Raw genomic sequence first — 57671 nt, forward strand, 5'->3', positions numbered from 1 at the left:
TTCTTAGGTTTTTTTCTTCATTTGAGCGAGGACTATTTTATTGTTCTCAAATCACATGGGCTCCGCCCAAACCCCCAACCTTAGTATGACTAGTTCTTAGGTTTTTTTCTTCATTTGAGCGAGGACTATTTTATTGTTCTCAAATCACATGGGCTCCGCCCAAACCCCCAGATGTTTACATTGTTAATTTTCCATTTGGGGTGTTTCTGATTTGAAGAATTCTTGTTTCGTAGCCAGTATTAGCGTTTATATATACTATGAAATCATCACCTTTATAGCTTCCAGAAAATTCGTAGCATAGAACTTCTTTATTTGTTTCCGTAGGAACTATTGCCATTCTCACGCTCTTGATACTCAGTCTCTTACCAACTCTTTCTCTCGCTTTTGCCTCTGTGATTTGTGGTTTTGGAATAGTTCTATTGTAATTTGATCTAAGATACTTATCAGCTTCAAGTCCAACTACATTTCCATCATCCATCGACACTTTTAATTTTATCATATCAGGATATATAAGCATATTGTCACTACTATTTACATAGCTTATAACAGCTACGTTATTATAATTAAGCACATAGGTTGAAAACATGTTTTTGTAACCTATTCTATTTAAGTATTTTCTTCCTATTTGGGAAGCAGTGTTTATATCCATTGTTGGCTTTCCAGCTACCCTGTTATCAATAATAGATAACATCCTTCCACCATTCTGACTAACTTCACAGGTTATCTTTTCCGTACTTTTATTTCTTCCAGACATATACACATCAAACATGTATGTAGGTATTATTCCATTTCCATCACTTTTTACTTCTATTCTTTTAATTCTTTTAGCACCAATTGCTTCTTTAACAACATTTTCAGCCTGAGCCCTAGATACTTTGTTTTGAGAAAGTATTTTTGGTTTAATATTCATGTTATTATCTGAAAAAGGTCCATCGTAAACTAACGCAGGATATTGTGTAGCTTGCTTTTGTATCCCTTTAAACTCATCTGATACACTTGGAGTACTTGTTGATGCTAGAACTCCACTAGCCTTTTGTCTAATTTCTCCCCATCTTACTCTTCCATTGTTTATATCATTTTGAACTGACTTAAGCTGATTTTCAAGGTTGTATGCTTGAAGCTTAAGACTTTCAACTTGAGCAACTTCACTGTTATTAAGTTCACCACCTCTTGAAATTTTATTTCCTAGAACATAAGAAAAATCTCCAAGCTGCGATAAAAATTTACTAGTAGCCGAAAGTTTATCCTGCGATACTGGAATAGAGTGAAGCTTATCATTTGCTACATTAGAATATCTAAATATTTCATCACAAACTACTATATCCTGCTCCTTGGAACCAAGTACAGGCACCTTAGCTAAGTTATTTCCAATATTCTCTACAGAATTTATAAGTTGATACATATTTTTATTATATTCCGCTTGAAGATAATTTCTATAATCCATTCTTTCAAGTGTCATTAAAATTGCAAACGTAGTTGAAAAGACAACTATAATTGCTGTAGCTGCTGTGTATAAAATTCTTTTTGTACTGTCCTTCATATCAATTCACTCCTATAAATTAATATAGACATACTACCTAAAATTGACTAGACATTCTAATAATTTCGATTTGAATTTCTTAGGTAATACATCTTATAATAGTTATAGTTTTCATTTTTATTGAAATAATATACCTATATAAGTTAAAATAATTAGGAAAAGTGTTTATAATTTATGTCATATTATATATAATTGAAGTACAGCAACATAAGTATGGATAAAAATTAAATTTTATTTATCCAAAGACTAATAATATTTAAAGGGTGAATTTTATCATGAAAGTTTTAATTCTTTCTGTTTCAGCTGGTGGTGGTCATAAGCACGCTGCATTTGCCTTAAAAAATTACATAATGCAGTACGAACCAGACTCGGAAGTTAACATATTAGATACTATAAAATATATAAATCCATTTTTAGATAAAGTAATTATAGGTGGTTATCTAAAAACCATAAAAGTTTCTCCTTCCCTATTTGGAAAACTTTACAAATATACGGAGAAGGATGATAACTTAGCATCATTAAGTAATAAATTAAACGAATTCATGGCATATAAACTGCTTCCACGAATTCAAGATTTTAATCCAGATATAATTGTTTGTACCCATCCATTTCCTATGGAGATGGTTTCCATATTAAAATCCAAGGAAGTACTAGAAAAGCCTATGGTATGTATGCTTACAGATTACGCTCCTCATAGCTTCTGGATACGTCCCAAAGTTGATTCTTATATAGTTTCAAATTCAGATATGGTAGAAGAAATGGTTAAAAGAGGAGTAAAGAGAGAATGTATACACGATATCGGTATACCTGTTGATCCTAATTTTATGAAAAAATTTGATAGAAGTGCTACTCTCAAAGAACTTGGCTTAGATCCAAATAAAAAAACTATAATGATAATGGGCGGAAGCCTTGGAATGGGAAAAATAAGTGCAATTTATGAGCAGCTTTCCATGTCCGATATAGATATACAGCTTATAGCAATTACTGGTAATAACAGAAAACTTTATTGTAAATTAGTAGAATTGAAAGAAAATGCAAAAATAAAAACACGAATACTGGGATATACAAAAGACGTAAATAAGTATATGCAAGCCTGTGATTTACTTCTTACAAAACCAGGTGGTTTAACCATAACAGAAGCTTTGTTTTGTTGTATTCCAATAGCTTTGTTTTCTCCTATACCGGGACAAGAAGAAAAAAACGAAAGTTTTTTGCTTAAACATAATCTTGCCGTAAGTCTTGGAGACGGTTCTAACTGTACAGAAATAATAAAAAATCTTATATCCTACCCCTCAATACTAGAAGCAATGAAAAGCAATTGTGCTAAATTTTCCAAACCTTCAAGTGGCAAGGATATATATAACCTACTTTCATCTATAATACATGAAAAAAAAAATGAAGAAACGACTTGCAGTGCAGATTTAAAGTTTAATTAATATCTGCACCTATTTTTTTAGCTATTGACTTTATTTCTTCAAGTATTTTAAACTTAACTTTTATGTTGCTATCTTTCTTTGAGTTATTAACTGTATCAAATTCCTTTTTAGTGAGAACGCTTTTCATCTCATCAAGTGTTTTATCCTCTTCTACCTGTCCTTTTGTAATGTCGGTAAAACAAAGTGGAGGAAACATAACACACCACCAGTTATGACCTTCTGCTTTTCCAATAAGCACTCTATAAGCTTCATATTTCCCCTCTGGCAGTACAACATCTCCATAACTTTTAACCGGAAATTTAACTTGAGCCAGTTCTGTTTTAACACCATAGTTGTAATGATTCTCTCTTATAACTTCTTGTGCAATATTCTTAATATTAGCATCGTTATTAATAAGAATCCTCCTTGCCTCACCAATGCTTTTACAAGTTTTAAGTTTAGTTTCCATATATCCTATAACCTTGTCTTTAACTTTAATTTTTAATTCTTGATCTTTGTCAGAATCACTATTAGCAAGAACATGGAATCTTATTATTTTTTTTGCAATATCATTTTGAATGTCATTATATTTTTCAGCAGTCCCAGCTGAAACCTCAATGCTTGTACCAAAATATTCACTTAAAATGCAAAACGATAATACAAAACTCAAAAACATAAAAAATACTTTTTTCATTTTATTTTCCTCCAAATCAATATAAAATTCAAAATCATATATCCATACTTGTAAATATGTATACTTTTATTCTTGTCCAATTTATACAGTTTTATACACCAATATTATAAAAAATCAAATTATGTTAATAATATAATATTGAATGGAGGTTTTATAATGAAAAGGTTTTTGATACTTAATCCTGGCAAATGTTACATTCATATAATTATTCTATTAGGAAAAATCAAAGCCACTGTATGCAGTATTAAGCTCTTAAAACCATTATTTTTTAATAAATCCGAAGATGAAAAAAACAGTATTTTAGCTTCTGCTTTTTCAATTACGCTTTTTGAAATATCTACACTTTTACAAATTATAAAGTCCAAAAAGTTACAGCTACCTTACATATTATTATCATTTGCTATGCTGCTATTTCCAATATCTTTCTTTACATTATCTAGAGTTTATGAATTTATACTTCTTAGAAATCCAGATTTCATTTTATATCCATTTAAAAAAGGTGATACGATTAATTTATTGTCAAAAAAATTTTTTCCAGAATGTAACCCAGAAAAGGTTTGTAAAATTATAACATCAAAAAATAACTTATTAAAGCCACCCTCAGCAGGTGACTTAATATTGATTCCCATAAAAAAAGAAGGAAAGACTTTAAAAAACCTTTCCTTTGTCAACATATTCCTTAAACAATCTTAAAACATATTGTTCCATGTCATTAAAATTTTTATAAGTTGAATAATCATTTATTTTTATAAACTCATGAGCAAATATATTAGAATACGGATTAAGCTTTCTCATTCTTTTTAAGTGCTCATTTTTAACTCTAAAGGTACCTATATTTATATCTCTTATCTTGCTTCCATTTATAACCTTAAAAATATCGCAAACAAACTTTTTATATATTTCCTTAAAGTTATCTATCTTCATTATAGGCTCAATAGAAAGTCTAACTTGAACTCCTTTTTCAATAGCTAACTTTACATCCTCAAGCCTTTCACTTAAACTTGGAACTTTTAATTCATATTTTTCTATAACTTCATTCGGCAATATAGTCCAAGCAAATATAACATTGTTTGGTATATATAAATCTTTTACAGCTTTAAAATTTGTGCTTTTAGTTCTAACTTCTATAAGTAAATTTTTATTTTTTATCGCTGCCTCTATCCACCTTTTAACGAATCCAGTTATCTTTTCAAAGGCTAACAAATCCGAATCATAAGATACGCATAAATAAATCTTTTTATTCGTACTTTCTTGCATAGCCCTAGTTATAAAATCCTCTATATTTACAAATATAACTATATTTCCAGATTGATATAGTCCTCTAAGATAACAATACTGGCAGCCATACATGCAATTAAGAATACTTGATGAATAGTAAAAATTTTCTTCTCCAAAATCCTCGCACATATCAGAACCTTTATATATAAAATTATTATGCTCAACCGCAAGTATTAAGTTTTGAGTCTTTTTTTGAATATTGTAATCTTGCTTTGCTCTATTAAATACATCTTTATAATTTTCCACATAAACTACAGTGCTATTTTTAAATTTACTCAATATATCCCTTGCAGCCTTAAATTTAATTGCAGATTTCTCAACATATATATGAGAAAATGAATTTAAATAACTAGCTTTCCCACATGGCTGATATGAGTTCATTAAAACATCTTCGTGACTCACTTTTCACTTTCACCCTTATCTTTAAAAATTTTTCAAATTCAAACTTATTAAAAGCTCCTCTAAGTTTTAGTGCAATATAAGCCTTTTTAAATTGTATATTTTGACTTTCAGTAAGCTTCAAATTTTCATTTATGGTTGACATTATAAACTTATCCTTTTCAGTAAAAAATTCATCCTTTGAAATTGATTCAGTATAATAATCTATATAAACTTTTACTTTTTCTAAGTTTTGTCCAACAATCTTTTTTATGTAATCTCCATCTATTGATTTATTGTTAGAAGTATCAGACACTACTTTTATGACAGCTATTTGATGATGATACATAAATTTTAAGGCACTTTTAAAAAAAGCACTTCCCTCCATATCACATAAATCAGGTATTTGTCCATGTGAAACTACTCTTGAATGCGTTTCTAGATATGCTTCCTTAAATGGATGCTTTATTAATATATCTGGATAATATTCTTCGCCACTATCGACATCCTTTATTTTATTTATAAAAAACGCTTCCCCTTCCTCTCTTGAGTCACTTCCGCATATACCTATATTAATAAATAAATCATTATTTTGGGGCTTATTCTGCGATAAAATATATCCAACTGCACAAGCGGCATTAATTTTGCCAGTACCACTAATTATAAGCTTTACATTATCACCATCAAATTCCTGAAAACTCGATATATATGAATTCTTCTTAAGATGAAAATAAGAAATTATCTCTTCTGCTTCTTTATACAAACCACACAAAAAATATACCATTTTAAATCGTCCTCGTAATAAATGTTTCCGAATAATTTTCTTTCATGCTTTCAAAACATTTTTGAGCACTTAAACTATCTTCAAAAAAGCCAAACACAGATGGTCCACTTCCACTCATCATAGCCCCTAAAGCACCTAATCTAAGCATATCCTTCTTTATTTTATCAATAATACCATATTTGCTTATAGTAACAGCTTCAAGCACATTTGCCATCTCTGTACTTACTAATTTAAGGTCATCATTTTTTACTGCATTCAATATCTTCTCTGTTTTTGGTTTTTTAACATTATTAAGATTATCATATTCATTATAAACCCATTTAGTAGATACACCGAATTTAGGTTTAACAACAACCAATATCTTGTTTTGAAATTTTCTTATGGGCATTATAACCTCTCCAATTCCTTTGCAAAACGCAGTACCACCATTTATACAGAACGGAACATCAGCACCTATTTTAGCCCCAAGTTTTTCAAGTTCTTTATCACTTACATTTACATTAAATATTTTTCTCATGGCCTTTAATACAGCTGCTCCATCGGCACTTCCTCCTCCAAGTCCAGCTGATGTAGGTATATTTTTATAAATATTAATGCTAACTCCTTCGCTTATTCCATATGTATTCATAAAAAGTTCAGCAGCTTTATAAGCTATATTTTTGTTGTTAGTAGGTATGTAACTTTTATTTGATTTCATTTTAATACCTTTTTCTATTTTATCTACGTCTATAAGATCATACAAATCTATACTTTGCATTATCATTTCAAGAAGATGATATCCATTTTCCTTTATCCCTACAATATCAAGTAATATGTTTATCTTTGCATAAGCTTTTATTCTCATTCTAAATTCCTCCTTGTGTAATGCCGCTGCAAACTTTTTTAAAACAACAACTATAAATTAATTTTTATTTTCCTTTAGTACATTATACCATTTTATACATTGCCGTAAATAATATTCATATAAATACAAAACAATTATAAAATAAAAAATGCGAAATAATAGTACTTGAAATAGTAATAAGTACTGTTATTTCGCGCTTTTTTATATAATCGCTCTTCCTGGTATTAATAACTTTTGACCTTCTAAAACTTCATCTGAATTTTCCATACTATTTGCCTTTACTATATTTTCTACAGTAGTGCAATACCTTTTAGCTATTTTCCAAAGTGAATCCCCCTTTTGAGCTACATATATAGTTACGCTTGCCTTCTTTTCTGGAGCTCCTCCTTCTACTGGAACCACATTTACTATAAAGTCCTTATGCTCTGTATAAAAGACTCTAGATTCTAGCGAAACAACAGCCTTAACTAATATTGTATTAGCCTCAACAGCAGCTTCAATATTTTCTATATAAGCTTTTGAATTGCACATCATGTCAATTTTAGAACCAGGTATATCAACACTGCAGTTAAAAGGTATTTCTTCATTAAGTGCATAAACATACTTATCTGCATCCGATGTCCTATAAACTACAGATGAATTTATAACGCCTTCCAATGCAACTTTATTCTCAACTAACTTTTGATCTGTAATGTTAACATTACCACTGCACATTATGACCTCTGATGGCACTGGTGAATTCTCTTCAATTTCTAAATTTTCCTTTACTATAGTTTCTGAAAAGCCATGTCCATATACCATATTTACATCATAATTCTGCCTTTCCAATTTCAAATTACTTTGAGGCGAATACGCATCGTCTATTATGTTTGCATCTTCTTTTTTAATAAGTTCAACATCACATTTAACAAGTATGTCTGAATTTATCGCTCTTCTTTCACCTAAATCATCTTCTTTTATATTAAATTCAGAAGCTCCAATTTCAAAGTCAACGCTGTAATCCATAGAAGGATCTGCTTCTTCAACATTTTCTTCCCCTGTAACTATTACATCATCACTTACAAAATTAATTTCTCTCGATTCTTTATCTCTATATAAAACACCTATATTTACAAATGCTTCAACTTGAACTTTACCCTCAAGTATTTTTATTTGCCTTTTGTGAATGTTTGCATCGTACTTAAGCACTTCATCTATCTGAGCTTTATCCATAGGTATTGTAATAGTAGATTTCCCTACTAAATCCATAGAAGATTTACTTATCAGTTTATCTAGCTTGCTCTCTTTTCTTAAAAATTGAATTTCTCCCGTTCCCAAGACATCACTTACCATTTGTATTTTACAAGGTTTTTCAATTTCTGCCGATATCTCAACAATACCTTCTACACCTATTTTTCTTTCATTTACAATATTACAATTCATATGTTCTACATAAGCATTAGCAAAACATGCCATATCATGCTCGGCCCCTGATATATCAACATAGTTTGAAAACTTAGATGTATATGCTACCCCACATACTTGACTACTTTCATCTCCTACACCTAAATAAAGCACATTGAATTCTATGTTACCTTCAATATATACTTTATCCTGCATGATATCTGTATTCGTAACATTAGGCTTAGCATCAACCATAAGTATTTTTCTTACATCAGGCTGAGTATCAGGAATTATATATTCTTCTTTAACTACAGTATCCGACGTATTTTGTCCAATGACTTGATTATAATCTATATTTTCCTTCAGCAGTTCAATACCCATAACTATCCCTCCTCCAAAATACCTAATATATGTATATATCTTATAGCCTAAAATTATGATATTTTTTTGTAATTATTATTATAATTTGAATTTATTGTAACGTGGTATATTTTTTTCTATTTTTATTTTTATTATTTCTTAAAATTTTGTTACTTTTGTATATATAGTACGTTAATTCACTTGACAATTAACCTCATTTAATATAATATTATAATTGGTTATTGACCATATAACCTCTCATAAATTCTCAATACCCTTTTATACCATAGTTGAAAGATGGACGTTAGCCATCTTTCTTTTTTATTTATCAAACTATATTTTAAATGACAAATAAAAAAGCGATACTAAATTTATAGTATCGCTCCAATTATGCTCCAAAAACTATTTGCACAGTTTTAGTTAATACGTCTGAATAACTATATGTCACTGTCCTCTGGTCATCATTCTCTAATCTTACAACAAAAATACTAGGGTATGTTTTTTCAATTACTCCACTATTAACGACAACTTTTTTTCTGCCGCCATTTGCTTTAAGCATTACCTTTTCACCAATGTGATTTTCTATATCGGCCTTTATGGATGCTAAACCATTTCCTTTTAACATAATTAAAACACCCTCTTTCATGTTAATAATTATAACTCATTATATAAATTTTGTCAACTAAACTTATTATTTTATCAATGATTATGATGGTTGTCAACATTAATTTTTTGTGAACATTTGTGAACTTATAGCAATAAATTCAACTACAACTAATAGATTATGATTTTTATATGTATATATTAGCTTTAAATAAGTTTTTCTTCGTTTTAAACCCATATACATAATAATTAACTAAATTACATATAATCATGCTAATTATTTTGACTTATAGATATGACTTTTATCTTTAAAAACTAAATTTCAAATGGTATAATTATTAATAATTTATTTTCTTAAATTCAATTAGGAGGTACTAATAATGGATTTTACAATACTCCAAACAAATAGTAATAATGCTGATTTTTCATATCTTGTAAATCTATTAGATGAAGATCTTTATCTAAGATATGGAGAAATGCAAAAAAAATATGATAAATATAACAAGGTAAATTTTATAAACGATGTAGTTATTATTTACGAAAATTCTATTCCAATTGCTTGTGGAGCTATTAAAGAATATGATAATGCTTCTATGGAACTGAAACGCATATTTGTAAAAAAAGAATATAGAAGCAAAGGTCTAGCAAAACTATTAATAAGTAAATTAGAAGAAATTTCAGCCAAAAGAAACTATACATGTTTAATACTTCAAACAGGTTCAAAACAACCGGAAGCAATAAGTTTATATAAAAATTTAGGTTATAAAATTATAGACAACTACCCTCCTTACATAGACGACTCTAATAGTATATGTATGAAAAAAATGTTATAATACTTTTCTTTTATATTATTCCAAAAAAGATTTAAAATAATTCATAATATAACAAAAAAGAGTTGCCACGAAATTGTCAATTTTCATAACAAACTCTTTTTATATTTTACAGCTTATAAAACTTATATTTCATTCTGTACAGTAATTTTATTCTTTGAAACAGAAATAACATATCCAACAAGCATTCCAAATATAGAAGGCACAATCCATCCTAATCCTTTTGAATAAAGCGGTATATAGTTAAAGACAGCTGTAATAGAATCTATTTTCAATAATGCTTGATTAAGTGAATCTATAATACTAAATATAGATGTAAATAGCATGCCAAACGCATAGACACATTTAGAACCATTAAACAAATTATTAAGCAAAAACATGACCATAAGTACAATTGCCATAGGATATATTGCATTTAAAACTGGTACCGATATTGCTAAAATCTTTGTAAGACCTACATTTGAAAAAATAAGACTTGAAACAGAAAGTATAACAACCCACGTTTTATACTTAATTTTAGTTGTCAACGTAGCAAAATATTCACTACAAGAAGTTACAAGTCCAACAGCAGTTGTTAAGCAGGCAAGCGAAAATATAACTCCAAGTACAAGTGCACCGTAATCTCCAAATAAGAAATTTGAAACGGCCGTTAATATTTCTCCTCCATTTTGAGCATTTAACGATATTCCCCTACTTGATGCTCCAACATAAGCAAGCATTGCGTAAATAATTATAAGAAATACTCCTGCTATTATCCCTGCTTTACTGGAATATGATACAAGTGACTTTTCATTTTTTACTCCCATTAACTTTAAGGTTGAAGCAATAACAATTCCAAAATTCAAAGCCGCAATGGCATCCATTGTCATATACCCTTCAGAAAATCCTTTAAAAAATGGAAACAATGCATAATCCCCCTTAGGTGCAGCAAAGCTTCCTATTGGCTTAATTAAGCTACAAATAAATACACCTGCTATCAAAACAAGCAATATAGGTGTTAGTACCTTTCCAAGACGATCTACAAGCTTAGTTGGTGTTAGGCTAAGCCAAAGTGTAATTCCAAAATAAATTAATGTGTATATAAAAAGTGGCAATGGACTGGTACCAAATCCTTTTGATAAAAAAGGTGCTAATCCCATTTGATATGCTAGGCTTCCTGTTCTTGGTATGCCCAAAAAAGGCCCTATAGAAAGATAAATTAAAATCGTAAAAACAATAGCGAAAACAGGATGCACATGACTTGCTAGCGCATTTAATCCTTTTGATTTAGCTACAATTACAACTGCTAAGACTGGAAGTCCAACTGCTGAAATGATAAATCCACTAAACGCCAACACAACAAGTTTTCCAGATTGCTGTCCCAAAAACGGTGGAAATATTAAATTTCCAGCACCAAAAAACATGCAAAATAACATAAGACCAACAAAAAACAAATCCTTTTTAGATAATTCCTTCATTTTCATTCCTCCATTTTAAAAGTTTGAATATTAAAAATATTGCAAATATTTTTTATGAGTAGACGTATCCCCTCAAAGCAGGCAATTATATATAAAACAAAAAACCCGCCCCCAAAATAAAGGGACGAGTTATAATCGCGTTACCACCCTGATTCCATAAATCAAAAGTACAACAAATACACTTGATTTATGACAGCTCAATACGTACACTATCATACGTTCTCCTTTTAACGGTAGAGTTCCGTTAAAGCTTACTAAAATCTTTCAGCTTTACTTCTCCGGGATGATTTTCAGTTAAAACCTGAACATTAACTTTCACCAAATGTTAACTCTCTATATTGCCCTAATTTAACAATTAAAACATTCAGAACAGATACATAACTTACTTCTTTCCTTCATCAAATTTATTTACAATATACATAATTTATATCACAATGTCCAACTAATGTCAAATATTTTTACAAATTTATATTTTAAATAAGTATCTCTTTAAATTCACCTTAGGAAGCTTGCTCCGTTTTTTCATTATCATTCTCATTTTTATTTTCATTTCCTGCAAACATACTAAACACAATTCCACTTATAATTAAAAGTGCACCTATAATAAATCTTGCATTTATGCTTTCTCCAAGAAAAATAAAACCAAGAAAAACAGAAACCATAGGTTGTACAGGATAAAAAAGAGAACATTTTCCGGCTTCAATCATTGAAAGACTTTTATTCCAAAGTAAATGTGACAAGCCAGTACAAATAATTCCCATGTAAAGCAAACAAATTAAATTTGTCATTGTAAAAATTTCACCATGTGAAGTATTCATAAGTTCAAAAATTGAAGCTGGAGCTGAAAATATCATAGCAACAATTATAGCATAAGTTGTAACAGTAATAGCATCATATTTTTGTGTAATACGGCGTACCATAACCGACATTAATGACCATGAAATAACGGATACTATAGAAAATGCAATTCCTAATAAAGCTCCTCCCTTGCCTGCTCCTCCAATAATTATATAAGCTCCTAAAACAGAGGCAATTACAGCGACAACCTTATTTAAAGTAATTTTTTCTTTTAAAATTGGAACAGCAAACGCAATTATGAATACAGGATTCATTGAATTAATAAGTGAAGCAATGGATGCATTTGCAAGCTTTGTGCCTATCATTTGAGCACCTATTGAAATAAAATATCCAAAAAATCCAATAAGAAAAATATATTTGTAGTCCTTTTTTTCAATAACATCTCTTTTATTAATTTTAAGGATGCCTAAAAGCACAACTGCCGCTATTAAATATCTAAAAAACAAAACAGTAACAGGTGGTATGCTTGCTAGTACAAATTTACTTACTACATATAAGCTTCCCCATGCACTAGTTGTAATAATTAAATATAAGTACGCTAGTCTTTTGTTATTCATGCTTATTCCTCCCTATAGATAAACCTACTCAACTATTGAAATTCACGTGCACCATAATGCCCAGAAGACGGCATTTTGTACAAATAAATTTCAAGTTTCAAGGTGTTTTATCTTTAAATATACAAAACATTTTTATTATATACCCTTTTTGCGTACTTAACGAACTTTATAAACATATTTTTCAAGCACATCTACTTTTTCAAATCAATTTTAAACTTTAAATCCTCTCTTATTTCAATATCACTAAGATCATGTGTGCATATTTTTTATTTTTATCTAATACTCTAAATATAACCCTATATACAACTGTGGCATAAATATCAAATATATATTCCATTGCTTTAGGATTCTTATTTTTTAGTTCATCCAAGAAATTTTTTCATCAATACGCACTTTTTTCCCCCTTGCATAACTCAATTCTTAAAGAGCTCTTCATGTATTAATACAAAATAAATTTATATTTCTATCATCAAATTATAATTTATATGTTTATTTATCGATTGCAAACTAGCTCAACTGCAAAAAATCAAAAGAACCCTAAATATATTACAGCAATTTAAGGTTCTTTAATTAACTTATTTATTTTTTAATATATCTCTAATTTCTTTTATAAGCACTACCTCTTCTGATTCCACTTTCACTTCTTCTGAACTTCTATCCTTGTTTTCTATTCTTAATTTACTTATTAATCTAACAAACAAAAAAATCGAAAAAGATATTATCAAAAAATCAATTATGTTTTGAATAAAATTTCCGTAGTTAAGTGTAATAGCTGGCACGTTACCGTATTTTCCCTTTATAACAACTTTTAAATAGGTAAAATTTATTCCACCTGTTATAAATCCCATTAACGGCATAATTATATCATTTACAAGAGAAGTAACTATTTTGCCAAAAGCATTTCCAACAATAACTCCAACAGCTAAATCTATTATATTCCCTTTCACTGCAAATTCTTTAAATTCCTTTAACATTGAAGTACACTCCTAATTATCAATAAATTTACTGTAGTTTTAGCAGTTTAATAATTAATAATTCATAAAAAAATAAGTGAAACAGTAATATTAAGCATTACTGTTTCACCTAAGCCTAAATAACCATTACTTTTCCTGCTGCAAAAGTTTCTAAAATCAAATAATATTGTAATATGCTAAAGCGTGTTCAATTCCACTATCCATTATATCTTTTGTAACAAAGGATACTAAATCAAATAAAACGGAAGTACTATTTCCCATAGCAATACTATTTGGAACATATTCAAGCATTGGCAAATCATTAGTACTATCCCCAATTGCATAGCAATCTTCTAAAGGAATATTTAAATAATCCTCTAGAAATTTAATTCCAGTTGCCTTCGAATATCCCTTAATAACTATCTCTCCAAAGTTTTCTCCCCTATCAATATAGTCAAAATCCTTTGTGATAAATGAGTAAAAAGTTTGAAAATCACTATTTTTATTTATCCATATAACAAATTTATCGAAAACAATATCAGGCTCGTCCCAAGATTTTGTTACGTCAACGCCTCTTCTTTTTAAGCTGCTTCTTAATTGTGCTATTCTCTCGGAATCCTCTTTAGCGTTATCGAAGAAAAAATTATCTGAGCCCTCTAAAAGAGCATCAATCTTGCATTCACGAAGCTTTTTTACAATTTCAACACATTTTTCATGTGGAATAGACTCCTTTAAAAGTGGTTGTCCATTTAGATATATAGTCGATCCACATCCACAAATATATCCATCAAACCCAATTTCACGCACTTCCTTAGTAACATTAAAATATGTTCTTCCTGTATTTATAAAAACTAAATTTCCATTTTCACGCGCTTTTCTTATGGCCTTTATTGTTGTTTTTGGAATCACATGAGTATCCTCATCAATTATGGTTCCGTCAATATCAAAAAAAATCATTTTCCTACTCATTTAACTTTACCTTCCTTTAACTTTAGTTTTTTCACTTACAAAGTAAAAAAGTACACAATTATTTTTATGTATACTTTAACATCTCTAATTTATATACGTACCATTACTTAATCCTTATGAAAATAATTTTCATTCCACTATTTATATTTTTAAAACCATTTTTGATTTCATAATGCATTTTAATCTCAAACTTAAACATATATTCACTAACCTTCGTAATGGCACCTCAAGAGTTTAAACATTAATTATTATTTTTTAATTGTATCATAAAAAGTTATAGTAAACTACCACTTTGCAGCTTATTTTACAGACTCTATATTTAATTCCTCGCTAAATAGATTAGTTTTGCGTCCCCATGATTACCATTAAAAATTATTTACAATAATTTTGATAGTAAGCAAATTAAATTAGTCATTTATGCAGCTAAAACTGCAACAGTTTTTATTAAAGGAGAAAGAGAATTAGATAAGAAATTCATTGATTACGCAAAAATCAATGAATACAAAAATAGCTTCACACCAACTTGTAGAATAAATTGGTATACAAAAAAATATCAATAAGAAATAAATCCATATATGTACATTTGACAATAATATTTATTTATAATTTAAGTGCTGCATAATAAATTATACAGCACTTAAAAATTTATTTGTCAATTCAGGTTTATACTAATTAAAAATTCTTCTTGCTGTAGCATAATGTTGTGTCCAATAATTACTATTTAAGTCAGAATAACTAACTCCAGCGCTTCCCGCTGCTATAAACTGTCCATTTCCTACGTATATACCAACATGGGTTGGATTTACTCCATTATATGTGTTATTGAAAAAAACTAAATCACCAGGTTCAAGATCAGATTTAGACACCGGCGTACCTAAATTAACTTGTTCTTCTGAAGTTCTTGGTAGTGAAACATTAAAGTGAGCATATACATATTGAACAAAACCGGAGCAATCAAATCCATTTGAACTAGTTCCACCCCATACATATGGTACACCTAAAAACTTTTTTGCATAATTTACAACATCTTGTCCTTTATGATTGTTAGGATCAATTACATTCAAGGTTACTGAAGTAGATGCTAATTTTGTACTGCCTTTCATAGCATAAGCATATATTGTATATGTGCCTGGAGTTGAGAACGTCATATATTCACTGTATCCACAATTTACATTGTTATAATAATTTGGATATAGTTGTGCTACATCAGGTCTTGAAAGATTAACAGTAAGACTGTGATTAAACCAGCTGCTAGATCCATTGCTTACCCAAATATCTACGGTATCAACTCCTGAAACTCCACTGTTCAACGCCCACCCTCTTAATAAAATAGGCTGATTTAGCGGAACAGTTTCATTGTCACTCAGTTCAAGGTTTATTTTTGGTGAAGAACTAACAGTGATTGAAACTGTAGAAGATGTTTTTGTACCATCATTTCCTATAGCCCAAACAGTTAAAGTATGAGTTCCTACGGATAAATCCTTTAAATTGTAGTCATATCCGGATGTATCGGCATCAGGATATGCAGGATATGCTTGTTTAACATCTGGTCTTGAATAACCAAAGCCATCACCTTTAACTAAGCTTTTCTTCCAGGAACCATCGACCCAAATATCGATTGCTTTTATACCCGATGTATTTAATCCCCAACCTCTTATTCTTATTGGGGCTTGTACATCAAATGTTGAGTTATTTGAAATTTCCAGACCAATTTTAGGATCTAAAGCAGCAGCCTTTGAAGTTACAGCTGGCGATAACAATAGAAGTATCCCTACAAATAGAAAGAAACCAATAGATTTTTTTAATTTTTTCATGCTTGTCCTCCTTATTCTTTAATTACTTGCATGATTCTTCAACATTGAGCTTTCTTAATCTTAATTTGATTAATTATTTGTATTTAATATACTTTTATTGCATTATATTACATACAAATAAAAAAATCAATAAAATAGTAAAAATTTTAAGTTGCATATTTTTTTATAAATAATTGTAATTAGATTTTAGACTATAAATAGTTTGAATTTATATGAATATATAAATTCAAACTAAATTGTATCAGTTTATTGGCTTAATATCGGTATTTTGCCCTTTACAATTCATATAAAAATTTTGATATTGAAACTTAAATATGTAATTTTAGACTTATAAAAATAAATATACTGAAACATGGCTTAAAGTTTTTAGATTAATTTTGAAAATTTACAAATAAAAAAAGCCTGAATTAACTTCAAGCCTTTTTTAATCCTTTTATCTTTTATACATATAGAACAATAAAAATCTTAATAATTTAATATATTTATATTTACTTAAATTCTTTCTGTCATATCCTTAAAAATTTCATACTTTCCCTAATGTTTTCTTTTTAATTACTCTTTGCGGTATGTCCATACCTTTTATATAAGATTAATAAAGTAATTATTACTATTTAAGGACACTGCTAAATGAACATCTGTCAGCTCTTGTAAATGCAATTGAATATTCTACAGGTTCTTCTGCAACATTTAAAGTAATTCCTTTTGAAACCAATACGGCTGTTCCTTCTTTTATGTCTAAATATTTACCTTCTTCTAGTCCAACATATTGCATGCTAACATCCTGTCTTTGTTTTAATAGCTTTATTTTAAAATCTCTTTCCAAAATTTTATATAAAGAATTATTTTCTAAATCATATTTTTCAATTCCTTTACAAAGATTGCTTGGAATATATGATATTTCAAAATCCAAAGGTTTTTCATCAACAATTCTAATTCTCTTTATTTCTAATACCTCTCTACCTAAAAAAATAGATAATGCTTTTGCTAATTCCTTGTTTGCTTCTACTATTTTAATTGATACTAATTTAGTACTTATACAAAGGCCCCTATTCTTCATGGTTTCAGTAAAAGACATAAAGTGGCACAAATCTCTATCAATTTTTTTAGGTGAAACATAATTTTCTCTACCATCCTTGCTATATAAAACCCCTTCATTAATTAATTTATCAATTGCTCTTCGTAAGGTTGTTCTATTTACTTTCCAAATTTCTGCTAATTCTCTTTCAGATGGTAATTTATCATGCTCCTTTAAATTATTAATATCAATATACTCTTCAATTCTATCAGAAATTTCAATACTAACTAATCCCATGTATCTTCCCACTTTAAGCATTGCCCCCTTACTTCTTTGTATAAAAACATTATCAATTACTAATAAATAATATATCAATTATTACAAAAACACAAGTATATGATGATGCCTTAAATATATTTTACACGCAATTAATTTAATGATATAATTTTTGTGATTAAATAAGATATTTAATAAAACATTAATAATATACATAAATTGGAGGATAATGTATTGGCTTCTAAAATTCCAATGAATATACAACTAAAGGATCTTATAAAAGAAAAAATCGAAACAGGTATATATAAATATGGAGAATTAATTCCATCTGAAAGAGAACTTGCAGCAACATATGGACTGAATCGAATGACCGTTAGAAATGCCATATCTAAATTAGTAGATGAAGGACTTTTAAAAAAAGTGCGTGGAAAAGGTACATTTGTGACAAATCCAAAAATTCAAAATGATCTTTATAGGATTCAGGGATTTGGAAAAATGCTTTTGGACAAAGGAATTATTCCTTCTACTAAAGTATTATATACAAAAAAAAGAAAAGCTGGCTATAAATACAGTAAAATTTTTAATATAAAAGAAAGCGATTATATATATAGAATAATACGACTAAGATTAGGGAACAATGAGCCTATATCTATTGAAGATACTTTTGTGCCATACGGAATTATAAAAAACATAGAAAAAAGTAATTTTGAAGTATATTCTCTTTATGATTTGTTTTTAGCTAATAATACTTACTTAGCAAAAGGTTATGAAACTTTAACTCTAGTAAATATAGATAGAAGTATAGCTAAACTTTTAAACTTACCTTTAGATAGTGCAGTATTCCTAAATACTATTACAGTTATTAATAACAATGATAAAGTAGTTGAATATACAAAATCGTATATAAGCGGTGAAAAATGCAGCTTTTATAATGATTTAGTTTAGAATATTTTTAATTATTATTAGTCCTAAAAACTCTTTTTTCAAAGCAAAGCGTTTTTAGTTAAGTTCTTAGTCATTAAAATATAATTTTTTTGAAATAAGTACAGAAAGCTGTGCACTAATTTTTTTAGTGCACAGCTTATTATTACTCTAATAAATCATATACAAATCACTAATTTACTTTTGTTACCATACTGCTTATCTCATATTACATAAAGTTTTTTTATTCTATTTAAAATTTAATCTTGTGCAATCTTTAGTTTCCAGACGTTCCATAGTCTAACTTAATTTCTGGAATATCTCCAACAAAACCTGGAATTGCTCCATTTTTTACTTTTTGTTCTTGAGATGGATGTGTTATAAAATATTTATTTTTCTTAGTTAAAAGTTTGTTATGATCTTTCTCAATAACAGTATTTGTGCCTTTTAACAATACAACCAGTGTTATGAAACCATTTTCACTTACGTTACAAGGTGTATAGTGCAAAGTTGTTGTATATAATTCAACAACTTGTCCTTTTTTTACATAAAATGATTCTATATTTTTTGATTCATATGTGCAATCCTTCATATCCTGCAACCTACCAACCATTATTATACAATCAGTTACTGCAACAATTGTTTCACTTCCCTGATGATATTCTAAACCTGTTAACATTGTATTTTGACCAGAACAGCAACCAACTTCAATATCTAAACCACCATAAACCTCATATTTGATATCATCAACAACAGAAAATGTTTCTAATTCTTTTACGCTTTCACAGTATTTGGTGCCTTTTTTAGGAATACATATTGATTTCTCAGCATAATCTAATATCAAGCTACAATCAATATTATTTAGGACGCGGCCATATTGTCTAAAGTTAATATCGCTTAAATCCATTATTTTCAATTCATTATTCATTTTCCTAATCATATCAATATTCATTATAACACCTCTTATTTTTCATAATTAATTATCTAGTAAATTTTGAGTTTATTGTATTATACCTTTACAATATAATATACCTCTCATATTTTATACCAGATTCGATATAAGTGTACCATCATTATTTTATTTAGTCAATTTTTTATGAATTTAAATCTCGAGCTAAAATTATTTTAATATGCTGCTATCTTTTTAAATTCAACATCTCCGAAAGTTCACTTTCAAATGATAAATTATCATATACTGAAATATTTTATAAATCACAATTTAAGAATTTTAGTGCGGTATTATACAGTTCACACATTAAATTTAATACTGTAAACAACTTCACTAGGTATACGTCACTTTAAACAAAATAATTATTTAAAAAATCATGAATAAGGATAAACGTTTTCTTGACAACGGCATTTCACTATGGTACATTTATATCGTAACTGGTATGCTTTTATATATTGGTATATTTATTAAACGTGGTATATATCTGCATAGATTTAGCTAAAACAATATTTTTGTATACTTGTTTAAAAATATACAAAAACGACCGACAAAAACGTATTTAATTTACAATACGCAATAATCGGTCAAAATGTAATTCTACACAATTAATTATACAGTACTGGAAAAAAAGTACAATACTAAATAAGGGAGGATTTTTTATAATGTTAAATTTTGATGTACAAAGATTTTTAAATGTAACAAAAGGTGCAACAGGCTTAAGAAGAAAAATAGAGGATATTGCAGATGAAATAACTGAAAAGGGATATAAAAATATTTTTCTAATTGGTTCAGGTGGATCTGTAGCTATTATGTATCCATTTGAATATATACTTAATTCAAATTCAAATATAGAAGTTCATGCAAAAATTGCAGCTGAATTAATATTAATGGATCACAAACATTTAAACAAAGATTCAATAGCAATTTTTTCATCATTATCAGGCACAACTAAAGAAACTGTTGCCGCTGCAAAATACTGTAAAGAAAAGGGCGTTACAACAATTAGTCTTGTAGGGGAATTAGATACTCCTTTAGCAAAGGTTTCAGACTATGTTTTAGTTAATTATGCAGAAAACGATAATGCTTCAGATTCTATATATATTCAATTATATTTGCTAATTTTCAGATTGATGAATAAAAGAGGAGAATTCGATAAATACGATGAATTTGCTTCACAAATAGAAAAAATGCCAGAAATTTTAATCCAAGTAAAAGAGGCAACAGAAAATAAAGCTGAAGCTTTTGCAAATAAATATAAAGATGAAGCTTATCATATGGTGGTTGCTTCAGGAAATCTCTGGGGAGAAGCTTATTCCTATGCTATGTGTGTTCTTGAAGAAATGCAATGGATACATGCAAAATCAATACATTCTGCAGAATTTTTCCACGGAACATTAGAAATGGTGGATGAAAATACAAGCATTATCATAATGAAAGGTGAAGATGAAACTCGTCCATTAACTGAAAGAGTTGAAAAATTTGTAAACAAGGTTTCTAAAAAAGTTTCTATATTTGATACAAAGAAATACGAACTTACTGGCATAAACGAAGAATTCAGAAAGTATTTATCGCCAATAGTAATAGCTTCATTATTTGAAAGAATAAGTATCCATCTAGAAGATAAAAGAAAACATCCTTTAAGTTTAAGAAAGTATTACAGAAAAGTAGAATATTAATATTGATAGCATATATATGGCACTGCAAAAGTGGTGCTATATATGCGATTAGTAAAGTAAACGTTTTATATTTTAATTTAAGTTATAAGGAGATGTACAAAATGAAAGTTGTTGGTTTTGGAGATAACGTAGTAGATCGTTATATAAATAAAAATATAATGTTTCCCGGAGGAAATGCAGTTAATTTTGCTGTTTATGCTAAAAAAAGCAATGTAAATTCAGCTTATCTTGGTTTATTTGGAGATGATGCTGAGGGAAAATATATAAAATATGTATTAAATGATTTAGGTGTAGATATATCTCATTGTTCAGAAATTAATGGTGCCACAACTGAGCACTGCGATGTAAACATTATCAACGGTGATAGAGTTTTTATTTCAGATGACTTAAGAGAAACAAAAGTACGTCCAATTGTGCTTTCAAATAGTGAAATAGAATATCTTAAAGAATTCGATTTAATTCACAGTGGCTGCTACGCTGGTGTTGAAAAAGAAATTGCCAAATTGAAAGATTTAAGCAGTATAATAAGTTTTGATTTTTCAGTTGAAGATGAATTTAGATCATCTGAATATCTGAAGCAAATATGTCCATATATAGATTTCGCCTTATTCTCCTGCGAGCATCTCTCAATTAATGAAATCAAAAAATTTCAGCAAAAAGTTCACAATATTGGTGTAAAATATGTGCTTTCAACAATGGGCGTGAATGGTCAACTTTTATATGATGGAGAAAATTTTTATGAAGGTTTAGTTGAAAAAATCACTCCATTAGACACAATGGGTGCTGGCGACTCATTTTTCACTTCATTTCTTATGAGCTTATTAAATGATGGCTGGAAAAAGAATGTTAAATTAACAGAAGATCAGATTAGTAATGCTTTTAAAGTGGCAGCAAAGTTCTCTGCAAAAGTCTGCATGATAAATGGAGCTTTTGACTATGGAACCAAGATTATTTAAGGGGTGAAACAAATGAAGATAAATTTAAAAACAAGAAGAATACTCGGTTATGCTCTCATGATTATTGCATTCATAATTAGTGCTATCTTTACGCCTAAAGGAGCAAAATATTATGGAGTCTGGAGCATGCTACCAGCAATTTCAATATTTTTATTTGTTATTCTCACTAAAAGTGTTATTGAAGGTTTCCTTTGGTGCGGTATGCTTGCAGTTTTTATTAAATATAAACTAGATTTTTTTACCGCTTACCAAGATAGAGTTATTAAAACAATAACTAATTCAGATAATGCATATTTAGCAATTGTATTTTTATTACTCGGCGTTATGATTGTTATGCTAAAAAAAAGTGGTGCGGCTACATACTTTGCAAAAATAGTATCAAAGAGAGCCAAAAATTCTAAAGTAGCACTTATTATAACTTGGTTATTGAGTTTTGTACTATGTGTTGATGATTATCTTCAGGCTTTTGTAATTGGTGCCAGCATGTCAACAGTCAATGATGAATTCAAAATTCCAAGAGAACATACTGCATATAATATTAGAGCAACTGCAGTTCACACATCAAGTCTTATACCAATCGGATCATGGGTAGTCTTTGGTGCATCATTATTAGAAACTGACAAATTTGCTACTAAAGGGATGGGCGTACACGCATATATGAATACAGTACCATTCTTTTTCTACAGCTTTGCCTCATTAGCTATAGCATTCCTTCTTGCAATAAATGTAATGCCTAAACTTGGAGGAATAAAAAAAGCATATGAGCGTGTTGAAAATGGTGGATCTCTTAAACCTCTTATCGAAGGTGAAATCACTTCAAATGAAGAAGATTTTCATAAAATACGTAAAGGTGTTAATATAATAAGCTTTATAGTACCTATTGCTTCTATGGTAGGATGTTCTGTATATTTCAATTTTAACATGCAATACGGAATTGGATTAGCAATATTTATTACTGGTGCTTTATTTCTAATTCAAAAAATATTTACTATGAATGATCTAATGGAAATACTTTATGAAGGATTTACAAGCATGCTTCAAATGACTTTTCTCTTAATAATAGGAATAACAATGTCAGATATGATATCTGATCTTGGATTTACAACTTTTATAGTAAATATCACCAAAGGAATAGTAAATCCAAGCATACTTCCATTTATTATATTTATATTATTCTGTTCAACAGAATTCCTTGTAACATTCAACTGGACACTTTATATGATGGCTCTTCCATCAGTTATAGCTTTAGCAAGTGCAACAGGAGCTAATCCATATATATGCATAGCTGCATTGTTCTCAGCTGGTCTATTTGGAAGTAATGCTAGCTTTGCCTCAGATGCAGGACTTTGCTCCGCTGGTGGAACAGAAATTGATTTATACAGTCACAATTTATCAGGACTACCCTATCATATAATTTCATTTATTATAGCTTCAACAGCCTATTTAGCATGTGGTTTTTTAATAAAGTAATTTTAATAAAATACTATAGTGTGGAGGATTTATATTATGAAAAATCAAAACAACTATGCTGACATTATCCTTGAATCTAATGCTATATTTACGTCTAAAATTGGTGAAGATGAACCATTTTCAGGAATAGTAGTTATTAAGGATAATAAAATAATAGCAGTTGATCAAAAACAAAATATTACAAAATGGATCGGTTCAAAAACAAAAATTTATAAACTAGAAAATAAACTTATATGTCCCGGTTTTGTTGATAACCATGTATTTTTTACAGGATATGTGTGGAGCAAAGCGGGCGTAGATCTTTCCAATGTTCATAATAGTGAAGAAGCATTATTAGCTATTGAAGAATATGCCAAAAATATTCCTAATTCAAAAACTATTTTAGGACATTGCTTAAATATGAATAATTGGCATGAAGTCGAAAAAGGTAGTGCTGTTTTAGATAAAGTATTTAAAGATCGTCCTGTAATAGCATTTTCTAAGGATAGGAGTGAATGTTGGTTAAATACTATAGCTAATCAAAAATATGGTATTGAACATGATAAATGCTATGCTGAAGCATGCTTTAAGCTTTTTCAAGAATTACTTAAGGAAGAAAATATAGTTGATGAATATAATAACTTTAGCAAATTGCTAGCCTCAAGAGGCGTAACTAGCATAAAAGAAATTGGTTTTGATGATTATTACGGTTTTACTGATATATTAGAGCAAATGGAACTAAAAGGTGAACTTATTCACAGAATTAATCTTGTTTCTCAACCAGTTTCTAATAACGCTAATTTTGAATACGGCGATACTTGTAGCAAGAGATTTCAAAATAGTTTTATAAAATTTATGGGATATAATTTAATGGTAGATGGAGAAATAGCTTCACATGAAGGAGAATTGCTCAAACCATATAAGGATATTCCAGATTCCTGTGGCAAATATTCTCCCGATTATAAAACATTAGAAGAAACGGCACAAGCAGCTGATAAAAAAGGTTTCAGATGTGCACTACATGCAGAAGGCGATGCAGCTGTAAGAAAATCAATAGATATAATAGAAAGATGTAGATTAATCAATGGAAAAAGAGATTCTAGACATGCTATTATAGATTTAGAACTTGTTCATCCCGATGATATAGTTCGCATGAGCAATTTAGGTATTACTGCAATTAATTATGTTCAAATAATGAATTGTACTTCAAAATACTCAGATTTCTATGCACAAGATTTAATTGGTGATGACAGAATAAATAATTATTGGCCATATAAACGCATGATAGATAAAGGTGTTAATATTTGCTGTGGAACAGATCTTCCCCTTGATATTCCCAATATTCCATTATCAGTATACTTTGTTACTAGCAGAAGATTCCCAGATGGAAATCCTTTAACAGGCTTTAATAAAAAACAAAGCATGAGTAAAGCTGATATTCTAAGAGCATGGACAATTGGAGGGCAATATGCAAATTTTTCTGATGATAAATTAGGAACTATTGAAGAAGGTAAACTAGCCGATATTACCGTTTTAGATAATAATATCTTTGATTTATCAGTAGATGAAATTAAAGATGTTAAAGTATGCTTGACAATTACTGATGGAAAAATTGTATATAACACTCTAAACAAAGGTAAATAATTCAAAACAAATGTTTCATTAAAGATAAACCACTCTGAAACTTGAAATTTATTTGTACCAAAATGCCGTCTTCTAGGCATTTTGGTCAAATGAATTTTAATAGTTAGAGCAATTTATCTATAGTGAAACTAACTCAACTACAAACTATTTATGTACCATAATCCCTTAAAAATTGGTATTGGGGAACATAAATAGTTTAAGTTTCACAGTAGTTTCAATATATAGCAGTTTTTTAAAGGAATAAGTTAGAACTTGCAGAATACTCTTATATTTAAATAAAATATATGAAAAGTTTGTACTATTTTTTACATTATATAAATATTCATCAATCATATATACGATGATTTAGGGTACCCTTCTCTGCACTTCCCTCTAGTTTGAAGACCTCCTATACCCTTAAATCCAGTCACAGTATTTTTTACAACCTCCTGTATATTAACCATTTCACTAACATTTGTATATGCTACTTTTTCACAAACAAAAACAGGGTCAAGACAGTGGATTAAGACTCTTCCTGGTGAGCTTGCATAATTAGCACCAGCTCATTGAACCAAATTGCGATTTTTGAAAAGGCATTTTACAAGGAGAATTTTTGCCTACACAAAGAGCTTTACAAGGAACTTCCAGAAAATACTATAGGCGATAAAATTATAAAACTTAGATTAAGTCATGATATTGATAGAGAAACTTTATCTAATACTTTGCATTTTCATGTTGATACTATTGAAGGATGGGAAATTGAAAGTTTCATTTAATATTTACTTACAATTAAAAAAACTAATTGTTTTGTAATTATAATAGAATAACTGATTAGACTCCCTTTTCCTGTATAATTAATTATACCTTAAAATAAACATGTTTTTAAATAACTTTGGAAAGAACCCACAAAATACACAATGTAGTTTCCTAAATATGCATATAGTACTTGCCTTGATTATAAATTACTTTCTACTTAATGCTTAATACTCTAAAAATCAACTTATATATTATTAGAGTTAAGCGTTACAAAAAAACTTGACCATTGCAAAATCACCAACATATTATGCAAAAATAGTAGGCAGTTTTGTTTTTACACAAAACTATCTACCGACTATAATCTATATTTTTATTTTAAAAAGCACTTGTCCATATTCAACCATTTCATTATTTTTCACAAGCACTTCTGTCACTATACCTTTAGCTGGTGATACTATATCTATGGGTATTTTTAAGAACATAATTATACCTAATATCTGACCTTGTTTAACCTTACTTCCTATCTTTACATATACATCATTTGTTTTTCTATTAAAAATATTTATGACACCAACATATAATGACTTTATCTGCATAATATCAGATCTTTCTTTAGTACAGCAAATTTCATCACCTATTTTTATTTTATTGAAAGATTGTTTATCATTACTTCCTTTTAACGCTTTTATATATAAACTATCTGTTTTTAACTCAGCATAAGAAGCACCTGAATTTATTATTAGTTCAATAATCTTAAGAAAATTATTTTCATCCATTTTTTATTAGCTCCAATTTTATGTTTATTAAAACAACTATATGTCCATATTATTCTTCTAATATACATATTGCCATAAAATAATCTTTTTCTACTTGTTTAACAGATAATTGGCATCTTTTATTTTCATCACTATATAAGATAGGTTTATCGTTTAATATCTTTATAGTAAATGAATCTAATGGCATATATAATCCCTTTCCCTTTGCCTTTATAAACGCCTCTTTAAGAGTCCATAACTTAAAGAAAGCATCCTTTCGACTACTTTGGCATAAAGATAGGATATACTCATTCTCATCTTTAGAAAAAAAACTTTTCGCTATTGATAAATCAATTTTATCCACTTTTTGTACATCAATACCTATTGGCTTTGTTGCAATTCCAACAGCCACCCACTCACCAGAATGCGAAATATTAAAATGTATTCTACTATTATTTATAAGCTCAGGTTTGCCCCATTTATTATATTTTAATTGAATTTCATCTAATTTTAACATATTCTTAAGAATTAACTTACCATACAATGATCTTAAGGAATCTTCATAGTTTCTATATTTCAATATTTTGTTTTTTTCTTTTTCACTTATGAAAGTAAGAAAATATTGAAATTTTTCCTTACTTAAATTAAAATCTATTTTCTCCTTTATAATTTTCATTTACATATTTTTCTCCTCATAATTATTAGCTAACAATTTTATTTAAAACATTATTCACAAAAATTTTATCACCTTATAACAGGGTAGTTTCAATTAAATTTATAATTCTTTTCATATTACTATTAATAAAAAAGTGATTTCCTTCAAATGTAATTATTCTTGTATTCTTTGACGAATGCAACTTCCATCCACTTAATTCTTGAAAGGTTAATGTATCTTCACTTCCATTTAAAATGGTTATATCGCATTCTATCGGATTACTTCTCTTCTTATATTCATATAATTCTAATATTCTAAAATCATTTTTTAATATCGGAATTACTAATTTACATAGTTCATCATTTTCAACTACTTCAGTTGGAGTCCCTCCAAGTTTTACAACTTCATTCATAAATTCAGCATCTGATAAATTATGTATAGGTTTTTTTTCTCTTGCGCAATGTGGAGCTCCATACCCAGAAAAAAATATATGTTTTGGTATTTTACCACCATTTTCAACTATTTTATAGTAAAGCTCAAAAGCTAATAAACTTCCCATACTATGTCCAAAAATTGCATATCCATCATCTATAATTTCATCTTTTATTTTTAAATATATGTCATTAACTGCATCTTGAAAATCAGTATAGAAACCTTCACCATATCTAGCACCCCTACCCTTTAATTCAATAGGCTTTAATTGTATATCGTAATCCAACAATTTTTCTTTCCATTCATAGTATATAGATGCACTTCCACCTGCATATGGTAAACAAAATAATTTCATAATCTGCCTCCATTATTTCAATATTAAAATTCAACTTTAAATAATTTTAAAAGCACTTGCATAAATTCAATTTTAAATCTATCGCATTTTTGATTTTATTAACGCAAGTCTATCTCGGTAATACTCTAACAAATCAAAATAATCATAACTAATATGCATAATAGCACTTTAAATATTCCTAAATATCGTAGTTCATTAAACAAAAACCCCCTCCATGCTAATTCTTCCACAAATGCTGAAATGGTTGCTATTGATAAACCTGTTATAACATTAGCTAAAAATACTTTTGGAGAAACAATTATCTTACCAAAATATACAGTATTGATTAAATTTATAATAAATGACATAACTACTGGTATACATATTGCAAATAAAAGCCATAAGTTTATCTTAAAATTATTAGAATTAAATAAACTTCTTAAGCTTTCTTTAAAAATGAATTTTTCAACAATAATTACTGAAATAATAGGAATAACCATTGATATTCCTACTAAATTTATAGAATTCTTAACTAATACTCTAATTATTATAAAAAAAACAATAGTACTTACATACGTTAACATCACAAAAAACATTATTTTCTTTCTACTAATATCCATTAATAACTCCCTCTTAACTCATTTAAGAAACATTAATATGAATCTCTTTAATATAACTTTCCATCATTTATAATTATATTATTGTTTTGTTTTCCAAACATTTGTATTGAATTAATTTTTATTTCTGGATTTTCAACTATTTGATCAATAATATCACCTAACGAATAAATAAATTCTATGACAGTATCCGTTTTAAATAAATCAGTATCAAACTCAAATTGAAATTTAAATCCATTATTTAGAGTATAAATTGTTAATAGCAAATCATACTGTGATGTAGAAGTATTAATATCAATCAAAGTATATTTTTTACCATTAATTCTAGGATATCTAAAATTTTCATACGCGAAAGCCACATTAAACAATGGATTTATACTGTAACATTTGTCCTCTCTAAGTAATTATATAACAATAAACACATATACTTCAAATTTATTTATAATTTTTATTAATAACCATATTGTTACTCAATACTAAATTAATAAATCAAAACCTAAATTAAAAATAAGAGTGTTCACTCACTCTTATCTCAATTCCTCAGTTCCATAAATCTATGCTCATTCAAATGTATCATATGCCCCGACTGATCCCGTAACCAAATTTAAGTTTACCATTATTCTTTTATCATTCATAAGCTAACTTTCTAATTTTTTTATTTGAATTTACTTGATATCGTACCAAATTCATCTTCAAAAAACATAACTCTATTTTCAAGAGCTTCACCATTAATTTTTTCATCGGCAATGTTTAAAAGTTCTCGATACAGCTGCTTTCTTCTCTAAAAGCTTGCTAAGTACATCCTGATGTATTTTCTATCCCTATTACTTTCTATTGGAATAATAGCTTGTAATACTCTAATATGCTTATCAAGTTTTAAAGCATCATTTGTATCCATCTTTTTTAACTTCAAATCAAACATCCCTCCTATAAGTGTATTTTTCCGTCATCCTTTTGAAGAATATCTATAAATTTCTTCATTTCTTCTTTATTAAGTTTTTTTATTAATATCTCCCCAATTACTTCCGTCATTTTATCAACAAGTATCTTTTCATCTTCAGGAAAATTGACCTTTACTTTGATCAAGTCACATTCCCCCTTTAAGCAATTACAATACATTGTATGTATCGTTGGTCCATTGCGGCACTATTGAAATGCTGTTTTAAACTAGATATGAGAAAATTATTTAGACATGATTTTTTCATTCAAAACAATTAACATTTATCAAATTTAGCTTTATAATAAATTTGAGTTAAGTTATCCATCCAACTTTTTGTTGTATTTTTTCAATCTACAACTATATGTTATATATAATAATGGTAATGAACTTTATGTTTAGTGAAAGATTAAAAAGTTTAAGAATTGAAAAGGATCTTCTTCAAAAAGATATATCAAATATTCTAAATATAAGTACAAGTGCTTATGGATTCTATGAGCAAAATAAAAATGATGAAATAATATCAAAAGTACCGAAGAAATTTATCGATCTCGCTGCAGGAACAGATGGAAATGGTAATGTACAAATAAAAAAAATAGCTTACGTTTAGAAGTGAGCATATGAAGATTAATAAAAAGGACATTATCTCAATATTAAAAAGAAGAAGTGTTCTATAAAAAGTATACAGAAAAATTTCTCTAACTGCAAAGAACATGCTATAAAGAAATATAATTTAACTGGGAATGAATTTTCTGGAAGATGCATTGATGCCTCATCATATAATATTAATTTAGATAATAAGAAACTCATAATTTGGAGTGATAAAGAAACTATAAGCTTAATAAACAATAATTTTACTGAGGATATTGGAATTATAAAAATCACATCAACTAATAATAAAATCTGCTTTTTAATATATTATTTTCCTTTTAAACAATAATCTTGTACCATGTCAATAGCAAATTAAAGCATGGAAATCGAAATATTCCCCATATTTTAACTTGCTATTAATATACTAATTTTAAAATCTTACTATATATTTATCAACAAACTCTTTACTCCTTTTCATATATTTGTGATAAATTTTACAATAATTCTAATGAAATCTACTTGTTCCGTCTTTTATACAGTCCTTAAATGGATTTTGTATTTGCCGTACTTTTCCAGCATGTACATCTTATGTTCTTCTTTGTTATAGCTTTCTAAATTATTTCGAGCCGAATTTATATCAACCTTGTACTTTTTTATACACTTATTTATATTCTTGTCTAAGCGAAAGCATAATATATCATAATCAAACTTAAATAGTTCTTTTACCAATAAATCTCTTTTAAAAGTATGTTTGTTAATAAAAGTTGAAATCATTCTAATAATATAAATTAGTCCTTCTTTTTCATTCTGTGAATCCATCTTTCTATGTAAGCTTAACTCTTTTGAATTATACTTTTCAAAATACATAAATATCTCCAACAGATCCATTTCAAACTCTTCTAGTAATATTTTATATGTAGTATTAAAGTGCCTATAAATTATATTAAGTATTTTAAATACAAAATAGTCCAAATGGGCCAAATGTTCCATATGAGGTATATAAACTTTATAGTATTGAGGAAACAAGTTAATATTAGAAATTATATCTTCATATAACTCCAGATCCATTGATGAAGAAATATCCGAAAATTCTTTATCTCTAATCATTTTATCCTTATATAAATAAAATAACTCTGTCTCTGGCAATATACTTAACTTATGTAATTGAATTATTCCTAACTCATTTTCTGTTGCAATTCTAATCATTTCCATTGTTTCACGTATATCATCTAATGTTTCTTGAGGAAATCCATATATAAACGATAGTGTAGTTTTTATATTGTTAGATTTTATAATTTTCATGATGTACCACATTTTTGTTAAATCTAAATTTTTATTTATTTCTTTTTGTATTTTCTGTGACCCACTTTCTATGCCTAAATAGATTGCTGAACAACCTGCTTTTTTCATTATTGTAATTACTTCTTCATCTAATGTATCCAATCTAGCGCTACAACTCCAATTAATATTTAATTCCTCATTAATTAAATAATTACAAAACTGAATAAGCTTATTTCTATTGGCAGTAAACAGATCATGCACAAAATCGAATTTATTAATTCCATACTTTTGCATTATATTTTTTATCTCAAAAATTATTCGTTCATTACTCTTAATTCTAAATTTCCTTTTCCAAAATGTCTTTGATGAGCAATATACACAACTATATGGACACCCTCTCCCAACATCCAAAGGCATATGATTAATATTCTTAATATTAACAAAAGAGTAATCTATCATTGGGAGCTCATCTAAATTTTCAATTAATTCATTATTATTAATGCAAATAAGACCATCCTTTCTATAAGCTATTCCTTTAACTTCATCATAAGAATTATTTATAACTGCATTTACTATTTTATCAATGTTATTCTCTCCTTCGCCAATACCTATAGCATCTACATATTCAAACGATTTTAATGTCTCTTTTGCTGTAAGTGTAGCCTGCGGTCCCCCTAAAATCACCTTGGTATCACTTGAAATATCCTTTATACACTTAGCTAATAGTAATGTCTTATGATAGGAATTACACATAGTATAAAAGCATATTACACGAGGATTAAATTTCATTATCAAATATGCAAATTGTTTTAATTGTTCCACACTATTCGTTTTCTCTTTATTTATATCAGCATAATAATCAAAATCAAATACCTTTATTTCATGACCTACTTTACTCATTACTGTTGCTAAACTCAATATTCCAAGTGGCACACTATTTTCACCTAAATCAAAGCTATTAACAAATGCAACTTTCATTCTAACCACCTCATTCTTTTATTTTTAATCAATGTATTTGATTTAATAAATCTATATGAAACTAGTGCAAGTATCCCCAAATAGATTGCTAGCAATAAAGAAATAGTTCTTACGCCACATAATTCAGAAACAAATCCAATTGAGCCCATTGACAAAATTGTTATACAATTACCAATTGAAATATCAATACTAAATACTCTTCCTTGCATCTCTTCATTTACCTCTTTTTGCAAATAAGTCTCATAAGAAATATCAATGCATGAGCTAATTATTCCATTTAAAAAAATAAACAGTGCTGTTACAAAGAACAAATTTATTGATGTAAATCCTATATAAAAAACACCATAAATCCCCACTCCAATAATCATTATTGTTAATTCATTATACTTATCAGCAATTTTTCCAGCTATCAGCGAGCCAAATATAAGGCCTCCAGAATAAATACCCATAATGATCCCATATTGTGCTGATGAGTATTTCAAAACATCATTTATTATCAACACATTAAGTACTGACAAAGCTCCAATAGATATCATTGCTAATGCAAAAAATATTATTACAAATTTAATCAGATTACTTTTATTAATATATGATACCCCTTCCTTAAAGTTTTTGAGATACTCTGCATACTTTGATCTAATTACAGCATCTTCTGATATACTAATTTTCTCATTGATTCTAATAAAAATAGTAAAAATAGATGCAATTATAAATGATACTCCATTAATTAGAAAAATAGATTTATACCCAATTATTATTACAAGAATACCTCCTAATGAAGGTCCAATTAATCTTGAAGTATTATCTAAGAAAGCATATAATGAATTTGCTATTGTAAGTTTATCTCTATCTACAATCTTTACCATTGCAGTTCTAAGGGAAGGTCCAAAAACCACACCAAATATAGATTGCATAAAAATAAATATATATAATACCACTATGTTTTTAATAAAAAGTATACTGACAATACATAATATTCCTCTTGCTAAATCAGCAGTTATTAAAAGTTTCTTTTTACTCATTCTATCAACTAAAATTCCAATAAAAGGTCCAAAAGCAATGGATGGAATCAACATTATTATGTATAGCATGCTTATACTAGAACCCTTTCCATTATTCTTAAGTACTAACAAGGTTAGTGCAATTAAATACATTTCACTGCCAAAACTTGAAATTATCTGCCCAAGAATTAATAAAAAATAACTTTTATTCTTTAGCATTTTTATATATTGATTCATTATCTTCCTCCTTCATGCATATTAATATCATTTAAAATATCATATAACACTCCCTTTGAAATCACTCTTGAATAATTTCCATAATCACCATAATATTTTAATGAGCTTTTCATAAAAAAGTGATCTAGATTTTCATAAGTTTTTCTTTTTACATTAACACCATTTTCTTTAATAATTTTTTCAAGATTTAGTGTATGATCAAGCGTTATTTGGTAATCATCTTCTCCGTGCAATAAAAGTACTGAACATTTTACACTTCTGTATAAATTGCACACTTCTAAATTTATTAATTCTTGATATCTTTTTAAATTATTCTTATATTTTATATAATATTTATTTTTAGTATTGTATATATTATTATTTCTTAGCATATAGTAAAATTCTTTAATTTCAAATTCTGTTTTATCTTTATGCAATGAGAAGGTTCTATACTGTTCCATAAGAAATTCTTCTGTCTCCTTCCCTTGAGGTGCCATAAGAATTATTTCTGATATTTCAGAAAACTTCTTAGCAAGCATACTGGCTAAAAGGCACCCTTGACTATGAGCTACAATAAATATATCCTTCAGAAAATCTAGACCTTTTAACATTTTATAAGCAATTTCAGCATCATTATATAAATCACTTATTCCTATGTTACTACAAATTTTATCGTCATAACGATAGGTAATTAATCCTTTTTCTGATAAAAACCAAGCAATGTCCTTCATATTGTTCCAAATTAGATCTCCTGAATTTCCATCCCTATCTAATGAACCTGAACCACTAAGTATTAATACTCCCGTATATGTTTTTTCACTAGAAAAATCTTTGGGTTTAGTTAAACTTCCCATTATATCCTTGAAATCTAAAGTTTCTTCAATTATTTTATCTTCTCGTTTACTAAATACACCTATTATAGCTTTTTTTATTCTTTTAGCACTACATTTATTATTGACTATTTCATAACCATTAAAAGGATCTATCGCATATATAATTTCATCGTCAGAATTTAATACAATGTTAAATCCCATAAAAGTCATATTAACATAGATAACTTTACATACTCCAATATTATTAAATTTAAATTTGCATTCATTTTCTACAACCACGTCAGAAGTTTGCATGCTAAATATGTTATATACTGAAAACTTGTTAATTTTATTCTTAAATTTATTAACTAATATACTCAATAACAAAACTATATTTTCAATTCCTCCAATAACAACCTGATTATTAAACTCCAATATTTCCTTCTCATCATTTTCATTAGAAGTTAATATCAACTTATTTTTATTGTGTATATGCATACTAATTTTCATATTACTAAAATATAGAACATAGCTATTAGAAAAACAATTATAGTTCATAGTAAATTTTTTTTTTACAATCACATTTTCTGTTTTGCAAATAAGTTCATCATGTTCTCTAGCCATTATAGTTTTGAATATGTTTTTATTATTTTTATAAACTAAATATGCTAAATCCATATTAAATCATCCTTATCTTTAATATCAAAAACTGTATTTATATTGTTAAAATATTTCTTAAACGCTTCAGTTGTAAAAAAATTTTCCATCTTATAATTCCAAATACTATACAAGTTATCTTTATAAACATTGCCAAAACAAAATGGCAAATATGTAGCAATTTTAATGTCACCATTGTTCATAATTGTCATCATATAATTTTTATCAGGTTTTATTATATGTCTATTTAATTGCCATATTGGATCTCGATAAAAAATATTAATATCGGGGTATTTATTTTTTGCATCAACTATATCTTCTAATGGCTTATTCATATCATTTTTATCTAAGAAAAGATATTTATTTTGTTTACTTCTTCCTATTGGGTATAGTGATAAAATCTTAATACTGTTTACTTTAAGCTCAATAGCTAATTTAATAGTATTTTTTATATCATTTACATTTAATTTATTAAGAACCATACACACTTGAATGTCATATTCTAAGGAATACTTTCTAATTAATTTTATTGTTTTTATGCAATTATGTAATGCTCCTTTTCTACCACGAATTTTATCATGTACCTCTGAATTAAAACTATCTATGCTTAATTGTATGCCACCCGGAAAGAATTTCAAAATATTCAATATTGAATCTTTATCAATTTTAAATCCTGTAGTAGATAAAGTTAAATTTATATTGTTCTTCAAAAACATATTAGCAATATTATATATATTAGGTTCTATTAATGGATCACCTCCAGAAATGTTTATTGTTGTAGGCTTTATTTTAATTAACTCATTACATATAAATGTTAAGTTATCGAAATCTTCATTATCATTTATTATACTTGCATTATTCATACAATGAATACAATTTAAATAACATTTATTAGTGAAATACCATTCTACATAAGAAGGTTCCATATCATACACCTCAATTTCACTTTTTAATAATCACCTTATTTCTAGCTCAGCAATTGCCTTATTATAGTCTTTATCGATTAAATAACTACTATGAAATTCATTATTATTTTCCATAAAACTTATTTCCTTTCCTTTTGTAGTTCTACATAGTATAGCTAAAGTTTTTTTAACATCAATTATAATTGCTTTATCAACCTCTTTATACTCATGTCCATTAATATCTTCAATATAAAATCCATTATTTGTAAAGATATTTGTCAAATTCGGTATATGCATAATATCATCTGTAGCGCCATCCAGTTGAAAATTATTATAATCAATAATTAATACAACATAAATTTTACAATCATTATTTAATTTTCTATTAGTTAATGCCATACCTACCGAACCTGACAATCCTTGACCAAGTGAGCCACTGGGAAAAAATACTCCTGGTATATTCAAATTAGGATGACATTGCAAAAAAACATTAGGTTTACCATAATTATTTAATTCACTATAATGAAAATATCCCAAATCGCTTAATATTACATATAAAAGTATATAAGCATGTCCCTTCGATAAAATAAGCAAAAAACAAAAATGCTAAAATTTAAATTATTCTTCAAACTGTTTCAAAACATTATTCAGTCTCTCATCAAATTCTAATAGTATAGAATCATATTTTTCATTTTTTATAAACTTGGAGCTAAGTTTATATACAAAATTTTGGTTTATTCTATCAAAAACACCATCATATTTAAAATTATGATAGTGCTCATTTAAATATCTTCTTACAATTAACGATTTTTTTATATTTTTTTTACAAATATCAAAAAATTTCTCCGTATTATGATTGACAAATTTCCATGTATAATTATAATAACATCCTTCCAATATTCCATCTTCCCGAAGAATATCACATGCTTTTGTACCATTGTATACATTTAAAATGCTTAACATATTAGGATCATAATAATTTATTTCATTAAGAAATCCCAAATTATCATGCACATCTTCAACTAATGTATATGGGTTAAAAAACAATGTTCCTAATCTATAGCTAATTCCTAAATCTTCTAGTATTTTAATACTATTTTTTATTTGAGTTGTAGTTATTTTTTTATTATAAAAAGATAAGTCTCTTTCAACTATAGATTCTATTCCAATTAACACATATGTTAACCCCGCTTCTTTCCAAAGCTTCAAAGTATCATAATCTATGTCATTAACCCTTAGATCAAATTTAAATCTAGCTTTTATTTTCTTTTTTATTATTTCTAAAGCTAATTTATTTGCTCTTTCTTTTCCTTTAAATCCAGGCCCCATAAAATTATCATCTTGGAAATCAAAATATGTTGCTTGATAATCTTTCATAAGATATTGTATTTCTTCTATAATATTATATACACTTCTACCTCTCCATTTTTTATCAGCAAATCTATTATAAAAATTCTGAACTGAACAAAAAGTGCAAACTCCATAACATCCTCTACTAGTATTCAATGCGGCAATTCCACTATTTTTCAGTACAAATGGCAAATAATCTCTTGATGGAAATGGAAGACTGTCTAAGTCACTAATTGGTTTAACAGTAGAATTGAAAATAGACCTACTGTAGAGACCTGGTATATCATTTACATCATTTTTATTTAATATTGCATCAACTAATAATCTAAAACTCTCTTCCCCCTCTCCAACTGAAACATAATCTATTTCAGGAATATCTCTTAAAAGCTCTTTATAATTAAAACTTGCAAAGTGACCACCAACTACAATTACTATATCTGACTTAATTTTTCGTATTCCCTCTATAAATTGTTTTGTTTCAAGCCAACTATACGATAGAAAGCTCACTCCTATAATTTTAAAATCGAGTTTAGAAATACTATCTACTGCTTCTTTTGGTGAAATACATTCTAATAAAGAATCTACTATCTTTACCTTGTATCCAACCTTTCTTAAAGAAGCTGATATATATGCTAATCCCAAATGTTCTCCTATCCTATATCCGAATTGTTTAGTTGAATTATACAAAACGACATCATACTTCATTAGTTATACCTTCTCTATCAATTTTAATAATATATTACTACATTTATGCTTTTCAATTTCCAAGTTGCAATTATTTTTCATATAATCACAAATATCCATTAGTATCTTACTTTTATGTAATAGTTTAGAATCTTTTATCTGCGAAAAATATCTTTCTGCTTCTAAATAATGTGACTCAAACAGATTACAAAATATTAACCCAATTAGAGTACTATCATTAATATTTAACTCATAAGATTTTTCATAATTTTTTTTTGAATTAATTATATCCCCAATTTTCAAAAAACAAGTACCTAAATTATTATATGATTGCCAAAATTCATCATCTTTCTCGACAGATTGATGAAGATAACTTATTGCTTTTTCATACTCTCCTTTTGCATAATAAACCAATCCCAAACTATTGTAAGCTCTACAATCTTGTGGATAATACCCAATATACTTCATACCTTGTTCTATTGCTTCTTCATATTTACCAAGGCCTAAATAAATTAATATTGCATCATGGTTTGACTTTAAATGTTTCGGACTAACATCTAGTATTTCATTTAGCAACTTTATACTTTCACGTGGATTATTTCGGCAAATCGAATATGCTTTTTCGTATTTCTCCTCCAAACTTTCCATAACTTTACCTCCAACTAAAACTCATTAATTAAAAATAAGGTATGCAATTCATATAAATAAATTACATATCTTACTTTATATATGGTAATAGTAATCTCCTTTGATATTTTATAAATTACATAATTTAATTAAAAAGCAACTTCTACCCATCAATTTTTACATACATTTCTTTTTCGTCACCGTCATCATCAGGAACAGCTCTTATTGTTGAAACTCTACATGATGCGGCTAATAAGTCCATTTCTTCTAATTCACTATTCGAACTAAGTTCAATTAATTTTTCAAGATCCATACAAAACACCCCCTTTACATTTAATATCAAATAAGATTACTACATACAACTAATTAAAATTTATAATACTACATACTTTTTCTAGTATTCTGTCTTTTGTTAATCCATAACAAGAAAATAATTCATCATGAAATCTTGAAGTTGTAACTACATCACCTAGACCACCATATATACTTCCTTCTTCTATAGCTATAATTACTTTAGTTTTCTTTGCGGCTTCTAAAACAACATTATTCCTGTAGTGATAAACGTTATATCGCTTCCTTTAAGAAGTACCTTTGCACCTCTCAAAAGTTTTATCGTATAAACGTTTAAATTTTTCTTTATAGAAATTAGCATAAAACTCTTTTTTGCATTCCACCTCATATATGTCATTACAGCTGCAATATGATTCATATGGACATCCAGCCCCACATTTTGGTATATAAGGGCACTTATTTTTAAAACATTCATATGACAAATTAATGAACTCTATAAACTTTGTATAATTTTCATTAAAATTAAACTCAGCTACGTTCCCAACTTTAAATTCTTCTATTCCAACAGCACTTATGCATTTATATATATTTCCATCGGAGTTAATAATAAAATGGGATTTTGATGTAAACATACATGGAGTCATATGTGCAGTTGACTTGTCTACCCTAAATCCTCGGTTTTCAATCAACTCTATAGTATTTAAATATGCTAATGCAAGTTCCTTCTTCTTTGGATTAAACGCATTAATATTGCAATAATGTGTTTGATTATTAGATGAAACCGGTGTTTTTGCTATAGCTTCAACCTTAAAACTAACCGATTTTTTAATACCAAGGTTCTCCAGTGAATTTAATAATTCATCAACTTGATCAATATTTTGTTTATCTATATTAATTTTTATTATTGTTTGTAAAATATCAGCAACTTCTTTAATATTATTAATTATTGTATAAAAACTACTTTCACTATTTACCATAGGTCGTCTCTTATCTTGTAATTCTTGTGGCCCATCAATAGTAATTTGCGCCCCTTTAAGTCCTAACTTTTTCAATTCACTAGCAACTTCTTTAGTTAATAGTACACCATTTGTTCCTATAGAAAATGTAACATTAACTTTTTTATCTACACATAATTTATTTATTTGCTTCATAACTATAGCAAGTTCCTTTTTCGCTACTAATGGCTCCCCACCAAATAACAAAACCCCTAAATTTTTAATATTATGTTTATGTATATAATTTTTTATCCAACTTACAATCATTTCAATAGTATGCTCACTTATAGTAACTCTCTTAATTCCTTCTTCGTAACAATAAATACATTTCATATTACATGATGTAGTTATACAAATTGTTAAATTAAGAAGTCCGTTGATATCGTTTCTTTCATTAAAATTTTTCATAAGATACTGCTCTTCATCTAAATCATTAGGAACAATTATTTTATCTTTGAGCAATTTTTTTTTATAATTTTCTTCTAATAAATCAGGATTTTCGTGTAACTTATTAAATGTCTCCTCATCAAGATAAAATGATGCCTGAGTTAATATATTATATACAAGATGCTTCTTACTTTCAAAATTATCATATACATTAAAAGTTGATAATTTTAATAATTTATTCATCTTTTCTCTCCTTTCACCTTTGTATATTTTATAGTTTTATAATATTAATTTACTTATTTGTATTTTTTATAAATATCATACTTAATTTTTACATTTTTTAGTTTGATTTGCAATCTCCATTAAAGCTCAAAATAGTAAGTATAATGTTTTTCTTAATATATATCTACATATATCTCATTTTTTTACTTTATGTATATATTTTTTTTTACTTTGCATACATTATTGACTACTTATAAACTTAAGCATTTATATTTGGTACTTTAAGAAAAGTTATTTTTGATATATAATTACATTAATTGGATATGCAAATAAAAAGTAGGTATTGCAATGAATACAAAGTGGAGTGATGATATAATTTTAGGTCTTAAGGATACCTATAGCACTACTGATCCAAAAGAAAGTTGATGGCAATTATCCTATATTGTACAAGGAACCAGCTACCTATACAAGAAATTTTTATAGAAAAGAAGCAAATTATTTTACATTTAAGCTTATAGAAATAAAATTTAGTGAAGTTGAAGTATACCAAATGACCATTGAGCAAATAGCCAGTTGTTTAGAAGTACCTGGAGATGCTTTAAAACAACTGGTTAAAATATAAGCCTTATGAGAACATATGTTTGATAGTTATATTAAAAATAATATGCTATATGTATATATAAATACTAACTATTTTAAATCTATCAAGGAGTGATATTATTGATAGCAGCTATTTACAGCAGAAAGAGCAAATTCACTGGTAAAGGTGAATCAATAGAAAACCAAATAGAATTATGCAGAGAATACTGTAAAAACAATCTTAGAGATAAAAACATAACTGATTTTTTAATTTATGAGGACGAAGGTTTTTCAGGAAAAAACATACACAGACCTCAATTTCAAAAAATGCTTATAGACGCTGCGGCAAAAAAATTCGATATTCTTATATGTTATAGGCTGGACCGTATAAGTAGAAACGTCGCAGATTTTTCAACATTAATAAATAAGCTTCATCAACTAGAAATAGGCTTTGTAAGCATAAGAGAGCAGTTTGATACTACTACACCAATGGGCAGAGCAATGATGTACATTGCCTCAGTTTTTGCTCAGCTTGAGCGTGAAACCATAGCAGAGCGTGTCCGTGACAATATGCTTGAACTTGCAAAAACAGGTAGATGGCTTGGTGGAACCATTCCTTTAGGCTATACATCACTACCTATCACCTATATTGATGAAGACATGAAGGAAAGAAAAATGGTGAAGCTAAAACAAGTACCTGAAGAGCTTAAAACAATAAAGACAATTTTTAAAAAATACCTTGAATTAAAATCTTTATCACAGGTTGAAACCTATGCTCTTCAAAATAATTTAAAAACAAAGCGAGGCGCCAACTTCTCAAAATCAAATATAAAGATTATCTTAAATAACCCTGTCTATGTAAAAGCAGATGATTCAATAATAATTTATTTAAAAAGCAAAGGAATTACAACCTGTGGCATTCCTGACGGTGAACATGGAATTTTAACCTATAATAAGCAAAAGTCAATTGTAACTGATGATGGAAGAACAATAAGAAATACAAGAGACACATCAGAATGGATTGCAGCCGTGTCTTCCCAGAAAGGCATTATTGAAGCTGACAAATGGATTGAAGTACAAAAAATCCTATGCGAAAATAAAGACAAGTTTCCCAATGAAGGTAAAACTCATAACGCACTTTTAACAGGTAAATTAAAATGTGCTTTGTGTGATAGCAATATGCAAGTAGCTCATGGACATGTAAGTAAAAAAACCGGCCAAAAAATTTTTTACTACGTATGCCCTATAAAAAAACATTCAAAAAATACCAGTTGCAGCAATAAAAATGCAAAGGTTGCAGAAGTAGATCCTATAGTAATAACGAAATTAAAAAATCTAGCTGTAGATAGGAAATCACTTTTAGATAACCTTATGAGTAATCTAAAAATATCAAACGACCAAAATGAAGTTGTGGATAAAGAAGAAACTTTAACTAATCTAATTTCTGAAAAAGAAAGGCAAATTGAAAATTTAATTACAAAGCTTTCCATAGACAGCTCCATAGACGAGCTTTTAATAAAAAAAATAAAAGAACTTAAACTTGAAGTTGAAGAGCTAAAAAATAAAGTTAAAAATACGAAACTAATAAAAGAAGAGTATAATGATACCGAACTTACACTTTCCTTTATAAATATGCTTTTAAATCGCTGCTCAATAATAGATAGCCTTGATTTAGAAGAGCAAAAGGAACTTATCCATAACCTTATTGATGAAATTTACTGGAACGGGAACGATGATTCTCTTGAGATAACCTTTATAGGTGGAAAGACCTATAAAAAAAATGACTTTTGAGAATTTCAGCTTTCTCAAAAGCCTATATAAAAAATCGCAATTTAGTTCAATTAGCACCAGCATCCAGCATTGCTTCATAGCAGGATTGGCAGGCTCCTGCAAAAATCACAAGATCATCATAACTCGGTTCATAATCTCTAAGCTTTGAAACAGATTCAACAAAATATTTAGAATTTCTGTAGCTTTCTATATCCATGTAGTCTCTAGCTGTTTTAAGCATGCCATCATGACCAGTTATTACAACAATATCAGGCTTTATTTCCTTCACTAAGGGAACGATAAGACTTGGTTGATCCTTTTCTGCAATAACTTTACCTACCGTCTCTATCTTAAGTTGTTTGTAAACCTTCAAACATACCTCAAGGTACTCACTATCGCCATCAACATGAAGAACCTTGCCCGGCCTTGCAAAAGTCATATTTTTAATATTCTTATCATCCTTATCATTTTTTATAATTCTATGATTATACCTTTTTTTGTTTTTTTTTATATCCTCTTCTCTATTTAATCCCCTATCCATTATTATTTTTTCAATAGATTTGTTTATGTTCTCATTAAATACACTTTCTATTTCACCCATATTATTAGAATCAACTGCCATAAGATCATCAACTGGTGAATCAGCAATTATCCTTAAGTTAACCCCTTTTAAAATACAGTACTTACCATTTGGGCCTTCCTTTATGTCTATTATTTTAAATGTAATATCACAATCGTGTGATTTTCTAGCAACAAAATCACCAATAACCAAAAATCTCACCCCACAGTAAAGCTTAAATAAAGTATCCATATATACTATGAAGGCGAGATAAAACCTGTTCTTATATTATTTCTGGTCATAAGTTTTTTTGAATTCTTCAATAAATGCAGTATACTTTTCTCTTTCATCTATAAGTTCCCTTATCTTATTGTTAAAGGTATTTTGTCCCCAATTCACTTCATTGTAATAATACCTATTTGCAAGTCTCCATAACCTTTGTGGAAACACTAAAAATGCATAAAGAACTCTGTATTCCTCTTCGCGTAGCTTTGCGACCTCATTATAAGCATTAAGTATGAGATTAGCATATTCTATGTTCCAATCACACCTTTTAAGCACCTTTATCATAAAATTGGAGATATCATAAACTCTTACTTCCCTTTTACAATAGTCAAAATCAATAACATTTACCATATCATTGTTGTCAATTATAATATTATGATAAGTAAAATCATGGTGGCAAAAACTTTTTTCCTCTTCTGTCCTAGCACATATCTCAGAATACTTTGAATCACTTAATATTTCCATTGATTTTTTTCCCTGCTCTTTAAAAAAATCAATGCTTTTTAAGTAATTAATATCAAATTCTGTTTTGTTATTTTTTTTTCTAGCCATGTCCCTCATTTTTTCAAAGGATCTAACCCTCTTTTCCATGAGATGAGGCCATCTACCAAGATCACTTTTTAACTTACTATTCTCCGGAGGTTCATACCCCTTTGAACATTCATGCATTCTTGCAAGTATCTTAGCAGCTTTAATGAGATCATCTTTGTCTGTAAAACTGCATTCCCTTCCATCTATCCATTGTGAGAGAGTATATATATCCTCATTTACCAATGCATAGGGATTTCCTTCCACATTAAGGCAATATTTATCTACAAAATTAAAATCATGATTTATAAGATGTTCCTTGGCACCATATACAAACAGCAGTTTTTGAACACCATAATTTATTTTTTTTAGACATTTGCTACCTTCATTTGTTTTTAAAAAATACACACCCTTGTTGGGTTTAATAGATTCAATTTTAATATCAAATTGTCTCTCTATTTCAAATTCCCTCATCATGTTTTAATCACCTCCCATATATTCTAATTTATATGTAAGCATCGAGAATTTTAGAAGAAAAAAAATATATATCTTTAACACTTTGTACTTTATTTTAATATAATGGATTGTAATGATTTTTGGAGAGATAACTTATGAGAATAGGTATTGATGCAAGAGCTGCAAAATGGTATAGAGGAACAGGCATAGGCACTTACACTTATGAGCTTATAAGCAATATAAATAGATTAGATTCTTTAAATGACTATCTAATTTTTTTGCCAGATACAACTTCTTTTGACATAAACCTCAATAATAATTTTAAGCTTAGGAATATAAATGTTAATATAAGCAATAACTTTTGGGATGAGGTAAATATTCCAAACATACTAAAAGACAATGAGGTAGAACTTTATCACGTTCCTCAAAATGGTGTTGGCCTTCCTATGGATAAAAAATGTAAATTTATAATAACCCTTCATGATATTATTCCATATAAATTGCCAGAGACTGTAAGCAGTGGATATCTCAAAATTTTTAACGAGGAGCTTCCCAAAATAATTCCCCTGTGTGATGGAATAATAACAGTATCCAACTTTTCTAAAAATGATATAGCTAAGGCCTTTAATTTTCCTAAAGATAAAATTTTTGTAACTTACTTATCTGCGGAAGACATCTATAAACCTATTGATAAGCTTAAAAGCCAAAAGATAATAGAAAAAAAATATGGAATAGATTCAGATTTCATATTATATGTTGGTGGGTTCAGCCCAAGAAAAAACATTACTGGAATAATAGAAGCTTTTTCTAAAGTTAGCCACCGATTAAATAAAAATTTAAAGCTTGTAATCGCAGGAAGAAAAGGATTATCCTATTCAAATTATCTTTCTCTCACAGAGAAATTGAATTTGACTTCAAAGGTTATATTTCCTGGCTTTATAAGTCTTTGTGATATGCCATATCTTTATAATAGTGCAGAGCTTCTTGTTTATCCTTCCTTCTATGAAGGTTTTGGACTTCCTCCTTTAGAAGCAATGTCATGTGGTACACCTGTTATAGTTTCAAATTCAACCTCTCTTCCAGAAATATTTGGAGAAAGTTCAGTTATGGTTGATCCACATAATATTAACGCTTTAGGAGAATCAATTTATGAGTGTCTAGAAAATAATATTCTAAGAAAGCAGCTTATTTCAATGGGTTTTAAGCTTTGTAAAAATTTAACCTGGAAGAGCACAGCCTTATCAACTATTAATTCCTACAAATCAGTTTTAAAGTAATAAAAAAATAGAGCTTTGATACTCTATTTTTTTGCTTTTAATTATCATAAAAAATTGTTTTTAAATTCACCTAAAAATTCTATTCTGCTTGTTTCAGCTGAAATCTTATTGTTAAGTCTATTAAAGAACGTATTTTCTCCCCATTCCTTTCTTCTGCTATAATAATCCTTTGAAATATTATAAAAATCATTTGGAAAGCTTAAAAGCGCATATAAAACCTCAAGTTCACTTTTTTTCAAGCTGGTTTCTTTACAATAGCTATCTAATATCAATGCGGCTTTACTTATATCATAATCAAAATTTTTTACTACCTTAGATATAAAATTACATAAATCATGAACCCTTAAATCCACAACAGAATAATCAAAATCTATAAAATATGCTTCTTCATTATTTATAATGATATTATGATGTGCTAAATCATGATGACAAAGCACAATCTTATCCTCTTCACTACAAAGCTTATAATATTGAGTTAATTTTAATTTTTCTAAGCTTTCATCAATTTTATCAATATAGTAATCTACATTTTTTATAAATATGTTATCAAATTCAGTTTTTATCTCATACAAATTTGACATCTTTTTAAAGAATAACATCTCATCCTTTTTTCTCATAAAGCTTTCTATAAAAGTTCCGCAATTGTTTTTTGTTGGAAGATTAGTTCTAAATCCTTCAGAAGCCTTATGAAGCTCACTTAATCCCTGAGCAGCTATTGAAACATCAACAGGATTACTAAATTCGCATTCTCTTCCCTGTATCATATCCATTATGCAGTATAGTTCCCCATTTTTTATATAATACTCTTTACCATCTTTTGTTTTTGCAAAGTTAATAATCCTATTAAAGCTTTTTTTTATATAATTTATAGCAGAAATTATATAATTAAACTCATCTATAGTGTAATTAACTTTTTTCAGCATCTTATCTCCCTTGTCCGTTGAAATAAAAAAGGCCTTTCTAACAGGAACTATATTGTAAACTACAAGCTGAAATTCTTCAAACATATCCGAATCTAAATCATACTTAAGCAGTTCTATATCTTTCCTAGCACCTAAATCAAGCATATTATTACCTCCTAAATAATGCTTTTCCCATCTTTTTTAGCTGCTCTTTCTATTTTTTTCATATAATATTCTTTAGGAAATTTCTCTCCTTCTTTAATATATCTTTTAAACCATTTCATAACTTCTGATGGATATGAAACAAGTGCTTTTATAAAATCTTCACTACAAACATCAAGCTTTTCAATACATATATATTCGTGTATCAATTTCTCCCAGTTCAAATTTACTTTTTCCATTCTTATCTTATCTATAAAATTTATCGCATCTATTTCAAGCATATCAAAACATATATGGTCTATATCTTTTATAAATAACTTTCCATTTTTATATATGTTATCAAAGTAGCAGTTTCCAAGGCACATTTCTTCGTCTTTCATACTTCTTTTTATTAACTCAACATAATTTCTCGATGCTTCTATTATGCAATTTTCACTTCTTTTGATATATTTTAAAAGAAGGTCGTTAAAATCATCTGAAGTATTGTTTTCCCTTGAACTTTTAATGTATCTTTTGGCAAGTCTTATTTCCATTTTATATTTCTCAACTAGCCTTCCAGTTTTATTATCTATATTTTTAATATCATATCCTCTATATTCCTTCAAAATATTGTGAAACTGATTAATTATATAAAACTGATCAATAATGCATTCTTCTGTAATCTGTTTTCTTTCAATCGTATGTGCATCTTTAAAAAAGTTAATACCATTAATCTCAATATATTGTCTTAAAGATATAGTCTTTAAATTATTCACTTAATCACCTTCAATAATTCATACTAATATTTAAGTTTTATATTTAAAAGTCATAAGTTCCTCTAAAAATTCCTGTCTATTTTCTCTATCCTCATTTATTTTTCTTAGCTTACTTATAAAGAATTCTTCCGTCCAAGGCTGTTTTTCCCAATAATACTGTATACCAATCTGCCAGTATGCTTGAGGAAACTCCATAAAAGCAGCCATCAATGGTACATCTGTATTTTCAATATTGTAGATTGAATCATACACATCAAGTATAAAGATAGCTGTTGCCATATCCCATTTTCCATTTTTCATTTTTCTTATCATAACACTTGATAAATCATGAAGATGAGTATCTAAAATACAATAATCGAAATCTATTATATTAATTTGTTTTCGAGAATCAACGAGTAAATTATGATGTGCATAATCGTGATGGCAAAACCCTTTATAATCAATTTCTTTTTCCATTTTGTAAAAATAATCACAACTTGCTAAGTCATCTATAGACTTTTGTGCTCTTATAATTTCTTCTTCCATAATGCTAATGTACATACTATCAAATTCCGTTCTATTTGTCTTGGCTTCTATTCTTTTTTTAAAGTCTAGAATTTCATCAGTTCTTGTTTGAAACTGCTTTATCCATTTTAACCACCCTATTCTTGGTTTCATTTCCTTCGTAATTTCAAAACCTCTGCTTTTTATATGAAGTTTTGCAAGAGCTTCTACAGCTTTAACAAGTTCTATAGTATTCTCATAATCACATAATTTTGAATCTATCCATTTAGTAACATATGAATAGTTTTCTCCAAGTTTTATATAATTTTTTTTGTCCTTGGTAGCAATTATATCCGGAATACTTTCAAGCCCATTTTTAATAAGATGCTCAATAGCTGACACTATAAACAAAAAATGACCAAAATCATAAGGTATTACTTTAAGACAATAGTTTGATGAATCAGTAGTTATTTTATATACGTTTTTTATTTTCTTTATTTCTTTAGCATCAATTCCATAATTATTTCTTAAACTTTCTTTAATTCCACATAAATTAATCATAAAATTTCACCGCTGAAATATTATTAAAATATGCATAGCATATCCTATACATCATTATATGAATATAAACTTTCCTGTGTGATTTAGATTTAAAGCACATTTTATTATAAATATTAATATTATTATATATAGGAAGTTTTTAGGAGAGATTTAAATGAAAATCGGAATAGATGCAAGAGGAATAAATTTATATAGAGGCAGTGGAATTGGAACATATACTGAAAATGTTACTAGAGAGCTTTTAAATATCGACAGTGAAAATTCTTATACCTTATATTGGTACGGAACAGACTATAAGAGCTTCAAGAAAAGTAATTGTAAAATAAATATAATTTCAAAGGGACATCATAACTTTTTTGAAGATGGATATTTACCATATAATATTATAAAAAACAATATAGATATATATCATATACCGCAAAATGGCATAGGCTTAAATGAAGATTTATCCTGCATAAAAATAACAACAATTCATGATTTAATACCTTATGTGATGCCTGAAACTGTTGGCAAAGGTTATCTTCTTAAATTTCTAAAAAGTATACCAATGATTGTTGAAAAATCTGATGCAATAATAACTGTATCTGAATATTCCAAAAAGGATTTACTTAAATTTTTTCCTATAAATCCTGATAAAATATATGTAACTCCACTTGCAGCAAATAGTCACTATAAAATATTAAATAAGGAATATTGTAGCAGTTACCTTTTAAATAACTACAATATAAATAATAAATTTATTCTTTATATTGGAGGTTTTAGCCCAAGAAAGAATGTAAAAGCCCTAATGTATGCTTTTAGTAAAATAAAAAACAGCTTTCTATCGCCAATAAACCTTGTTATAGTTGGCTCAAATAAAGATGATTTGAATAATCTAAAAATTCTTTGTAGCAAACTAAAAATTTCAAAGGATGTCATATTTACAGGCTATGTAAAAGAATCAGAGCTTCCTATTTTTTACAATGCTTGTGAGGTTTTTGTATATCCTTCACTTTATGAAGGTTTTGGGCTTCCACCACTTGAAGCTATGAGCTGCGGAGCTCCAGTAATAACTTCAAACATAACCTCCATACCTGAAGTTGTAGGCGACTGCGGAATTCTTATAGATCCATTTAAAAGCTCCCAAATAGAAAATGCTTTATGGAAGGTTTTAAATGATGAAACACTTAGAAATGCTTTAATAGCTAAAGGATTAAAAAATTCAGCAGATTTCTCCTGGAAGAAAACTGCTGAAAAAACTCTTAATGTATATAATGACGTTTATGAAAAGCAACAGATTAAAACCTGCTAACAAATCTCAAATTTTTTAAGTATCTTTTTTAGATTTTCTGCACTTTTATGAAGTTCCTTTAATTCATCTTCACTAAGTGGAACTTCTATTTTCTTTTGAATGCCTTCATCAGATATAACACATGGAATACTTAGCGCTACATCTTCAATCCCATATTCGCCATTAAGGGTTATAGATACAGGCATAATACTAAGTTCATTAAGCAGCACTGCCCTTACTATACTTGCTACGCTCATAGAAATTCCAGCACTTGTAAATCCCTTTAACTTTAATATGTCATTTCCAACTTCTTTTACTTCATTTAAAATTTCTTCACGATTTAAAGGTGATTTATCCTTTGCAATTACACCATCAAAATTATCTACTAATACACCAGCTATAGATACAAGACTCCATGCTGCAAAAGCACTTGCACCGTGTTCTCCCAAAATATACCCATGAACATTTTTAGTGTCCACAAGATACTTTTTAGCAAGTATTCTTCTAAATCTCGCAGTATCTAGAAGAGTTCCTGTTCCTATTATTTTTTCCTTAGGATACCCAAAATTATTTTGAGCATAGTAAGTTAAAACATCAACAGGATTAGTAACAACTATTATAACTGCATCCTTTGTGTATTGACAAATTGATGTCATCACAGATTTCATTACTTCTATATTTTTACCAGCTAAAGCTAATCTGTCTGTTTTTTCACCCGGTTTAGCACTTGGACCTGCTGATATTATTATTATCTGTGAATCGGCGCAATCTTTGTAGTCTCCAACTCTTACTCTTACATTAGGATTATAGGAAAAAGACGTAGTATGGCTAGCATCAAGAGCTTCTCCTTCAGCTTTATTCTTATTATTATCTATAATAGCAATCTCTGCCACAAGATTTAATGATAAGATTGAATTAAGTATACTTGAACCAACCATACCTGCTCCTATTAATACCACTTTATTCTTTATCGGTTTCATTTTTTACCTCCGTTACAAATACCTACTTATATTTAGGTTCTATAGATTTTTCAAGATCATTCATAATATCTTCTAATTTTTTATTGCTCTTTACATTTTCATTTAAGCTTTTTAAAACTTCATCTCTTACCTCATTATAATTTTCATTATATACAATATTAGAAAATAGCTTAGCTGAATTAATATACCACTTGTACATATCTATATTACCCACATACTGGTTTTTCTTATGTATTTTTTCATAAGTATACGCAGATGTATTACTTGAGCAAAGACCGTATACATTAAATTGATTATACACAGCATTAACATCTCCTGTTACAAACTTTACAAATTCAGAAGCATATTCCTTGTTCTTAGAGGAATCTGAAATCATAAAGTTTGTGCCATCGGTATATGCTGTATCATTTCCTCCATTTTCAAAAGCCGGAAGCCTAGTTAACTTTATTTTACCACTCAAATCAGGATAACTTTTCTCAAGATATAAAACTATCTCTGGAGTAGCAATAAGAGAAATAATACTTCCATTTTGAAATGAAGCAAGAAAATCATTATTATTTACATCAATGCTTATCTCGTTTTTCAAAATGCTGTATATAAATTTATTTGCCTCCATGGCTTTTTTACTATTAACCTCTACTTTACCATCATCATCAAAAAAATTAGTATCAAGTTCATTTAACTGAATATCATATATTTTATTTAAATTTGGAATTAAGGTTAATTTCCTTCCAGAATTCTTTATACTATCCTCAAGCTTTGCATAATCATCCCATGTTTTTATATCATCTGCATTTATTCCTGATGATTTTAATATATCATCTCTATATAACATAAAAACAGGCTTTACATACCAAGGATATCCATATATACTGTTTTTTCTTGATAGATTATTCACTCTATTATTTAGAAAAACGCCTTTTTTTATATCCGAATCTGAGGCCACATTTAAAAATTCATCCGAAAATCCATTGATAAGAGTTGCTGCTCCTTCATCTGTAACCTCAATTACATCAGGAAGCTTCTTTTTATTTGTACAACTATCTATGTATTGACTTACAATATCCTTTGAAGACATAGCAATAACTTTAGCATTTATGTAAGGATACTTTTTCTTAAATAAGCTAATCTGATCATTGATAACATTTTGGTCATTATTACATATCCATACAGTTATTTCTCCAGGTACTTTTGTAGTTTTTTTCTTTTCACTGCTCTGCTTTTTTACATTAGAGGAATTATTCTGGCATCCACCTGCAAAGTTTAACGTAAATAATGCAATTATGAACATCATAAAAATTTTCTTCAATTTGCTTTTCATAATTAATTACCCCACTTTTTATACTATGCAACAATGAGCATACATAGATAGTATATCATATAATTATATTTTTTCATACTTATGAAGTTGATTTAATCCTATATCTATCTACAACTACAAAATCCGTTGTAACATCCATTGGTCCTTGTTTTTTGTCATACTTATTTTTAGCGCTTGGCAAGTTATTTGATTCTAACCATACCTTATCTAAGTTCTGCTTGGAAACACTATAACGATTTCCATCTGAATCAATTACCCCTAAAGAATTTACGTTTTCATAATCGAGCCACTCTTTTTGTATACTAATTTCACAATTATCCAATTGCTCTATAGAAATAGGAAATTCATTAGGAATAATTTCAAACTCCGAGGTGCTATCCTCTTCAAATTCATACTCAATAAAAACTGATAAAATTTCTAGATAGCTATCTGTATTATTTGTAATTTTAAGCTTTAAAAGTATTTCATAAATTGTCCCATTTGAATCACTTACTATTGTACCTTTTCTAAAGCTCTTTTGCTCAACTACATCTGTAGTAATATAAGCAGAAACTGAAAGTTTAGTTTTTTTCCTCCTATAAATCAAAATAAAAGCAGCTGCCAAGGTTAATACAATAACAACTATAATAATACTAATATCTGTCATACCTTTCCTCCCCCCATAAATTAGTTATATATTTAAACATTATAACTTAAAATAGAACTTAATTCTGCCTTTATAAGCTTCATATTTATATTTATTTTCATCATAAACTAAAAGCATTTAAATCTGAATCATAATATCTGAAAAGAAAATATCTTAGATGATAAAAAGCTTTCTACATTTTACATACAATATATGTTATAATAATTAAAACTGAACATTCAGTACTAAAATTAAGGAGAGGTAATAAAAGTTAATGAATAAACCAAATGCACGTGAAAGAATTTTACAAGCAGCAGTTAAAATATTTGCAGAAAAAAGCTTCGAAGGTTCTCGTATTGAAGAAATTGCCAGTGCTGCAGACGTTCCTAAATCTCTTATTTATTATCATTTTAAAAATAAAGATGCAATCTTAGAAGCTCTAACTAAAAACTTTGTTGATGAGTATATGAACATCATAAATAGCACTAGCAGTGAAACCCATAAAGAAAAAGCTAAAAATTTACCAAATCGTATGAAAGATGTTTACTATGAATTTGGGCAAAAAAATGCAGATTTAGTAAGAGTAATTTTTATAGATTCTTTAAAAAAGACAAAAAAACAACCAATAATTTTTAAGGTTATAGAAGCTATGATTAATAAAGAATCAGAAAATAATTTAGGCGAATCATATGACGTTCAAGAAAGAAGAATTGCAGAATTTTTTACAAGTTTTCTTCCAAACTATGCGTATATTTGCTTTGCGGATTCATGGACAAAATACTTTGATATTGATAGACGTCAATTTGACAAATTATATTTAAAAGTATATCAAGAAACTCATGGTGCATACCACAAAAATCACAAGTAAAAATAATTTATTTGTAAAGGAGTTATTATGAATCAAGAAATTATTAGAATTGATTTAGAAGGTGTAAATTGTTATCTACTTAAGGAAAATGACAAATTCATTTTATTTGATACTGGCGGACATTTATTTATGGATAAAATTTTTACAAATAGACGTGAAAAACTTGAAAAAGAGCTTGAAATGAACGGTTGTTATCCTGACAATTTGATTCTTATAGTATTAACTCATGGTGACAATGACCATTCTGCAAATGCCGCTTTTCTTAGGAATAAATATAAAGCAAGAATAGCAATGCATTCAGGCGATGTAAAATTAGTCGAAGCTCCATCATTAGAAGAAATGCTAGAGAATAGCAATTACAATTCAATTATTTATAAAATTATTTTTCAGTTGATGAAAAAGCAATTAAAAAAAATTTCTCAGAAGACACTCAATGATTTTGAAAAATTCAAACCAGATATTATTATCGATGAGGGTGATAGCTTACTAAAGTACGGTTTTCACTGCAAAATTATTCATTTACCTGGACATACCTATGGGTCAATTGGCATCTTAACCGAAGATAACAGCCTAATTGTTGGCGACACATATGCAAATTTAAAAAAGCCCACTGCCGCATTAAATGCTTTAGACTTCTCAATTCTCAGCAAAAGCATTGATAGATTAAAAGCTATGGATATAAAAATGGTATATCCGGGCCACGGTGCACCATTCGAAAGTGGCAGTATCTTTAATAAATCTAAGTGAGAGATTGTGAAAGTATAAAGAATGCAAACTAAATCAGTTCACAATTCACAATGCACAGTTCACAGTTTAGGATGATTTTCTTCCACTTTGCTACAGAAAATCTAAAGCTTATTGCTGACGCCATTTCAAGATAATGCATTATTATATTCGCTTTACCAGCCAAGCATCATACCAGTTTTTTATATAATTTTAGATTTATCTGACGAGAGGAAGATAAATCATCCTTCACTGTGAATTGTGAGCTGTGCACTGTGCAATGATTAAGTTAGTTCACAACATTTTTAACTCGTAAAAATTTAGTTACTAACTAACAAACTTTTCAACCGCTTCCTTTAGTTCCTTCGCCGCTTTTCTAACATCCTTTTTACCAAGTATGGCTGAAATAACAGAAATCCCATCAATACCTGTATCTGCAAGTTTATCTACATTATCTGCACTTACACCACCAATTGCAACAACTGGAATATTAACTTTTTCTACTATTTCTTTTAAAGTTTCAATACTAACATCTGTAGCATCTTTTTTAGTTCCCGTTGGAAAAACTGCTCCTACTCCAAGATAATCTGCCCCATCTTTTTGTGCTTTTAAGGCTTCCTCAACACTGCCAGCTGAAACTCCAACTATTTTATCTTTGCCGACAAGCTTCCTTGCTATATCACAAGGCATATCACTTTGCCCTACATGAATTCCAGCAGCATCAACTGCTAATGCTATGTCTAATCTATCATCGATTATAAGTGGCACATTGTATTTATCTGTAACCTTTTTAATATCTACCGCAATTTTATAAAAATCCATAGTTGAAATGTTTTTTTCTCTTAATTGTACAAGGGTTGTCCCTCCCAATATAGCCTCTTCTACTGCCTGCTCTAACTCAATACCACAAAGTAAGCTTCTCTCAGTTACAAGATACAAACTATAATTAACATACTTCATTTATACTACCTCTCCTCATAAAATCTTCACCTTTAAGCTTAAAAACTTCATCTATAAGTCTTACTCTAAAATTCCCACTACCTTCGGCTTCTGTAAGCTTTTCATATGCTTTTTCTCCTGACATACTCATAGTTAAAATTCCTGCTGCAGCTGCTAATAAATAATCCTTCGTAACACCACAATATGTACCTACAAGCGATGTAGTCATGCAGCCTGTTCCAGTAACAGTTGTAAGCATTTTAGTTCCATTTTTAAGAACCATAACTTTATTTCCATCAGACACATAATCATTCACTCCGGTAATTGCAACAACTGTATTTAAATTTTTTGCACAAACCTTAGCAACTTCTTTTGCATCATCTGTAAGAGTTTCTTCAGAATCAACACCCTTTGAAGCTGCATTCATACCGCATAATATTTTTATTTCTGCTAAATTACCTCTAATTACAGCAAATTTAATTTCTTTTATGAGTCTTAAGGCTGTTTCCTTTCTATATGGTGTTGCCCCCACTCCAACAGGATCTAGTACCACCGGAATCCCAAGTTTATTTGCTCTTTTCCCCGCCTTTACCATAGCTTCTATAGTTCTACTATTTAATGTTCCAATGTTAATTACAAGGCTTGAGGCAATAGACACCATATCCTCAACTTCGTTTATATCATCTGCCATTACTGGAGAACCGCCAACTGCTAAAACTATGTTTGCGCAGTCATTTACTGTAACATAGTTAGTTATATGATGTACAAGAGGTTTCTTCTCCTTTACGCTGCATAAAAGTTCTTTGAATTTTTCATTAACTTCCATTTACTTATATACCTCCAACTAATAAAATATAATAAACCTGTTATTAGCATGCTTGGCAGTGTTGCACCAAATATGAAATCTAATCTTATAAACAAATAATAAACAGCTACTCCTATTGCCCATACTATAACAGCACCAATATTTAACAGAAGTTTGTCCTCTATTTTCGTATGCTTTTTTATTATGAAATAATCTGTTAAAAGTACTGCAAACAATGGAGCAAAAACTGAACCTATTATGTAAAGAAAGTTCGTATAATTGTCCATATTAACTAATAGTGATGCTGCCGTTCCTATTATTGTTATAACTATAGCTGCAGCTTTTTCATTAAACTTTGGAACTATATTTAAAAATGTAACTCCAGCTGAATATGCATCCATAAATGTAGTTGTTACTGTTGAAAGTACAACAATTCCAAAGGCTGATATTCCAAGATTTGCAGCAAGCATCATAGTGGAAGGATCAGGATTTTTTGAAACAATAGCTGCTCCAAGACCTATAATAAACATCCAAGAGCTTCCAATAAAATATCCTAAAAAGCTGCCAAAAGCACCTTCTTTTTCGCTTTCTGCAAATCTTGTATAGTCTGCAACCATAGGAAGCCATGAAAGAGGCATTGCAATTACAAGTTCAAGTGCACTTCCAAAAGACATACTTCCACCAGAAGGTTGCGAGAAAAGTTTTCCACTTCTAAAAACAACCCAGCCAAGTACAAGTGTAAGTGCAAACAAAAGCAC

The 57671-nt window shown here is 28.4% G+C and carries 55 protein-coding genes, 2 pseudogenes and 1 other annotated feature (1 of these 58 running past the window's edge); of the genes and pseudogenes, 15 read left to right on the forward strand and 42 right to left on the reverse strand.

From position 1 onward, the window contains the following. Nucleotides 1-175 precede the first annotated feature (175 nt). Nucleotides 176-1540 carry a germination protein YpeB gene (ypeB, locus tag ACJDT4_RS08770; protein ID WP_406787179.1) on the reverse strand — a complete coding sequence of 455 codons (1365 nt, stop codon included), beginning with the start codon at nt 1538-1540 and terminating at the stop codon, nt 176-178. 275 nt (nt 1541-1815) lie between these two features. Between ypeB and ACJDT4_RS08775 the strand changes: the two genes are divergently transcribed. Beyond that, entirely contained in the window at nt 1816-2976 is a 1161-nt protein-coding gene (locus ACJDT4_RS08775) for an MGDG synthase family glycosyltransferase (RefSeq protein ID WP_406787180.1), read from the forward strand. On the opposite strand, the gene spoIIR is transcribed toward ACJDT4_RS08775, so the two are convergent. Then, the gene (gene spoIIR, locus ACJDT4_RS08780; protein ID WP_406787181.1) at nt 2969-3649 is read right to left on the reverse strand and encodes a stage II sporulation protein R; all 681 of its coding nucleotides are present in this window, start codon (nt 3647-3649) and stop codon (nt 2969-2971) included. The genes ACJDT4_RS08775 and spoIIR overlap by 8 nt on opposite strands. Before the next feature lie 156 nt (nt 3650-3805). Here spoIIR and ACJDT4_RS08785 point away from each other — a divergent pair, with 156 nt between their 5' ends. Beyond that, nucleotides 3806-4342, forward strand: a complete 537-nt coding sequence (locus ACJDT4_RS08785) for a hypothetical protein (protein ID WP_406787182.1) — start codon at nt 3806-3808, stop codon at nt 4340-4342. Here ACJDT4_RS08785 and ACJDT4_RS08790 read toward each other — a convergent pair. From ACJDT4_RS08790 to ACJDT4_RS08810, 5 genes are all read right to left on the reverse strand, one after another. Beyond that, entirely contained in the window at nt 4298-5329 is a 1032-nt protein-coding gene (locus ACJDT4_RS08790) for an SPL family radical SAM protein (RefSeq protein WP_406787183.1), read from the reverse strand. The genes ACJDT4_RS08785 and ACJDT4_RS08790 overlap by 45 nt on opposite strands. Further along, nucleotides 5277-6089, reverse strand: coding sequence for a 5'-methylthioadenosine/S-adenosylhomocysteine nucleosidase family protein (locus ACJDT4_RS08795; RefSeq protein WP_406787184.1), 813 nt, complete (start codon nt 6087-6089; stop codon nt 5277-5279). Before ACJDT4_RS08795 ends, ACJDT4_RS08790 begins: the two co-directional genes overlap by 53 nt. A gap of 1 nt (nt 6090) precedes the next feature. Next, entirely contained in the window at nt 6091-6933 is an 843-nt protein-coding gene (gene ispE, locus ACJDT4_RS08800) for a 4-(cytidine 5'-diphospho)-2-C-methyl-D-erythritol kinase (RefSeq protein WP_406787185.1), read from the reverse strand. A 201-nt stretch (nt 6934-7134) separates the two neighbouring features. Beyond that, nucleotides 7135-8697 carry a DUF3794 and LysM peptidoglycan-binding domain-containing protein gene (locus ACJDT4_RS08805; RefSeq protein WP_406787186.1) on the reverse strand — a complete coding sequence of 521 codons (1563 nt, stop codon included), beginning with the start codon at nt 8695-8697 and terminating at the stop codon, nt 7135-7137. 367 nt (nt 8698-9064) lie between these two features. Beyond that, nucleotides 9065-9301, reverse strand: a complete 237-nt coding sequence (locus ACJDT4_RS08810) for a Veg family protein (RefSeq protein ID WP_053241860.1) — start codon at nt 9299-9301, stop codon at nt 9065-9067. Between the two features lie 358 nt (nt 9302-9659). Here ACJDT4_RS08810 and ACJDT4_RS08815 point away from each other — a divergent pair, with 358 nt between their 5' ends. Next, nucleotides 9660-10112: a GNAT family N-acetyltransferase gene (locus tag ACJDT4_RS08815; RefSeq protein WP_406787187.1), complete on the forward strand. Its 453-nt coding sequence runs from the start codon at nt 9660-9662 to the stop codon at nt 10110-10112. A gap of 122 nt (nt 10113-10234) precedes the next feature. Here the strand turns inward: ACJDT4_RS08815 and brnQ are convergent, their stop codons facing one another. From brnQ to ACJDT4_RS08845, 6 genes are all read right to left on the reverse strand, one after another. Then, nucleotides 10235-11566 (reverse strand): branched-chain amino acid transport system II carrier protein, encoded by a 1332-nt coding sequence (gene brnQ / locus ACJDT4_RS08820; protein ID WP_406787188.1) that lies wholly within the window; start codon nt 11564-11566, stop codon nt 10235-10237. Between the two features lie 117 nt (nt 11567-11683). Then, nucleotides 11684-11974, reverse strand: a binding site (T-box leader). Nucleotides 11975-12066: 92 nt separating this feature from the next. Further along, nucleotides 12067-12981, reverse strand: a complete 915-nt coding sequence (locus ACJDT4_RS08825) for a DMT family transporter (RefSeq protein WP_406787189.1) — start codon at nt 12979-12981, stop codon at nt 12067-12069. A gap of 575 nt (nt 12982-13556) precedes the next feature. Next, entirely contained in the window at nt 13557-13955 is a 399-nt protein-coding gene (gene mscL / locus ACJDT4_RS08830) for a large-conductance mechanosensitive channel protein MscL (protein ID WP_406787190.1), read from the reverse strand. Between the two features lie 156 nt (nt 13956-14111). Further along, nucleotides 14112-14903, reverse strand: coding sequence for an HAD family hydrolase (locus ACJDT4_RS08835; RefSeq protein ID WP_406787191.1), 792 nt, complete (start codon nt 14901-14903; stop codon nt 14112-14114). Between the two features lie 668 nt (nt 14904-15571). Next, nucleotides 15572-16717 (reverse strand): C40 family peptidase, encoded by a 1146-nt coding sequence (locus ACJDT4_RS08840; RefSeq protein WP_406787192.1) that lies wholly within the window; start codon nt 16715-16717, stop codon nt 15572-15574. Nucleotides 16718-17324: 607 nt separating this feature from the next. Continuing rightward, nucleotides 17325-18041 carry a GntR family transcriptional regulator gene (locus tag ACJDT4_RS08845; protein WP_406787193.1) on the reverse strand — a complete coding sequence of 239 codons (717 nt, stop codon included), beginning with the start codon at nt 18039-18041 and terminating at the stop codon, nt 17325-17327. A 201-nt stretch (nt 18042-18242) separates the two neighbouring features. Here ACJDT4_RS08845 and ACJDT4_RS08850 point away from each other — a divergent pair, with 201 nt between their 5' ends. Then, nucleotides 18243-18953, forward strand: a complete 711-nt coding sequence (locus ACJDT4_RS08850; RefSeq protein ID WP_406787194.1) for a GntR family transcriptional regulator — start codon at nt 18243-18245, stop codon at nt 18951-18953. A 253-nt stretch (nt 18954-19206) separates the two neighbouring features. Here the strand turns inward: ACJDT4_RS08850 and ACJDT4_RS08855 are convergent, their stop codons facing one another. Then, the gene (locus ACJDT4_RS08855) at nt 19207-19881 is read right to left on the reverse strand and encodes a DUF4867 family protein (RefSeq protein WP_406787195.1); all 675 of its coding nucleotides are present in this window, start codon (nt 19879-19881) and stop codon (nt 19207-19209) included. A gap of 659 nt (nt 19882-20540) precedes the next feature. Here ACJDT4_RS08855 and ACJDT4_RS08860 point away from each other — a divergent pair. The 4 genes from ACJDT4_RS08860 (at nt 20541) to ACJDT4_RS08875 (ending at nt 25603) form a co-directional block, all read left to right on the forward strand. Next, entirely contained in the window at nt 20541-21554 is a 1014-nt protein-coding gene (locus ACJDT4_RS08860) for an SIS domain-containing protein (protein ID WP_406787196.1), read from the forward strand. A 101-nt stretch (nt 21555-21655) separates the two neighbouring features. Then, nucleotides 21656-22510, forward strand: a complete 855-nt coding sequence (locus ACJDT4_RS08865) for a PfkB family carbohydrate kinase (RefSeq protein WP_406787197.1) — start codon at nt 21656-21658, stop codon at nt 22508-22510. A 12-nt stretch (nt 22511-22522) separates the two neighbouring features. Continuing rightward, nucleotides 22523-23980 (forward strand): Na+/H+ antiporter NhaC family protein, encoded by a 1458-nt coding sequence (locus tag ACJDT4_RS08870; protein ID WP_406787198.1) that lies wholly within the window; start codon nt 22523-22525, stop codon nt 23978-23980. 36 nt (nt 23981-24016) lie between these two features. Further along, nucleotides 24017-25603 carry an amidohydrolase gene (locus ACJDT4_RS08875; RefSeq protein WP_406787199.1) on the forward strand — a complete coding sequence of 529 codons (1587 nt, stop codon included), beginning with the start codon at nt 24017-24019 and terminating at the stop codon, nt 25601-25603. A gap of 329 nt (nt 25604-25932) precedes the next feature. On the opposite strand, the pseudogene ACJDT4_RS08880 reads toward ACJDT4_RS08875, so the two are convergent. Further along, nucleotides 25933-26145: pseudogene (locus tag ACJDT4_RS08880) on the reverse strand (sporulation peptidase YabG); the annotation flags it as partial. Nucleotides 26146-26148: 3 nt separating this feature from the next. Between ACJDT4_RS08880 and ACJDT4_RS08885 the strand changes: the two are divergent. After that, nucleotides 26149-26358 (forward strand): hypothetical protein, encoded by a 210-nt coding sequence (locus ACJDT4_RS08885; RefSeq protein WP_406787200.1) that lies wholly within the window; start codon nt 26149-26151, stop codon nt 26356-26358. 342 nt (nt 26359-26700) lie between these two features. On the opposite strand, the gene ACJDT4_RS08890 is transcribed toward ACJDT4_RS08885, so the two are convergent. The 7 genes and pseudogenes from ACJDT4_RS08890 to ACJDT4_RS08920 form a co-directional block, all read right to left on the reverse strand. After that, complete coding sequence (locus tag ACJDT4_RS08890; protein ID WP_406787201.1) at nt 26701-27114, reverse strand: acetyl-CoA carboxylase biotin carboxyl carrier protein; 414 nt, start codon at nt 27112-27114, stop codon at nt 26701-26703. 49 nt (nt 27115-27163) lie between these two features. After that, entirely contained in the window at nt 27164-27769 is a 606-nt protein-coding gene (locus tag ACJDT4_RS08895; RefSeq protein ID WP_406787202.1) for a 4'-phosphopantetheinyl transferase family protein, read from the reverse strand. A 73-nt stretch (nt 27770-27842) separates the two neighbouring features. Beyond that, nucleotides 27843-28535 carry a thioesterase II family protein gene (locus ACJDT4_RS08900; protein ID WP_406787203.1) on the reverse strand — a complete coding sequence of 231 codons (693 nt, stop codon included), beginning with the start codon at nt 28533-28535 and terminating at the stop codon, nt 27843-27845. A gap of 125 nt (nt 28536-28660) precedes the next feature. Next, complete coding sequence (locus tag ACJDT4_RS08905) at nt 28661-29134, reverse strand: hypothetical protein (RefSeq protein ID WP_406787204.1); 474 nt, start codon at nt 29132-29134, stop codon at nt 28661-28663. Between the two features lie 47 nt (nt 29135-29181). Further along, nucleotides 29182-29514: pseudogene (locus tag ACJDT4_RS08910) on the reverse strand (condensation domain-containing protein); the annotation flags it as partial. A gap of 398 nt (nt 29515-29912) precedes the next feature. After that, nucleotides 29913-30044 (reverse strand): hypothetical protein, encoded by a 132-nt coding sequence (locus ACJDT4_RS08915; protein ID WP_406787205.1) that lies wholly within the window; start codon nt 30042-30044, stop codon nt 29913-29915. 14 nt (nt 30045-30058) lie between these two features. Further along, complete coding sequence (locus ACJDT4_RS08920) at nt 30059-30217, reverse strand: hypothetical protein (protein ID WP_406787206.1); 159 nt, start codon at nt 30215-30217, stop codon at nt 30059-30061. 245 nt (nt 30218-30462) lie between these two features. Here ACJDT4_RS08920 and ACJDT4_RS08925 point away from each other — a divergent pair, with 245 nt between their 5' ends. Then, nucleotides 30463-30678 carry a helix-turn-helix domain-containing protein gene (locus tag ACJDT4_RS08925; protein WP_406787207.1) on the forward strand — a complete coding sequence of 72 codons (216 nt, stop codon included), beginning with the start codon at nt 30463-30465 and terminating at the stop codon, nt 30676-30678. Nucleotides 30679-31190: 512 nt separating this feature from the next. Here ACJDT4_RS08925 and ACJDT4_RS08930 read toward each other — a convergent pair. From ACJDT4_RS08930 to ACJDT4_RS08970, 9 genes are all read right to left on the reverse strand, one after another. Beyond that, complete coding sequence (locus tag ACJDT4_RS08930) at nt 31191-32918, reverse strand: B12-binding domain-containing radical SAM protein (protein WP_406787208.1); 1728 nt, start codon at nt 32916-32918, stop codon at nt 31191-31193. Beyond that, the gene (locus ACJDT4_RS08935; protein ID WP_406787209.1) at nt 32915-34156 is read right to left on the reverse strand and encodes an MFS transporter; all 1242 of its coding nucleotides are present in this window, start codon (nt 34154-34156) and stop codon (nt 32915-32917) included. Before ACJDT4_RS08935 ends, ACJDT4_RS08930 begins: the two co-directional genes overlap by 4 nt. Next, nucleotides 34156-35625, reverse strand: coding sequence for a prolyl oligopeptidase family serine peptidase (locus ACJDT4_RS08940; protein WP_406787210.1), 1470 nt, complete (start codon nt 35623-35625; stop codon nt 34156-34158). Before ACJDT4_RS08940 ends, ACJDT4_RS08935 begins: the two co-directional genes overlap by 1 nt. Continuing rightward, nucleotides 35616-36530, reverse strand: a complete 915-nt coding sequence (locus ACJDT4_RS08945; protein ID WP_406787211.1) for a radical SAM protein — start codon at nt 36528-36530, stop codon at nt 35616-35618. Before ACJDT4_RS08945 ends, ACJDT4_RS08940 begins: the two co-directional genes overlap by 10 nt. Before the next feature lie 30 nt (nt 36531-36560). Next, nucleotides 36561-37103 (reverse strand): hypothetical protein, encoded by a 543-nt coding sequence (locus tag ACJDT4_RS08950; RefSeq protein ID WP_406787212.1) that lies wholly within the window; start codon nt 37101-37103, stop codon nt 36561-36563. Between the two features lie 24 nt (nt 37104-37127). After that, the gene (locus tag ACJDT4_RS08955) at nt 37128-38564 is read right to left on the reverse strand and encodes a B12-binding domain-containing radical SAM protein (protein WP_406787213.1); all 1437 of its coding nucleotides are present in this window, start codon (nt 38562-38564) and stop codon (nt 37128-37130) included. Between the two features lie 3 nt (nt 38565-38567). Beyond that, nucleotides 38568-39191, reverse strand: a complete 624-nt coding sequence (locus ACJDT4_RS08960) for a tetratricopeptide repeat protein (RefSeq protein ID WP_406787214.1) — start codon at nt 39189-39191, stop codon at nt 38568-38570. Nucleotides 39192-39333: 142 nt separating this feature from the next. Continuing rightward, a complete protein-coding gene (locus ACJDT4_RS08965) occupies nt 39334-39483 on the reverse strand; it encodes a hypothetical protein (RefSeq protein ID WP_406787215.1) in 150 nt (49 codons plus the stop codon). Nucleotides 39484-39748: 265 nt separating this feature from the next. Beyond that, on the reverse strand, nt 39749-41086 hold the full coding sequence (locus tag ACJDT4_RS08970; RefSeq protein WP_406787216.1) for a radical SAM protein: 1338 nt from the start codon (nt 41084-41086) through the stop codon (nt 39749-39751). 699 nt (nt 41087-41785) lie between these two features. On the opposite strand from ACJDT4_RS08970, the gene ACJDT4_RS08975 reads away from it, so the two are divergent. Continuing rightward, the gene (locus ACJDT4_RS08975) at nt 41786-43435 is read left to right on the forward strand and encodes a recombinase family protein (protein WP_406787217.1); all 1650 of its coding nucleotides are present in this window, start codon (nt 41786-41788) and stop codon (nt 43433-43435) included. Nucleotides 43436-43481: 46 nt separating this feature from the next. Here the strand turns inward: ACJDT4_RS08975 and yabG are convergent, their stop codons facing one another. Continuing rightward, the gene (gene yabG, locus ACJDT4_RS08980; protein WP_406787218.1) at nt 43482-44186 is read right to left on the reverse strand and encodes a sporulation peptidase YabG; all 705 of its coding nucleotides are present in this window, start codon (nt 44184-44186) and stop codon (nt 43482-43484) included. 75 nt (nt 44187-44261) lie between these two features. Continuing rightward, nucleotides 44262-45263 carry a CotS family spore coat protein gene (locus tag ACJDT4_RS08985; RefSeq protein WP_406787219.1) on the reverse strand — a complete coding sequence of 334 codons (1002 nt, stop codon included), beginning with the start codon at nt 45261-45263 and terminating at the stop codon, nt 44262-44264. 134 nt (nt 45264-45397) lie between these two features. Between ACJDT4_RS08985 and ACJDT4_RS08990 the strand changes: the two genes are divergently transcribed. After that, nucleotides 45398-46519: a glycosyltransferase family 4 protein gene (locus ACJDT4_RS08990; protein WP_406787220.1), complete on the forward strand. Its 1122-nt coding sequence runs from the start codon at nt 45398-45400 to the stop codon at nt 46517-46519. Nucleotides 46520-46563: 44 nt separating this feature from the next. Here the strand turns inward: ACJDT4_RS08990 and ACJDT4_RS08995 are convergent, their stop codons facing one another. Genes ACJDT4_RS08995 through ACJDT4_RS09005 form a run of 3 tightly spaced genes read right to left on the reverse strand, consistent with a single transcriptional unit; the run spans nt 46564 to nt 49382 of the window. Continuing rightward, nucleotides 46564-47586, reverse strand: a complete 1023-nt coding sequence (locus ACJDT4_RS08995; protein ID WP_406787221.1) for a CotS family spore coat protein — start codon at nt 47584-47586, stop codon at nt 46564-46566. Nucleotides 47587-47597: 11 nt separating this feature from the next. Further along, nucleotides 47598-48338 (reverse strand): hypothetical protein, encoded by a 741-nt coding sequence (locus tag ACJDT4_RS09000; RefSeq protein WP_406787222.1) that lies wholly within the window; start codon nt 48336-48338, stop codon nt 47598-47600. Nucleotides 48339-48368: 30 nt separating this feature from the next. Then, nucleotides 48369-49382: a CotS family spore coat protein gene (locus tag ACJDT4_RS09005; protein ID WP_406787223.1), complete on the reverse strand. Its 1014-nt coding sequence runs from the start codon at nt 49380-49382 to the stop codon at nt 48369-48371. A gap of 154 nt (nt 49383-49536) precedes the next feature. Between ACJDT4_RS09005 and ACJDT4_RS09010 the strand changes: the two genes are divergently transcribed. Continuing rightward, nucleotides 49537-50673, forward strand: coding sequence for a glycosyltransferase family 4 protein (locus tag ACJDT4_RS09010; protein WP_406787224.1), 1137 nt, complete (start codon nt 49537-49539; stop codon nt 50671-50673). On the opposite strand, the gene ACJDT4_RS09015 is transcribed toward ACJDT4_RS09010, so the two are convergent. The 3 genes from ACJDT4_RS09015 to ACJDT4_RS09025 form a co-directional block, all read right to left on the reverse strand. Next, the gene (locus ACJDT4_RS09015) at nt 50670-51632 is read right to left on the reverse strand and encodes an L-lactate dehydrogenase (protein ID WP_406787225.1); all 963 of its coding nucleotides are present in this window, start codon (nt 51630-51632) and stop codon (nt 50670-50672) included. The genes ACJDT4_RS09010 and ACJDT4_RS09015 overlap by 4 nt on opposite strands. A 22-nt stretch (nt 51633-51654) precedes the next feature. After that, a complete protein-coding gene (locus tag ACJDT4_RS09020; protein WP_406787226.1) occupies nt 51655-52953 on the reverse strand; it encodes an ABC transporter substrate-binding protein in 1299 nt (432 codons plus the stop codon). A gap of 79 nt (nt 52954-53032) precedes the next feature. Then, nucleotides 53033-53599: a hypothetical protein gene (locus ACJDT4_RS09025; protein ID WP_406787227.1), complete on the reverse strand. Its 567-nt coding sequence runs from the start codon at nt 53597-53599 to the stop codon at nt 53033-53035. Nucleotides 53600-53852: 253 nt separating this feature from the next. Here ACJDT4_RS09025 and ACJDT4_RS09030 point away from each other — a divergent pair, with 253 nt between their 5' ends. Together ACJDT4_RS09030 and ACJDT4_RS09035 are read left to right on the forward strand one after the other, a co-directional pair. Then, nucleotides 53853-54446 carry a TetR/AcrR family transcriptional regulator gene (locus ACJDT4_RS09030; protein WP_406787228.1) on the forward strand — a complete coding sequence of 198 codons (594 nt, stop codon included), beginning with the start codon at nt 53853-53855 and terminating at the stop codon, nt 54444-54446. Nucleotides 54447-54473: 27 nt separating this feature from the next. Then, nucleotides 54474-55193, forward strand: a complete 720-nt coding sequence (locus ACJDT4_RS09035) for an MBL fold metallo-hydrolase (RefSeq protein ID WP_406787229.1) — start codon at nt 54474-54476, stop codon at nt 55191-55193. 303 nt (nt 55194-55496) lie between these two features. On the opposite strand, the gene thiE is transcribed toward ACJDT4_RS09035, so the two are convergent. The 3 genes in view from thiE to cytX are tightly spaced (each overlapping or abutting the next) and all read right to left on the reverse strand, a layout consistent with a single transcriptional unit that may run on beyond the window. After that, the gene (gene thiE / locus ACJDT4_RS09040) at nt 55497-56129 is read right to left on the reverse strand and encodes a thiamine phosphate synthase (protein ID WP_406787230.1); all 633 of its coding nucleotides are present in this window, start codon (nt 56127-56129) and stop codon (nt 55497-55499) included. After that, nucleotides 56116-56934: a hydroxyethylthiazole kinase gene (gene thiM, locus ACJDT4_RS09045; protein ID WP_406787231.1), complete on the reverse strand. Its 819-nt coding sequence runs from the start codon at nt 56932-56934 to the stop codon at nt 56116-56118. Before thiM ends, thiE begins: the two co-directional genes overlap by 14 nt. After that, nucleotides 56892-57671, reverse strand: partial view of a putative hydroxymethylpyrimidine transporter CytX gene (cytX, locus tag ACJDT4_RS09050; RefSeq protein WP_406787232.1) — the 3' portion only. 456 nt of this gene lie beyond the right edge of the window; the window shows 780 of its 1236 coding nt (coding positions 457-1236); its start codon lies off the right edge, out of view — the gene reads right to left on this strand; the stop codon is at nt 56892-56894. Before cytX ends, thiM begins: the two co-directional genes overlap by 43 nt.

The organism is Clostridium neuense, from assembly GCF_045310695.1.
GTDB lineage: Bacteria > Bacillota > Clostridia > Clostridiales > Clostridiaceae > Clostridium_S > Clostridium_S neuense.

Excerpts from the sequence above, each read along its gene's own strand:
- ypeB (WP_406787179.1), bottom strand. The coding sequence starts at position 1,540 with ATGAAGGACAGTACAAAAAGAATTTTATACACAGCAGCTACAGCAATT.
- ACJDT4_RS08775 (WP_406787180.1), top strand. The coding sequence starts at position 1,816 with ATGAAAGTTTTAATTCTTTCTGTTTCAGCTGGTGGTGGTCATAAGCAC.
- spoIIR (WP_406787181.1), bottom strand. The coding sequence starts at position 3,649 with ATGAAAAAAGTATTTTTTATGTTTTTGAGTTTTGTATTATCGTTTTGC.
- ACJDT4_RS08785 (WP_406787182.1), top strand. The coding sequence starts at position 3,806 with ATGAAAAGGTTTTTGATACTTAATCCTGGCAAATGTTACATTCATATA.
- ACJDT4_RS08795 (WP_406787184.1), bottom strand. The coding sequence starts at position 6,089 with ATGGTATATTTTTTGTGTGGTTTGTATAAAGAAGCAGAAGAGATAATT.
- ispE (WP_406787185.1), bottom strand. The coding sequence starts at position 6,933 with ATGAGAATAAAAGCTTATGCAAAGATAAACATATTACTTGATATTGTA.
- ACJDT4_RS08805 (WP_406787186.1), bottom strand. The coding sequence starts at position 8,697 with ATGGGTATTGAACTGCTGAAGGAAAATATAGATTATAATCAAGTCATT.
- ACJDT4_RS08810 (WP_053241860.1), bottom strand. The coding sequence starts at position 9,301 with ATGTTAAAAGGAAATGGTTTAGCATCCATAAAGGCCGATATAGAAAAT.
- ACJDT4_RS08815 (WP_406787187.1), top strand. The coding sequence starts at position 9,660 with ATGGATTTTACAATACTCCAAACAAATAGTAATAATGCTGATTTTTCA.
- brnQ (WP_406787188.1), bottom strand. The coding sequence starts at position 11,566 with ATGAAGGAATTATCTAAAAAGGATTTGTTTTTTGTTGGTCTTATGTTA.
- ACJDT4_RS08825 (WP_406787189.1), bottom strand. The coding sequence starts at position 12,981 with ATGAATAACAAAAGACTAGCGTACTTATATTTAATTATTACAACTAGT.
- mscL (WP_406787190.1), bottom strand. The coding sequence starts at position 13,955 with ATGTTAAAGGAATTTAAAGAATTTGCAGTGAAAGGGAATATAATAGAT.
- ACJDT4_RS08835 (WP_406787191.1), bottom strand. The coding sequence starts at position 14,903 with ATGAGTAGGAAAATGATTTTTTTTGATATTGACGGAACCATAATTGAT.
- ACJDT4_RS08840 (WP_406787192.1), bottom strand. The coding sequence starts at position 16,717 with ATGAAAAAATTAAAAAAATCTATTGGTTTCTTTCTATTTGTAGGGATA.
- ACJDT4_RS08855 (WP_406787195.1), bottom strand. The coding sequence starts at position 19,881 with ATGAATATTGATATGATTAGGAAAATGAATAATGAATTGAAAATAATG.
- ACJDT4_RS08860 (WP_406787196.1), top strand. The coding sequence starts at position 20,541 with ATGTTAAATTTTGATGTACAAAGATTTTTAAATGTAACAAAAGGTGCA.
- ACJDT4_RS08865 (WP_406787197.1), top strand. The coding sequence starts at position 21,656 with ATGAAAGTTGTTGGTTTTGGAGATAACGTAGTAGATCGTTATATAAAT.
- ACJDT4_RS08870 (WP_406787198.1), top strand. The coding sequence starts at position 22,523 with ATGAAGATAAATTTAAAAACAAGAAGAATACTCGGTTATGCTCTCATG.
- ACJDT4_RS08875 (WP_406787199.1), top strand. The coding sequence starts at position 24,017 with ATGAAAAATCAAAACAACTATGCTGACATTATCCTTGAATCTAATGCT.
- ACJDT4_RS08890 (WP_406787201.1), bottom strand. The coding sequence starts at position 27,114 with ATGGATGAAAATAATTTTCTTAAGATTATTGAACTAATAATAAATTCA.
- ACJDT4_RS08895 (WP_406787202.1), bottom strand. The coding sequence starts at position 27,769 with ATGAAAATTATAAAGGAGAAAATAGATTTTAATTTAAGTAAGGAAAAA.
- ACJDT4_RS08900 (WP_406787203.1), bottom strand. The coding sequence starts at position 28,535 with ATGAAATTATTTTGTTTACCATATGCAGGTGGAAGTGCATCTATATAC.
- ACJDT4_RS08905 (WP_406787204.1), bottom strand. The coding sequence starts at position 29,134 with ATGGATATTAGTAGAAAGAAAATAATGTTTTTTGTGATGTTAACGTAT.
- ACJDT4_RS08925 (WP_406787207.1), top strand. The coding sequence starts at position 30,463 with ATGTTTAGTGAAAGATTAAAAAGTTTAAGAATTGAAAAGGATCTTCTT.
- ACJDT4_RS08930 (WP_406787208.1), bottom strand. The coding sequence starts at position 32,918 with ATGAAAGTTGCATTTGTTAATAGCTTTGATTTAGGTGAAAATAGTGTG.
- ACJDT4_RS08935 (WP_406787209.1), bottom strand. The coding sequence starts at position 34,156 with ATGAATCAATATATAAAAATGCTAAAGAATAAAAGTTATTTTTTATTA.
- ACJDT4_RS08940 (WP_406787210.1), bottom strand. The coding sequence starts at position 35,625 with ATGGATTTAGCATATTTAGTTTATAAAAATAATAAAAACATATTCAAA.
- ACJDT4_RS08945 (WP_406787211.1), bottom strand. The coding sequence starts at position 36,530 with ATGGAACCTTCTTATGTAGAATGGTATTTCACTAATAAATGTTATTTA.
- ACJDT4_RS08955 (WP_406787213.1), bottom strand. The coding sequence starts at position 38,564 with ATGAAGTATGATGTCGTTTTGTATAATTCAACTAAACAATTCGGATAT.
- ACJDT4_RS08960 (WP_406787214.1), bottom strand. The coding sequence starts at position 39,191 with ATGGAAAGTTTGGAGGAGAAATACGAAAAAGCATATTCGATTTGCCGA.
- ACJDT4_RS08965 (WP_406787215.1), bottom strand. The coding sequence starts at position 39,483 with ATGGATCTTGAAAAATTAATTGAACTTAGTTCGAATAGTGAATTAGAA.
- ACJDT4_RS08970 (WP_406787216.1), bottom strand. The coding sequence starts at position 41,086 with ATGAATAAATTATTAAAATTATCAACTTTTAATGTATATGATAATTTT.
- ACJDT4_RS08985 (WP_406787219.1), bottom strand. The coding sequence starts at position 45,263 with ATGATGAGGGAATTTGAAATAGAGAGACAATTTGATATTAAAATTGAA.
- ACJDT4_RS08990 (WP_406787220.1), top strand. The coding sequence starts at position 45,398 with ATGAGAATAGGTATTGATGCAAGAGCTGCAAAATGGTATAGAGGAACA.
- ACJDT4_RS08995 (WP_406787221.1), bottom strand. The coding sequence starts at position 47,586 with ATGCTTGATTTAGGTGCTAGGAAAGATATAGAACTGCTTAAGTATGAT.
- ACJDT4_RS09005 (WP_406787223.1), bottom strand. The coding sequence starts at position 49,382 with ATGATTAATTTATGTGGAATTAAAGAAAGTTTAAGAAATAATTATGGA.
- ACJDT4_RS09010 (WP_406787224.1), top strand. The coding sequence starts at position 49,537 with ATGAAAATCGGAATAGATGCAAGAGGAATAAATTTATATAGAGGCAGT.
- ACJDT4_RS09015 (WP_406787225.1), bottom strand. The coding sequence starts at position 51,632 with ATGAAACCGATAAAGAATAAAGTGGTATTAATAGGAGCAGGTATGGTT.
- ACJDT4_RS09020 (WP_406787226.1), bottom strand. The coding sequence starts at position 52,953 with ATGAAAAGCAAATTGAAGAAAATTTTTATGATGTTCATAATTGCATTA.
- ACJDT4_RS09025 (WP_406787227.1), bottom strand. The coding sequence starts at position 53,599 with ATGACAGATATTAGTATTATTATAGTTGTTATTGTATTAACCTTGGCA.
- ACJDT4_RS09030 (WP_406787228.1), top strand. The coding sequence starts at position 53,853 with ATGAATAAACCAAATGCACGTGAAAGAATTTTACAAGCAGCAGTTAAA.
- ACJDT4_RS09035 (WP_406787229.1), top strand. The coding sequence starts at position 54,474 with ATGAATCAAGAAATTATTAGAATTGATTTAGAAGGTGTAAATTGTTAT.
- thiE (WP_406787230.1), bottom strand. The coding sequence starts at position 56,129 with ATGAAGTATGTTAATTATAGTTTGTATCTTGTAACTGAGAGAAGCTTA.
- thiM (WP_406787231.1), bottom strand. The coding sequence starts at position 56,934 with ATGGAAGTTAATGAAAAATTCAAAGAACTTTTATGCAGCGTAAAGGAG.